Genomic DNA, 57037 nt, shown 5'->3' on the forward strand with positions numbered 1-57037 from the left:
GATAGTGTCCACGTGTCCACCTAGAACTAGATGGACACGATGCTCCTTGCTACGCGGGTCCCCTTCAAGACGGGTTCACCGGGTGCTTACGATTCATGAGGCTGCGTTAAGCCAAGGTTTAGTGAAACGCGGGGCTGTTGATTGGACGTTGATTGGGGAGCGCCTACAGGGGAGCGCCTGGGTGTCTGTCTTCGAGCGCACGCGCTTCCCAAAGATTCGTGACAAGAGACTCGGAACCTCGCTCACTGGCAAGACGCTTTTACGCAATCCGCTTCACAGCGTCTTGTTGCTTCAACTCGTATTCGGAAACTGGCAGGCCGTAGAAGACGCATTCTCGGAGCCGCGAGTTTCACCAGCCCAGTCACCCACGCGTACCCGGAGGGCTGCCAGCACCGCCGGTGATACGCCTCGTAAGCGCTGGCTAGCCAAGCACCAGCAAAGGTTGTTCGAGCGGTTTCTTGAGCACTATCGTGATGTTCGCGCCAAACATCCTGAAGAAAGCCACGCCGATCTGCTGCGTCGGCTGCCGTACACAGCGCGCATCGTATTGACTCAAAAGCGCCTAGCTGAGGTTAATGAGAACCCCGAGGGGCGGTACGAGCGGCTTGACATCTCTCTCTCTCGCCACATCCATACACTGTCGGAGAAGCTTCGCGCTTCCGGTTATGAGCAGCGCATTTCGCGTAGAGCCTTGCTGACCGGTCATCGAATGCACGGTGCGTGGAATCGGATTTCCGACAACTTGCCACTGTCGAGGAAGGCGCTTGGAGATTGCGAGGAAACTTCAGAAGCATTCGCGGAAAGGCGCCGTGGAGCAGTAGCCCCCACTTCCAGAGCTTTCTCCAATTGAGGGAACGCTCAACGCAACGAAATCCTTGACTAAGCGAAATCGCTCTACTCATGAAAATTCTGAAACTACGAGATGAGCCGTTTGTGACGCCTAAAGACGTGCAACTGCCCTATGCCGACGAATACGGGGTGCCGCACGGCGCAGCCTATCGGCCGTTCCTCAATGCTCAAACACCCCGTGAAAGTACGCGCTCCACGTTCCGTGGTCTGAAGTTCAGGCGGCGATTTGAGGCACTTTCTGAGAGTGAGAAGAAGATTCTCTTTACTCTAGGGTTCCACCCCTACGTCGTCGATGTACGGGACCAGTACTACCTATACGACCCCAAGCATTACTACGCGGCGCAAGCTGCCGGAAACAGGATGCTGAGAAGCAGAGCCATGACTGTCGACATCGTTGTGACCTACGTTCTGCCTGTGGATCGCCGTCTTCGATACCACGGGGTATCTGTAAAGCATCCCGACTATACGGCTGATGAGGCTGACGTGCGGCGGGAGCAGCGGGAATGGCATGAACTGTCACAGAGAGGCTGGACTTGGGAGTTGCTGCGTGGTGACGCAGTGACGGGGACCGAATATGCCAACAACTTCGTGATGTACAGGTCTGTTCGCGAAACCAATGTGCACGGCCGTTACGAAGAAGCACGTTGGTTTTCCGACGTTTTGAAGCGGAGCTCTCGGCGGGGCACGATGGACGCAGTGTTCAGGCGCATCTCGAATCGAACCGGCATCAGCCAAGACGACGCGCACCGGCTGCTCGCGGTAGCTGCATGTTTTGGTTTCATCGAGGTCGACCATCGTATGCCGCTGCTGCCAGATTCGCCCCTCCACCTCATTGATTGAAGTCGCACAAGAGTCGGGCATCGGTTGCCCACTGGCTTACGCGTCAGCGAGCGTGGCAGCAATCGCAAAACAGCTCACATTGCAATCCCCAAAAGGCGAGCTCCTTGCTTAGAGCAGATTGACGATGCCCCAAAATATCTTAGAGACAACTGTGAAGCCTCTGGCTGCGAACCCTGACTATATTTCGCAACTGCTGGATCTTCAGTCCTCACCGTGGCCGAATGGCCTGAATCGATACGTCCCATTTAAACGGGAGAGAGATGTTGACTCCGTCAGATACCGCGCGATTTCCTGGAATCCCTACACGCAGACTTTAGTCGCTCTGAGGACGAACTCGGGTCAGACCCCAGATGGGCGCGGTGAATGGGTACGCTGGAATGCGAAAGACCCCGACGAGCCACTGAAAGACATCGCTGTCGTCCCCGACACGCTTACGCCAGAGACGTTGAGGTTGGAGTTGCGAAAGCTGCCAGCAAGTTGCGCACAAGGTTTGACTTGGCGAAAAAAACTGCTAGATGCAGTGCTTTTCGTGGACGCCGTCGGCAACGGGAATCCATCTGACTATGTGTTTGACGATCTGTATTTTCTGAGTGAACAGCATTGCATTCAAAAGTTGAATCGAGTTTGTGCTACGGCCAACAAGCCTCGCGGCTATCAGAGCTATCTGCGGAAGCTGGTGCACAGGTATGTGCGTTTCGGCGGTATAGAAAACGCACTGGTCAAGCTGACTTTTCTTCAAGGCGGGAAGGGGGTGTCTCGCGTCGGAAAGAATCGTCGCAAACCGGGGCCATTGACGGCGGACGAACAGCGAACCCGTAACCGTGCGCTAGCTTTAGGAAAAACCCCGACGCCCTCGCGTCGGCATCCGGTTAGACCGCATGATGAAGAAAAATTTCTTGCTGCACTAGAGCGAAATTGGGTCGGAAAGCATGAATCATTAGAGTTCACGTATGACGATATGGTTGAGGTTGAGTACCAGAACTGGCCGCTTAAGCTCATTCCGACCATCTATATGTTTCGTCATCATGCCAAAGGGTTGATTGCAAGGCATGACCTAAAGCGGCGCCGAAAGGGGCGCAGGCTGTCCGCGCAGGACAATGATGCACGCCCCGGCACCGCCAGCCAGTTGACACACGGCGTCATCGAGGTGGTAGACGTCGATGGGTTCGTGCCTAAAGTCCGTATTGCCGCGTACGTAGGAGAAAGAATCAAATCCGTCTTCGTGACGGTCATATTTGCGGTGTCCCGATTGTCGGGCGCAGTTCTCGGATACGAACTGATAGCAACCCGGGAAAATTCCGAGGCATTCCGGCGTTGCATCGCGTCGGTGTTTCTGCCGAAAGAGAAGCGCGCTCGGGAGCTCGGCCTTGAATCCACGGAGGGGCTACTTCACGGAAACATCGACGCGATATTTGTGGACAATGGAGCAGGAGCGTCCGCGAAAGTTATCGAGTCCGCATGCGGAGAGATGGGCTTGATGTGGAGCGCCCCGCCACCGGGTAGAGGAGACTACAAAGGCGTTGGCGAGGGGCTTCACAGCTTGATGGTCCGCTACATGGCGGGCTTACCGAGTGGGTATACGCGCGGAACCAGCATCCTAGAAAAGGAGGTGCGCCGTCAGAAGCAGAAGCAACCGCCTGTTACGTTGAAAGTTTTCGAAAAGCTCTTGCTGCAGGCCATTGAGCACTACAACCGGTGTACAAAAAAGCATCGCCTGCGCACTGTCCCAATGAGGGATGCTGGTGTGAACGTCACTCCGCTTGCGATATTCGAGTACACGCAATCTCAGCGGCGCGGTGACGGAGCCCGCGCACTGCAGCCGTACGAGGTGTACAACCGCTTCATCCCCTGGCATAAAAGAGTGTGCCAACTTGGTTTGGTGGAGTTCAATAAGCACCGATATACCTCCGGCGAACTTGTTGACTATTTCAATGAGCATGTAAAGGCGCCGGGGAGAAGGAAATGCAACGTAGAAGTCAGACGGCTCGATGGGCCCGCGAATGTTCTTTTGTGGCGTCATTCTGATGGGGCGATATCGCAGCTCAGGCTAACGGAAGAGGACGAACGCAATATCGGGGGTGCTACGTGGACGGAACTCGACCTGATGAACGCTGACGACTTGGCCAGGGAGGTCCAACTGAGGCGGAAGCGCGGTCGAAGCCGTGCAAGGTTGACTGCTGAGCAGGATGGCCTCGTCGCGAGCGCAGAGCAGAACCGACTGGACCACTTTGGCGGCATTTTGGGCAGTTCAGCAACGGCTGCCAAGCAGAACGCGCAGCGCGTGCGCGATGAGATGCACGTTTCGGACCAAGCGCAGGCCTATGGATTTCCGCAAGAGATTGCTGTCGCGGCCTCAGTGGCCAAGGTGACACCCCGGGGTACCACAGCTTCCGAAGAAGACTACTTTCGGTCGTTGGGCCTCTAGTGACCCGCAGCAGTTTCGTGGCTTCGGGGGGGGGGCGTATACGGAACTTCCGAATAGCAGCGGCGCTCGGCTGGCTCTCGCTCTTTTCATACGGATGCAAAATCAATGAGCACGCCGTGAAACGGTAACGCCCTGATTCTATTGGCCGTATACGGAATTGTACGTGCCGTATACCGAACTAATGCGCAGTGGCAGATCAGCTCGTGGCAAACAGCAGGGCGTCCGCCGCCGCAGGGCGCTCTGCGCATCCGACACAATCATCGCGGCGCATCCTTGGCACGGCTGCCTTGGCGGCCAGCACGAACGCGCTTCAACATCCCTAGCCGGCAAATCGGTAACCGACTCCCGTCTCCGTCAGCAGATGCACGGGCTGCGCCGGATCCGCCTCAAGCTTCTGCCTGAGGTGACCCATATAGACGCGGAGGTATTGGTTGCTCTGCGCCTGGGATGGCCCCCACACCTGGCGCAACAGTTCGCGATGGGTCATCACCTTGCCGCGATGGGCGATCAGCACTGACAGCAAGCGGTACTCGATGGGTGTCAGATGCACGGCCTGGCCGTCACGCGTCACGATGCGATTGGCCAGATCGACCAGCACATCGCCAAAGCTGATTTGCGAGGTGCCCTGCAGGCTGGCTTTCGCGTGCCGGCGCAGCAGCACGCGCAGGCGCGCCACCAGTTCGCCCACGCCGAATGGCTTGGTGATGTAGTCGTCTGCGCCGGCATCGAGCGCGGCGATCTTGTCGGCTTCATCGGTGCGCGCTGAGAGCACCAGCACGGGCACTTCGGTCCAGGCGCGCATCTCGCGTATCAGGGTGACGCCATCGCCATCGGGCAATCCGAGGTCGAGGATGACGACGTCGGGCTGTCGCGTGCCAGCCTCGATCAGCCCGCGCTTGAGCGATTCGGTCTCATGCACCGTGCAGCCCTCGGCTTCCAATGTGGCGCGCACAAAGCGCCGGATGTGAGGTTCATCCTCGACGATCAGCACCGTCGGCGAAAACTCGAATGGCATACCTGCGCTCTCTCTTCCATCTATTCCATTGCGGCCGACTCAGGCTCGATCTGCGGTGGATTGCCACGCGGCAGCGCGACCACGAAGCGGGCACCCGCGTGGCCGGCGGGCCGGTCGGCCCGTTGCGCGGGTTCTACCCAGATGCGCCCGCCATGTGCCTGCACGATGGCTTCGCACACCGCCAGCCCCAGGCCGACTCCAGCGGTTGCCGACTCACGCTCCCCGCGCGTGAACTTCTCGAAAATCTGCCGTTCCTTGCCTGCCGGTACACCTGGGCCATCGTCTTCCACCGTCAGGCGCAGCTCGTCGCCCACCACCGCCGCGTCAATGCGTATCTCGGTGTCGTCCGGCGTGTATTTGGCGGCGTTCTCCAGCAGATTGCACAGCACGCGCTCCATCAGCACCGCATCGCATTCCAGCAAGGGCAACGCTGACAGATTCGCCACCACGATACGATGGCGCGCCAGCGCGCCCCGCATGGCCGCCAGCGCACCGCCCACCATTTCCTCGATCGACTGCCAATCCTTCTGCATGCGGATATCGCGGCCCTGCAGGCGCGCCATATCGAGCAGATTGATCACCATCGTATGCATGCGCTGCGCCTGCTCGCGCATGGCCTGCACCGTCTCGGCCAGCGGCGGCGCCAGGGCCGGCTCGCTGCGTTGCATGGTTTCGGCCATGCCGATCAGGCTGGTGAGCGGCGTGCGCAGGTCGTGCGAAACCGCGGCCAGCAGTGAACTGCGCAGCCGCTCGGACTCCATCGACAGCAGGGCCTGCTGTGCAACTTCGACATAGTGCAGCCGCTCGATGGCAATCGCGATCAGCGTGCAAAACCCATCGACCTGCCTGCGCAGGGCGGGCTGAGCAAAGGCGCGCCACGTGCCTGGCTCGACCGCCAGCACGCCGCGCGTCTGCATCGGCGCCTTGAGCGGCAGGTACAGCACCGTGCTGGCCGGCAGCGTGTCCGTCCCGGTGCCTGCCGGCTGGCCATGGTCGAACACCCATTGCGCCAACACGCGATCAATCGCATCGCCATGCGCGGTCCCGGTGCGTCGGCCCCCATCGGACACGGGTGGCAGCAGGCGCCCCTCGGTCGACACCAGGAAAAATGCGGTATTGGCGTCAAAGGCGGCACGCAGGAAACGGCTGCCAATCGACACGATCTGCTCGGTCATCAAGGCCGCAGACAGTTCGCGGGCCAGCTCGTAGAGCGTGCGCGCCTCCGTCTCGCGCGCCACCGCTAGTTGTGCCTGCTCGCGCAGGCCAGCAGTGAGCTGGCCAATGACCAGGCCCACAGTCAGCAGGACGAAGAACGTCACCAGGTATTGGACGTCGCTGACGGCAAACGAGAAGCGTGGCGGCACGAAGAAGAAGTCGAAGGCTGCCACCGACAGGACCGAGGCGAAAGCCGCTGGCCCGCGTCCGTGGCGCAACGCCACGCCAACCACGGCCGCGAGGAACAGCATCGCGATGTTGACGAGATCAAACCACGGGCGGGTCAGCGCAGAGAGTGCGGTTGCGCCAGCACACCAGATCGCGGCCCATAGATAGTCTTTCTGGCGCGCGCCGTCCGCAGCCTCGGCGAGGTTCTCGGCAGCGGCGCCCGCGTGACTCGGTTTGGCTTCCACGCGCGCGGTATCGGCGGCAACCCGGATCACGTCGATCTCGGGGCAGGCGGCGGCAAGCGCATCGGCAAAGCTGCGCCTGCCGAACAGCCACGCCTGCGCGCCCAGGAAGGGCGACAGCGCAAGACCCAGGAGGGCACGGCCACGCTCGGTCAGAGACCTGCCGCCGCGACGCCAATCGGCAGGCGCACGGCCCAACACGACCTTGGTCAGGTTGTGTCGACGCACGTAAGCCAGGACCGCCTGCACCATATCGCTGCCGGCCAACGCCTCGGTGCGGGCCCCGAGCGCTTCGGCCAGCCGCATGGCCGCCTGCAGGCGTGCACGGGCAGCATCGGAGGGTGGCGCAAGGCGCGGCGTGGCGACCGTGACGACATGCCAGTCGCAATCAAGCTGGCCAGCCAGCCGACGCGCGCTCCTGACCACCTGCTCGGCATCGTCGCCGCTGCCCACGCAGGCCAGGACTGCTTCGCGCGTGCGCCACACCGGCTGTACGGGCTCGCGTGTGCGCCATGCACGCACGTCGTCGTCGACACGGTCGGCGGTGCGGCGCAATGCCAGTTCACGCAGGGCGATCAGATTGCCCTTGCGAAAGAAGTTGCGCGCAGCGTGGCGCGCCTGCTCAGGCAGATAGACCTTGCCCTCGTGCAGACGGCGCAGCAGCTCGTCCGCGGGCAGATCGACCAGCACCACCTCGTCGGCGCCGTCGAACACCGTGTCGGGCACGGTTTCCCAGACGCGAATGCCGGTGATGCCGCCCACCGCTTCGTTGAGGCTGTCGAGGTGCTGCACATTGACGGTGGTCCACACGTCGATGCCGGCGGCCAGCAGTTCCTGAATATCCTGCCAGCGCTTGGGGTGGCGGCTGCCCGGCGCGTTCGAGTGCGCCAGCTCGTCCATCAGGATCAGTGCCGGCCGGCGCGCCAGCGCGCCATCGAGGTCGAACGCCTTCAGCACGCGCTCGCGATAGGGCACGTCCCGCATGGGCAGCCGCTCGATACCATCGATCAGCGCCTCGGTCTCCGCACGCCCATGGGTCTCGACAACGCCGAGCACCACATCGACCCCGCGTGCGCGCAAGGTGCGCGCGGCGCTGAGCATGGCAAAGGTCTTGCCGACCCCGGCTGATGCTCCGAAATAGACGCGCAGCTTGCCGCGCGCAGCGCGTGCGCCATCCTCCTGCACGCGTTGCAACAGGGCATCCGGATCGGGGCGCGGCGCGAAATCGCGCGGAGTAGCGTCAGGCATGGTGGGCTCGCACGCCCGTTACCGTGGTGAATGTGAGGATTGTGTCATCAGCCCATCGCGCGCGCTGCGGCTTCAGCATCGGCGTTGAGATGGCCCCTGCAACTGCGCGGCGATGTGATCTACGCTCCAAAGGGTAAAGGCGGCGCGATAAAAACGGGATAGAAACGATGCTGGGCGATATAAAAAAAGTATAAATGGCCCGGTCGCAAGGACTGCCGCGCCAGGGCAGTGGGGGGCGCAAGGCCGACACGGTGCGCCGCTCGAGCATGCGCATGCCTTGAGCGATACGGCGCGAGCGACGGCCGAGTCATCCAGCGGCCGTTGGCCAACGGTCGCTTGTTTTTGCGGCTGGAATGAGCGCTGCTGGCAAGTCGGACTCGCGGTCTTTTGCTGGCATTCCCGCCCGTCACGGGAATGCATCAATCTGTTCTTATTGGCTATAGCCGCGCCGCTCTATGGCGGCTAACACATCCCACGTCTGCGGATCGACATTGCGGCCCGCGAGCGACATCGAAACGTATGCATCAATCGCATCCACAAAGCCTTTGATGAACGCCGGTGGGAATGACTGTGCAGAGAACACTTGAAGCTGTTCGCGCAGCATGCCCGGCCGGCATTGGCCGTGTGTGCACATGGCGGTGCGCGTGCGCTTGAGGTACGCCTGCGCTGCGATGGCGCCGTTCAGGTAGGTGCGATTCTTGGTCAGCCTGCCTGTGTCGGAGGACGTGGGCGCTGGGCTGGGTGGTGCTGTTGGGGGAGATGGATAAGACGCGGGGCGGTGCCCGCTTGCGACTCCGGTCATGGAACCTCCTGTGAGACAAGAGAGGCCCAGCCATTCGCTGCTACACGAGGGTGGCGGGCCTGACGACAGGGGTAGCAGACCGGCCTCACAGGAAACCGGCAGACCCGAAGGTCTCCCTGCCCGGCCCGCCATAAAAACAATAGGCGTGCGCAAGCTCCGGATGAAAAAAAGCCGCGTGGCAGCGGCTATCCGGCCTGTGAGAAAGAGACGGGCTGCTACACCCGGCTGCCGTTGGTGCGGCGGCGGGGGAATTATAGCGATGGTGGGTGCGCACCGGATTCTGATTTTCGTACGCCTACCTCTGAGCTTTGGCCGCCGAGCAAAAAGCCTTGCACGCCGAGCTCCGAGCTCGGGCAGTCTAGAAAAAAGCCCCACACGTCGAGCTCCGAGCTCGGACGGCCGAGCAAAAAGCCTCGCACGCCGAGCTCCGAGCTCGGGCAGTCGAGCAAAAAGCCTCACGCGTCGAGCTCTGAGCTCGGGCCGTCGAGCAAAAAGCCTCGCACGTCGAGCTCCGAGCTCGGGCGGCCGAGCAAAAATCCTCGCGCGTCGAGCTCTGAGCTCGGACCGCCGAGAACGCCTCTCGATGTGTCGAGTTGTGAAGGCCGCATTAGATCATTCTGATTCTTCGTCCGAAACTGCCTTCTGGCATTGCGGACCCGCGCTGCAGCGGCCAATCTCCCGCCCTCGTGCCCTTGATTGCACGGCACTGCCAATTGATTTGCGAGGAGTGAAATGCAGCAGAACTTGATTTCGTATCAGCTCACGTCAGCTGACTTGGCCGCCGTCGACGGCGCGCTGAAGACGCTGGAAGACCGGCTCGCCAGCCTGATCGACCTCACCCCGGTGCAGCGCCGAACGCTGGTGAAGATGGGCGACAAGTCCGAAGCCTTCGCGCGCAAGGCCGTGGAGGTGCTGAACAACAACCCCAACGTGCTGCCTGGCAATTTCGACCTGGCGGAACTGCGCCGCGATCTGGGGGGCTTCGATCAGCTACGCAGTCGCCTCATGCGCGTGGCGCGCATTCACGAACGCATGGCGGATTCGCAGTTGGCGCTGGGCAGCGATGTGATGAGCGCCACGTTGGAGGGGTATGCGTTCCTCAAGGTGGCGGGTCAGGGAGAAGGGTTGGATGCGGCGCGCAAGGCGCTGGCGGTGCGGTTTAGTCGCGGGCCGCAGAAGCGAGTGGACGACGTGGTGGCTGAGCAAACTGATCCGGAGACGACCTGATGTTTGAAGCACTGGTGCTCTTTCTGGTGGCAAGCCGCCTTGCGCGGCTTCCATGCAGTGAATCCCCCTAGGGCATCGCCCGGTTTTCTATTTCGCCTTGTTTTCGAAATTCCGAATATCCCGCACACCGTAATAGACCGCTTCCATGCTGCTCGTGCCATGAACAACTTTCAATGGCGCTATGTAGGCTTGCCGAACATTCTGGAATGACCCGCTCCGACCCAGTCCGTCGAAATTCGACGCAATGCAGAAGTAGTTTTTATGCGCCTTGGTGAGGACCGAATAAACCGCTTTTGAAGAGTCAATACGCTGAGGGCGATCCCTTCCTAGCCTCGTTGCTCGAGAAATCGGAACCCGCATCGCTCCAACAACGATCAGGTCACGCGATCCCTTGTTTGCCGTCGCATAGCCGAAAACTACGTCATGACGAGCATAGGAAAAAAGCGAGTAGCCCAGAATCTCATCGTCGCTGACTGTTCCGGTGCGATCAAGCTCGCTGTATTCGACGTCCGGGCCGCTACTTTCCAGAAGCATGCAGCTTCTCAAGACTGATTCTGGGATCTGAGCAGCCGCATTGAGTGAAAACAATCCGAAGAACAACGCTACCAATCGCTTCACAAATGCTCCTGAGGTTCCATGCTCGCATGTCCTGGCTTGTTGTGCATCGCCTTCACATTGCCGTTCTCGGCAAGCTGAAAGAGTCGCGACCAATCCTAGCAGCAAGGAGGTCTTCGACTTCGGTTGAATTTTCAGAAACGGCTCATGCATTTGCCGATATGCGCCCTGTAAAAGAGGAAGCCCTCCACCAACTTTCTCGGGAGCACGTAATGTATGACGGCATCTTGGCTGCAAACTATGCAGCAAGCAATATCGAGCCGAATAGTGTGGGCCGCTGCGCAGAATATGTTCGCAAAGCGATTGAATGGGGCGGCATTTCTTTGCAGCGCACCCGTTCTGCAAAGGACTACGGCCTATCATTGCTGGCGGCGGGGTTCCATGAGGCGATAGGCTCGCCGGTAAAGGGAGACGTGATCGTGATTCAACCCGCCCCCGGGCACCCTCACGGACACATGGCGATCTACGATGACTCCCACTGGATATCAGACTTCAAGCAGCTGCACGGCTTCTATCCTGGCCCGGCGTACAGAAGCGCGCAACCGGCCTACAAGATCTACCGCTATCACTGAGGCAAGCTCATGACCCGCTTCCTTTCCCTGCTCATGGCTGTGGTTTGCGCCGTCGCGGTTTCGTCAACGTACGCTGCACAGGCGGCCGTCTCGCAAAACACGCCAGAAGCCGCAGCCAGCTCGTTCTACACCTGGTTCATTCAGCACGATTCGGATCGAACGTATCCGCTGCGCGAACCGGACATTGAGCGCTATGTCGCCACAGATACCGTTGCCCGGTTGCGCAACGACTACGCGCACGCCGGCCCGCCAAATGGCGTGGACTATTTTCTCAAGGTGCAGGACTACGATAGCCGCGACTGGCTTGCCCATATGCAAGTGCAACGCGCACTGATGCTGGGCGATGTTGCAGTTGTGCCGGTCTCTTTTGGCTCGCAAGACCCAGTGCATGTGCTGGTGTTCATGAAGCGAGTGGATGCGGCCTGGAAGATCATCAAAATCGACGACACCTGGGATTACAGGTAAACGGCCCCGTAGAGAAGCCGGGCGTCGCTGCACGGGCGCCCAGGTTTCAGCAGCGTTTTTACATCCTGTTTACACCCCTCCCCCCAACCTTTACCCCGTTTTTACCCCCCTTTCCCTACTGTTGCACTGCACGCAGGCCCTGTGACGGGAGTCTGCCTGCACGCCGCATCCGGCCCCAGTTGACGTGCACCTGCGCCGGGCCGGGCGGCACCCAAAACAACAAGGGAAAGGTCCATGCAAGCCAAGGTGTCTTTGCACGCCACCGTCATCGGTGGCGTTGTCTTCTGTGCCGCAGCACTGTCCAGCGCGGCCGCTTTTGCGCAGTCCACTGACGCTGCGCCGGCCCCCGCCGCTGCACCCGCCAGCCCGTTGACGGCCAACGTCACGCTGGCCAGCCAGTACCGCTATCGCGGTCTCATGCAGACCAACAACAAGCCGGCCATTCAGGGCGGTGTGGATTACGCGCTGCCCAACGGCTTCTACGTGGGCAACTGGAACTCGTCGATCAGCTGGCTGGGGGATTCCAACCCCAACGTCTCCGCCCCCATCGAGATGGATTTCTACGGCGGCTACAAGACGGAGCTGATGAAGGACGTGCCGATTGATGTGGGCGTGCTCCAGTACTACTACCCGGGCAGCTACCCCGACGGCTACACGCGCCCGCACACCACCGAGGGCTATGCGCAGATCGGCTATGGGCCGGTCTCGTTCAAGTACTCGCACGCGTTCTCCAACCTGTTCGGTTTTGCAGACAGCCACCACAGCCAGTACTTCGACCTGTCGGGCAATTTCGACACAGGCTTCTGGGGTCTGACGCTGAACCTGCACGTGGGCTACCAACAGGTGCCGCATCAGGTGGTGCGCACCTCGTATGCCGACTGGAAGGTGGGCGTGACGAAAGACTTCGGCAGCGGTTGGACGGCATCGCTGGCGTACATCGACACCAACGCTGCACGCGCCGCGTACACCAACACGCGCGGCAACTACATGGGCAAGGCCACCGCGCTGCTGGCCGTGACCAAGACGTTCTGACCATCACGACCTGAAGGAAAGGGGAGCGCATATGGACCTCGTTTATCTCGCCGGCCTTGCGGTGCTGGCCCTGGCAGTGGGCGGCTTGCTCGCCCTCTCCGGCCGGCTTGCCACCAAAGACCAACCCACCACGCACGCGATGGAGAAACAGCAATGACCTGGCTCTATGTGCTGTCCGGGGCCATCACGGTGGCCTTGTTGATCTATCTGTTCGTGGCCCTGCTGTGGCCCGAACGCTTCTAACAACACTGCGAGGCACACCATGAATGCGTTCCTCCTCCAGCTGGCGATCTATCTGGTCGTGCTGCTGGTTCTGGCCAAACCGCTGGGCGCGTATATGACCGGCGTGTTTGGCGACAAACCGTCGCGCGCGCACTGGCTCGGCCCCGTCGAGCGATTGTTCTATCGCGTGGCCGGCGTCAACCCGCAGGCCGAGATGGGCTGGAAGCGCTATGCGCTGGCCGTCATCGTCGTCAACGTGCTGGGCGCGCTGGCGGTGTATGCGCTGCAACGCGCGCAGCAGTGGCTGCCGCTGAACCCGCAGGGCTTTGGTGCCATCACGCCGGATTCGTCCTTCAACACGGCCATCAGCTTTGTGAGCAACACCAACTGGCAAGGCTATTCGGGCGAAAGCACGATGAGCTATCTCACGCAGATGCTCGGCCTGGCGGTGCAGAACTTCCTGTCCGCGGCGACCGGTATTGCGGTGGTGATTGCGCTCATTCGTGGTTTTGCTCGGCACTCGGCCAACACCATCGGCAACTTCTGGGTCGACTTCACGCGCGCCACGGTCTACGTGCTGCTGCCGCTGTCGATCATCGTGTCGGTGTTCTTCGTGAGCCAGGGCGTGATCCAGAACTTCGATGGCTACAAGGCGGTGACCACCGTCACCGCCACCACGTACGACAACCCGAAGATGGATGCGCAGGGCAACCCGCTCAAGGATGCCCAAGGCAACCCCGTCACCGAAAAAGCCACCACGCAAACGCAGACCCTGCCGATGGGCCCGGTCGCGTCGCAGGAGGCGATCAAGATGCTCGGCACCAACGGTGGCGGCTTCTTCAACGCCAACTCCGCCCACCCGTACGAAAACCCCAACGCGCTGACGAACTTCGTGCAGATGCTGGCGATCTTCATCATCCCGGCGGCGCTGTGCTTTACGTTTGGCGGCATGGTGGGCGATGGCCGGCAAGGCTGGGCCGTGCTCGCGGCGATTACGGTGCTGTTTGTGGCGCTCGCCACGTTCCTGGCCTGGGCCGAGCTGCATGCCAACCCGATGCTCGCCAACCTCGGCATCGACCAGGCCGTGGGCAACATGGAAGGCAAGGAAACGCGCTTCGGCATCGTGGCCTCGTCGCTGTTTGCCACCATCACCACGGCGGCTTCGTGCGGGGCCGTCAATGCCATGCATGACTCGCTGACCGCGCTGGGCGGCTTCGTGCCGATGTTCCTGATGCAGCTGGGCGAAGTGGTGTTTGGCGGTGTGGGCTCGGGCCTGTACGGCATGCTGGTGTACGCCATCCTGGCCGTGTTCATCGCGGGCCTGATGATCGGCCGCACGCCGGAATACCTCGGCAAGAAGATCGAGGTGTTCGAGATGAAGATGACGTCGATCGCCATCCTCGTCACGCCGCTGCTGGTGCTGGTGGGCACGGCCATCGCCGTGGTGGTCACGCAGGGCAAGGCCGGCATCTTCAACCCCGGCACGCACGGCTTCTCTGAAGTGCTGTACGCCTTCTCATCGGCCGCCAACAACAACGGCAGCGCGTTTGCCGGCCTGTCTGCCAACACGCCGTTCTACAACGTGGCGCTGGGCATTGCGATGTGGCTGGGCCGCTTCTGGATCATCGTGCCGGTGCTGGCGATGGCAGGCACGTTTGCCGCCAAGAAGCGCCTGCCCGTGACGGCCGGCACGCTGCCCACGCACGGCCCGCTGTTTGTGGTGCTGCTGATCGGCTCGGTGCTGCTGGTGGGCGCGCTCACGTACATCCCGGCCCTTGCGCTCGGTCCGATCGCAGAACACCTCGCACGCTAAGAACCTGCCCATGTCACTACTGCGCGTCCCGATCTTGGCCCTGCGATGCTCGCCGTACACCTGTACGGCTGCGCTTCTCGCGCCAACCTCGGGCCGCTCGCTACGGACCATGAGCAGGTTCCACGGCGAGTCGTCTACCCCATATCAACAGGTGCCTTATGGCTATCCGTTATCCCGAATCCGAACCGGCTGTGCGTACGGTCAAGCACAAGCTTGAGCCGAGCGCCGCTACTGGTACTGCTGCAGGCGCTGAGCCGCATGCACGCAGTACACATACGACGCTGTCCGCGAAGGATGTGCGCAAGCTGTCGATGTTCTCGTCGGCGCTGGTCAAGCCTGCGATTGTCGACAGCTTCCGCAAGCTGTCGCCGCGCGCGCAGGCCAAGAACCCGGTGATGTTTGTCGTCTACGTCGGCAGCATCCTCACCACCATTCTGTGGGTCATGGCGCTGCGCGGCCAGGCCGAAGCGCCGGCGGGCTTCATCCTCGCCGTGTCGGTGTGGCTGTGGTTCACGGTGTTGTTCGCCAACTTTGCCGAAGCGCTGGCCGAAGGCCGCAGCAAGCAGCAGGCCGCATCGTTGCGCGGCATCAAGACCACGGTGCAGGCCAAGGTGCTGGCAGACCCCCATCGCAGAGACCGCGTGGAAGCGCGCGCCGCCACCGCGCTGCGCCGTGGCGACATCGTGCTCATCGAAGCCGGCGACATGGTGCCCGGCGACGGCGAGGTCATCGAAGGCGTGGCCTCGGTGGACGAAAGCGCCATCACGGGCGAATCGGCGCCGGTCATTCGCGAATCGGGCGGGGATTTCTCGTCCGTCACCGGCGGCACGCGCGTGCTGTCGGACTGGATCATCGTGCGCATCACCGCCAACCCCGGCGAGAGCTTCCTCGATCGGATGATCTCGATGGTGGAAGGCGCCAAGCGCCAGAAGACGCCCAACGAGCTGGCGCTGACGATCCTGCTGGTGAGCCTGACCATCATCCTGATGCTGGCGACCGTCACGCTGCTGCCGTACTCGATCTTCTCGGTCGACGCGATGAAGGCCGGCTCGCCGATCACGATTACCGTGCTCGTTGCGCTGCTGGTGTGTCTGATCCCGACCACCATCGGCGGGTTGCTGTCGGCCATTGGCGTGGCGGGCATGAGCCGCATGATGCAGGCCAACGTGATCGCCACGTCGGGCCGTGCCGTGGAAGCGGCGGGCGACGTGGATGTGCTGCTGCTCGACAAGACCGGCACGATCACGCACGGCAACCGCCAGGCGTCGCGCTTTATCCCCGCGCCGGGCGTGACGGCCAAGCAGTTGGCCGAGGCCGCGTGGCTGTCGTCGCTGGCCGATGAAACGCCCGAAGGCCGCAGCATCGTCACGCTCGCGCGCAATCTGGGCGAGGCGTCCATCGATGAAGCCGCGCTGGCGAAGACGCAACCCGTGTACGTCGCCTTCTCTGCGCAAACGCGCATGAGCGGGATCAACGTCTCGCATGCAGGCGACGCCCGCCAGATCCGCAAGGGCGCAGCCGATGCGATTCGCACGCATGTGACGCTGCTGGCCGGCAAGTTTCCCGATGCCGTGTCGACAGCCGTGGATGACGTCGCGCGCCAGGGCGGCACACCGCTGGTGGTGTCCGACAACGACCGCGTGCTCGGCGTGGTGGAACTGAAGGACATCGTGAAGGCCGGCATTCGCGAGCGCTTTGCCGAGCTGCGCCAGATGGGCATCAAGACGGTGATGATCACCGGCGACAACCGCCTGACCGCCGCGTCCATCGCAGCCGAAGCCGGCGTCGACGACTTCATTGCCGAAGCCACGCCCGAGACCAAGCTGGCGCTCATCCGCGAGCAGCAGGCACAAGGCCGCCTCGTTGCCATGACCGGCGACGGCACCAACGATGCCCCCGCGCTGGCACAGGCCGACGTGGCCGTCGCCATGAACAGCGGCACGCAGGCTGCGAAGGAGGCCGGCAACATGGTCGACCTGGATTCCAGCCCGACCAAGCTGATCCAGATTGTCGAGATCGGCAAGCAGATGCTGATGACGCGCGGCTCGCTGACCACGTTCTCGATCGCTAACGATGTGGCGAAGTACTTCGCGATCATCCCGGCTGCTTTTGCGACGACGTATCCGCAGCTGGCCGCGCTGAATGTGATGCATCTGGCGACGCCCGCATCGGCCGTGATGAGCGCGGTGATCTTCAACGCGCTGATCATCGTGTTCCTGATTCCGCTGGCGCTCAAGGGCGTGAAGTACCGCGCGCTAGGGGCCGCTGCGCTGCTGCGCCGCAATCTCTTGGTCTATGGCCTGGGCGGGCTGCTGCTGCCCTTCCCGGGCATCAAGCTCATCGACATGTTCCTGGCCGCAATGGGCTGGGTTTAAGGGAGGAGTGCATTCATGGCAACCACAACGCAAACCGTGCAGGGCGATGTGCCGCAACAAGGTGGGCTGCTGCGTGCGGCGCTGGTGGTCTTCGTCGGGCTGTCGCTCATCACCGGGGTGCTGTATCCGGTGGTGGTGACGGGTATCGGCAAGGCGCTGTTTCCGGCGCAGGCCGGGGGCTCGATCATCGAGCGTGGCGGCAAGGCTGTTGGGTCTTCGTTGATCGGGCAGAACTTTGACACGCCGGAGTATTTCTGGGGCCGCATCTCCGCGACGTCGCCGAACCCGTATAACGCACAGGCTTCGGGAGGCTCGAACTTGGGGCCCAGCAACCCGGCATTGACGGAGGCGGCCAAGGCTCGCATTGCGGCCCTCAAGAAAGCGGACCCGACGAACACTGCGCCGATTCCTGCAGACCTTGCGACGGCATCCGCCAGCGGATTGGACCCGCAGATCAGTCCGGCTGCGGCGGCGTACCAAGTCGAGCGGGTGGCGCGCGCCCGGCAGCTGCCGGTGGAGGTGGTCCGGCGGCTGGTTGCGGAGCACGCCAAGGGGCCAATGCTCGGAGTGTTTGGAGAGGCAACGGTCAATGTGCTGGAGGTCAATCTGGCGTTGGATGACCTGAAGCTTCCTTGAAGACGCACGGGCTGACCTGGCGGGCAACGACACGGGGCGCGCAATCCACGCGTCTGCCTCGCCGCGCCGAGTGCTGCGACAGGTGTCTCGCACGGCTGCGACGTTTGTCTCGCGCCGAAGCCGCCCGAGACAGGTCCCACATTCCCGCCGTCTTGTGCCCGGCCCGCCGCAAAACCCCGTACCGTATGGCTTTGCAGGTATTTTCAATGCGCTGCGGGCATGGCCGCCAGCACGGACGGGCCGCCCGCCACTGAGCGTGGCGTGTTGCTCGCGGCGCTGCGCCGGAACAAGTGGCGCATCACCCAGGTGGCGTACGAACTGGGCATCGCGCGCGCAACGGTGTACCGGCAGATGGAGCGGTTCGGGATCGTCGCGCCCAATCAGCAATAACCAAGGGCGGGCCGGCGCATGGCGCGATTTTCCGTCTGACGCGGAAACTGAATCTGCGCGACGCGGCTGTTTCCGCGGCCGGCGCGCTCGCATGATGCGGCTATCCGATCCGACTGGAAGCCCGCCATGAAAGCCGTTGCCTATTACGAAAGCCTGCCCATCGATGCGCCCGATGCGCTCGTCGACCTGACCCTGCCTGAGCCGACGCCTGGCCCGCGTGACCTGCTGGTCGACGTGCGTGCCATTTCCGTCAACCCGGTCGATGTGAAAGTGCGCTCCGGCATGCCGCCAGCCGGTGGGCAGCCGCGCGTGCTGGGCTGGGATGCCGCCGGCGTGGTGCGCGCCGTGGGCGCAGAGGTCTCGCTCTTCAAGCCGGGCGACGCGGTGTGGTACGCCGGTGCCCTGCAGCGTCCCGGCACCAACAGCGAACTGCATGTGGTGGACGAACGCTTGGTCGGCGCGATGCCCACCACGCTCGGGTTTGCCCAGGCGGCAGCGCTGCCGCTCACGGCCATCACCGCATGGGAACTGCTGTTCGACCGTCTGCAGATTCCGCAGGCCGATACGCCCAGCGGCAAGACGCTGCTCGTTGTCGGCGCGGCGGGCGGCGTGGGGTCGGTGCTCGTGCAGCTCGCGCGCCGGCTGACCGGCCTGACGGTGATCGGCACGGCATCGCGCCCAGAGACGGCAACCTGGGTGCGCGAGCTGGGCGCACATCATGTCATCAACCATACGCAGCCGCTGGCGGCGGAGCTACGCCGCATCGACGTGGCAGACGTGGACTACGTAGCGAGCCTCAACCAGACCGAGCATCACTTCGAGCAGATCGTGGAGGCGCTCAAGCCGCAGGGGCGTCTGGCGTTGATCGACGACCCGGCGCAGCTCGACGTGCGCAAGCTCAAGCCGAAGAGTGTGTCGCTGCACTGGGAATTCATGTACACGCGCTCGATGTTTGCCACCGATGACCAGATCGAGCAGCACCGCCTGCTCAACCGCGTCGCCGCCATGATCGACGAGGGCACGCTGCGCTCCACCATGAGCGAGCATTTCGGCGCCATCAACGCGGCCAACCTCAAGCGTGCGCACGCCTTCATCGAAAGCAACCGCGCGCGTGGCAAGGTAGTGCTCGAAGGGTTCTGAATCAGGCGTCGGCCAGGTAGCCGGCAATGCGCTCGCGCAGGACATCGCGCAGCCGCATCAACGTGGGTGACAGTGCAAGCCGATGGGTGCAGATGAGGTGCAGCGGTGCGGCTTCGCCCTGCCAGTCGGTGAGCGCCGCGCGCAAATGGCCGGCGCGCAGATCGGCCAGGACATCCAGGCGCGACTTGTAGGCGATGCCGTGTCCGGCGACAGCCCAGCGGCGCACCAGTTCGCCATCGTCGGCGACGCGGTTGCCTGTCACGCGCACGACCTGCGTGTCCGCCTTGCCATGGAATGTCCACTGGTCGTGCGTGGTGTCGGACAGCGCCAGCCGCAGACAGTTGTGGCGCTGCAGGTCGTCGGGCGTCTGGGGCACCCCGTGCCGGGCGAAATACGCTGGCGCGGCGCACAGCACGCGGCGGTTGTCGGGGGCCAGCGGAAGCGCCACCAGTGAGGAGTCGTCCGGTGCGCCGTAGCGCACCACCGCATCGACGCGCTGGCGGAACATGTCGACCAGCCGGTCGCTGATGCGCACGTGCAACGCCACCGCCGGATGTTCGGCCAGGAAGTCGTCCAGCCAGCCCGCCAGCACGCTCCGCCCCAGGTCGGACGGAATCGACAGCGACACCTCGCCGCCGATGGCCTGCCGCCCGAGCGCCAGTGCGTCCTGCCCCGCCTGCAGGTCGGACAGCGCGCGGCGCGCGTGCTGCAGGTAGCGTTCGCCTTCCTGTGTCAGTGCCAGGCTGCGCGTGGAGCGCGCCAGCAACCGCGCGCCCAGCTCCGCCTCGAGCCGCTTGACCCCCGCGCTGGCGGCTGCCGGGGCGATGTTCAGTACGCGTGCCGCCGCTGACAGGCTGCCGTTGTCCACGGCCAGCACGAAGATGCTGAGGTCGTCGAGGCGGATCATGACGGGCGGTGTCGGGTGGCGTGGCGCATGGACGGCATCTTACCGAGCGCGCCGCCCGTCCGCACCCTCGTTGCCCGGCGGCGCGACAGCCGCCCGTCGCGCCTGTCGCGCCTGTCGCGGTGTCCCACGCTGGCCCGTGCCCTCACGCCTTGTGCACCGGGAACAAGGTCGACAGCACCTGCCGCGCGGTGCCCCGCAGCACGCCGCCCGTATCCGGATCGCCATCCGCCAGCGCCGTGGCGAAGTTGCGCGCCTGCTGCAGCGTGACGTGCGGCGGCAGGGGCGGCACGTCGGGGTCGGTCTTCACTTCGAGCACGACCGGCCGGTCGGCTTGCAGCGCCGCGTCCCATGCGCTGGCAAGCTGATCCGGGTGGTCGACATACAGGCCCTTGAGCCCGATGAGTTCGGCAAAGCGGTGATAAGGCACATCGGGAATATCCTGCGATGCCGGAAACTTCGGGTCGCCTTCCATCACGCGCTGTTCCCAGGTGACCTCGTTCAAGTCCTGGTTGTTGAGCACCATGCAGATCCACGTCGGGGTCTTCCACTGCTTCCAGTATTTGGCCACGGTGATCAGCTCGGCCATGTTGTTCATCTGCATGGCACCATCGCCCACCAGCGCGATGACAGGCCGCTCCGGATGGGCAAACTTCGCGGCAATGGCATAAGGCACGGCCGCCCCCATCGACGCCAGGCCCCCGGAGAGCGAGCCCATCATGCCGGGCTTGAACTGGAGGTCGCGCGCGTACCAGTTGGCACAGGTGCCGGAATCGCTGGTGACGATCACGTTGTCCGGCAGTCTGGGTGAAAGCTCCCAGAACACGCGTTGCGGGTTCACCGGGTAGGCGGGCTGCAGTGCGCGCTGTTCCAGCGTTTGCCACCAGTCGGCGTTCCAGCGGGCCACGCGCTCGGGCCAGTGGCGGTCGGTCTTGCGTTCGAGCAGCGGCAGCAGGGCGCGCAGCGTCTGTGCGCTGTCGCCCACCAGGTTGAGCTCCATCGGGTAGCGCAGTCCCAGCATGCCGGGGTCCAGGTCGATCTGTATCCCGCGCGCCTGACCTTCCTTGGGCAGGGACTCGGCATACGGAAAGCCGGAGCCGACCATCAGCAGCGTGTCGCAGTGGTTCATGAGCTCCCAGCTGGGCCCCGTCCCCAGCAGGCCGATGGCACCGGTGACATATGGCAGGTCGTCGGGCAGCACGGCCTTGCCAAGCAGCGCCTTCGCCACGCCCGCGCCCAGGGTTTCCGCCACGGCGGCCACTTCCTTGCTCGCGCCGAGCGCGCCCGCGCCGACGAGCATGGCGACCCTGCGCCCACGGTTGAGGATCTCCGCCGCGCGCGCCAGGTCGGCGGTCTGTGGCACCACGCTCGGCGTGCTGTAGCCGACGCCGGAATGCACCGTGCCATGTGCGCGCGGCGGGGCGGTGTACGGCATCTCCTGCAGGTCGTTGGGCAGCACGAGTGCCGTCACGCGGCGCTGGCCGATGGCAATGCGCACCGCGCGGTCCAGCAGATGCCGCACCTGCCCGGGCACGCTGGCCTGGTGCACGAACGCGCCGGCCACGTCACGGAACATCGCCACCAGATCCACTTCCTGCTGGTAGTGCCCGCCCACCGCGGTGCGCGCCTGCTGTCCGGTCATTGCCAGCACGGGCATGTGGTCGAGCCGGGCGTCGTACAGGCCGGTGATGAGGTGCGATGCACCCGGCCCCGACGTGGCCATGCACACGCCGAGCTCACCCGTGAACTTGGCATGCGCGGCGGCCATGAAGGCTGCCATCTCTTCATGGCGGGCCTGTACGAATTCGATCTTGCCCTTGGCACGGGCCAGTGCGCCGAACATGCCGTTGATGCCGTCTCCAGGGTAGCCGTAGATGCGGCGCACGCCCCAGTCGTACAGGCGCGCAACGAGGAAATCGCTGACGGTGGCTTGCATGGTGTCGTCCCTGCGCTCAGGCTGCCGCGCCCTGCCCGAGCAGCGCTTCCTTGCGCGCCGTCATCGGCTCAAGCAGCGGCGAGAGATCGATGTGCCCGTTGATGAGCTTCGGGAACAGCTCGGTCTCTTCTTCCTCCACGTGGTGCGACACATACTCCGCCAGCACGGTGAACTTGGCGGCGAACAGATCGTCGCCTGGCTGCATGCCGGCCAGCTGCCGGATCAGATCCTTTGCGGTGGCGTGCTCGACCACCGCTTCGTCGAGGAGGTCCTTGAAGCGCTCGCTGCCGTTGTCGCGCACGAACGGGTAGAACAGTGCTTCCTCAAGCTGCGTGTGGACGGTCAACTTTTCACACGCCTCACGCACGATCTGCCCGCACGTTCGCGGATCGTTCTCCTGCTGGAATGTCTTGAACAGCTTCTTCACCTCGCGGTGGTCGTCCAGCAGCATCGACAGCACGGCGCGTTGTGCCACGGGAATCTCGGCTTTGTTCATGGGGCTCTCCTGTTGGGGTGCCCGTACCGCCGAGCAAGCGTCATGCCGCGCATCGCAAGCACGCAGGCAGGTTTCGTGCTGGAGGGTGTCGTGGCACGGGGCCGTTCCGTGCCAGCACGAACGGCGGCCGCGCACCGTTCGCCATTTCACTCTTGGGAGGTACTGCTATGGACTACACGACGACTACCGGCACGGGCCTGGGCGCAGGGACGAGCACCACCGCCGGCGTACGCATGCGCATCATCGGGCGCGCCGATCCCACCGCCGCCGGGCCGGGGCCGGAGCTGATGGCCGCGGATACGCTGGAAGGCGATCGGGTGGTCAACCTCAACGGCGACGATCTGGGCAAGATCACCGACATCATGCTCGACGTGCAGCGTGGGCGCATTGCTTATGCGGTGATATCGGTGGGGGGCTTTCTCGGTATTGGCGACAGGCTGTTCGCCGTACCGTGGAGCGCCATGTCACTCGACGTCGACCGCAAGTGCTTCGTGCTCGATGCGGACAAGGACCGCCTTGAAGCCGCGCCGGGTTTCGACAAGGACAACTGGCCGACCATGGCCAACCCGACCTGGGCGGAGTCCGTGCACGAGTACTACGGCTCGCGCCCGTACTGGGACGAATACTGAACGGTGGCGTGCCCAGGCACGTTCTTCGCGTGCGTGTCGTCAGCCACGCTTGACACAGGAGGGCGCATGGAACCCGGCAAGAAAGAGAAGCATCCGCACGCGCACAAGCGCGAGGACCTGGTGGAAAAGGCCGTGGAAGATACCTTCCCGGCCAGCGATCCACCCGCCACAGGCGGCATCACGCGCGTGGTCGACAAGGACGGCGGCGAGAAGTCCACTCACCACCAGCGCTCGCCACAGCGTCACGAGCGCTGAGGCGTACGCGCGCCACCGCACATGCGCCCGCAGGGTTCCGCCTTGCGGGCGTTTTGTCGTCCGGCGCTACGCCAGGGGCATCAGCGCGGTGACCACGTTGTCGAACGGATCGCGCGCATCGGCGGGGCGCATGCGCTGCGGGCGCATCGGTCTGCGCGAAGACGATCTTGATGCGGCGAATGGCAATGCTGCGCTCCTTTGCTCCCGGCACAGCCGCGCTGTGACGGCACCGGCGCATGCACTGGCGTCGCACATCACGTAAAGTGGCGGGCACTCGAACCACAAAGACCTGCACGCCATGGAATTCCTGCAATCCCTGCTGGCCCCGCGCCTGCAAAATGTTGAAACCTCCGCCATCCGCGAACTGTTCAAGGTGCTCGGCAAGCCGGGCCTGATTTCGTTCGCCGGTGGCTTTCCGGATGCCGCGCTGTTCGACGTCGAAGGCCTCAAAGCCGCCGCCGACAGCGCCCTGAGCACGGACGCCGCACGCGCCCTGCAGTATGGCGCCACCGAAGGCTTCGAGCCGCTGCGCGAGGCGATCGTCGACGTGATGAAGGCGCGTGCCGCCACCGTGGCCAACACGGACATCCTCGTCACCACCGGCTCGCAACAGGGCCTGGACCTGCTCGGCAAGGTGCTGATCGGCGAGGGGGACACGGTGCTCACCGAGGCCCCCACGTTCCTCGCCGCCATCCAGGCATTCAAGCTGTACGGTGCCAAGGTGGCCGGCGTGCCAACCGATGAAGACGGCCTTGACCTCGACGCGCTGGAAAAGACGCTCGCCACCGCCCGGCCGAAGTTCCTGTACGTGATCCCGAACTTCGGTAACCCGAGCGGCGCGCTGATGAGCCTCGAGCGCCGCCAGCGCCTGCTGCAGCTTGCCGTGCGCCACGACCTGCTGATCGTCGAAGACGACCCGTACGGCGAGCTCTATTTCGATGCGCCGCCGCCCCCGTCGCTGTACGCGCTGTCGCAAAAGACCGATGGCGCACAGGGCCGCGTGGTCTACCTCGGCAGCCTGTCGAAGGTCATGGCGCCGGGCCTGCGCGTGGGCTGGATGATCGCCTCGCAGCCAGTGCTGGGCAACGCGGTGATGGTCAAGCAGTTTGCCGACGCGCACACCTCCACGTTTGCACAGGCGACGGCCGCAGCCTATCTGCGCAGCAATCGCCTGGACACCGTGCTGCCGCGCACGCGTGCCGCCTACGCCGAACGCGCGCACGCCATGGCCAACGGCCTGCGCGCGCTGCTGCCCGAAGCCGAGCTGACGTTCAACCGTCCGCGTGGCGGCATGTTCCTGTGGGGCAGCCTGCCGGGCCGCAATGCCGGCGACGTGGCCAAGGTCGCCATCGAACGCGGCGTAGCGTTTGTGCCGGGCGCGGCGTTCTACCCGGTCGACCCGGATCGCTCGACGCTGCGACTGTCGTACGCCACCTCGTCGCTGGCGCAGGTCGAAGAGGGCGTGCGCAAGCTCGCGGGCGCCATCGGCGAGTTCAAGCAAGGCTGATTGCACCGGCGTAGGCGACGGTGGCATAGGCACACGCCGGTCCGCACATGACCGCTCGAGGTCGAAAATGTCGGGCTCAGCGGGTTGAACGCGAGGCGCCGAAGGCCGACCACCGCGCCTTTGAGATCCGAGCCTCGAGCGCGAAGCGCGGGGCGTGAGCGTTTGAGGTCGAACATGTCGAGCCCAACGTGTGGCGCACGAGGGGCTGAGGGTCGACCGCCGAGATCCCAGCCCGGAAGGTGAGGGTTTGACGTCTGAGCGCCGGGTTCGGAACCCGGCGCGTCGCGTTTCGCGCTCCGGCGTTCAATGGGCGACCGACGTGGCTGCCGGTTCATCGGCGGGCGCCGGCTCATGCTGCCCACCCGTCCGCCACATCACCACCGCCACCCCATGACACGCGGCGGCCGCCCACCCCAGCATGTCCGGTCCGCCGTGGGCCAACGCCAGCGCCCCCACCGACGACCCCAGCGCGATCCCCCCATACACCGCTGACGCATGCAGCGACAGCGTGATCGGCGACACATCGGGCGCGAGGCGGATCAGGCGCGTCGCCTGCGCCGGGCCAAAGCCCCAGCCGGCCATGCCCCACAGCACGACCGCGCCGATGGCGACTGCGCCGGCCACCGTGCCGTGCAGCACCTGCGCCGACAGCGAGAGCACCGAGAACGCCAGCACGATGCCCGCGCTGCTGACCGCCAGCACGCGCGCCACGCCTGCGCGGTCGGTCATGTGGCCGCCCAGGCCCGTGCCGAGCGCCGCAAAGCTGCCGACCAGGAACAGCACGATGCCCACGTGCTGCGGCGCGAAGCCCAGTCCCTGCACAAAGAACGGTGCGACGTAGGTGTAGAACGTAAAGCCGCCCGCCGCCCACAGCGTGGACACCGCCAGCGCGCCCAGCATGCCGGGGCGGCGTGCCACGGAGAGGCGCTGCGCCAGCGTGGTCACGCTGTGCGGCAGCGCGCGCGGCAGGCCAAAGGCCAGGCCCGCCGTGGCCAGTGCCGACAGCACACCGCATGCGACGAACGTCGAGCGCCAGTCGCCCTGTGCCGCAATCCATGCGCCCAGCGGCACGCCGAGCGCCACCGCCACCGTGCCGCCGCCCGTGATGATGGCCAGCGCCGAGCCGCTGCGCGAAGCCGGCACCAGCGAGGTGGCCACCGCATTGGCCGTCGGCAGAAACACGCCGGCCGCCAGCGCCAACAGCACGCGCGCCGCCATCAGCTGCCCGAAGCCGTGCGCGGTGGCCGCCAGCAGGTTGCCTGCCGCAAAGATGGCCAGCGCGCCGATCAGCACGCGTCGGCGGTCGACATTGCCGAGCAGCGTCGCCATCACCGGCGAGCCCACGGCATACGTGACGGCAAACACGGTGACGAGCTGCCCGGCCGCTGGCACGCTCACGCCCAGGTCTGCGGCCAGCACCGGCAGCAGGCCGGCGATCATGAAACCTTCAGTGCCGATGGCGAACGCGCCCAGGCACAACCACCATAGCGATGCCGGCATGGTCGGCTCCTGTCAGAGAACAAACGTGGAAGGGAGGCGGAGCGCGCAGGCTCCGCAGGGTTCAGCGCGCGGTGGAGGTGGCCGTCTGGCCGAACAGCACGCTGCGCGCGTCGTCGGAGATGTCTTCGCGGCGGCGCGAGTACGCGCGCTCCACCCCGGCATAGGCGCGCTGCGTGGCCGGCCGCGCGCCAACCGCTTCGAACCAGCGCTGCAGGTGCGGGAAGTCGTTCAGGTCCTGACCATGCCCGGCGTGCGGGACGATCCACGGATAGGCCGCGATGTCGGCGATCGTGTAGTCGTTGCCGGCAATGTAGGGGCGATCGGCCAGGCGGCGGTTGAGCACGCCGTACAGGCGGTTGGTCTCTTTGGTGTAGCGCTCGATGGCGTAGGGCATGCGCTCGGGCGCATAGACGTTGAAGTGGCCGATCTGCCCGGCCATCGGGCCCAGGCCGCCCACCTGCCAGAACAGCCACTTGAGCACTTCCATGCGGCCTTGCAGGTCGGCGGGCATCAACTGGCCGGTCTTCTCGGCCAGGTAGAGCAGCATGGCGCCCGATTCGAACAGCACCACCGGCTCGGTCCCCTCGGCCGGGTCGTGGTCGACCATGGCCGGGATCTTGTTGTTGGGCGAGATAGCCAGGAACTCGGGCTTGAACTGATCACCCCGGCTGATATCGACGGGGATGACGCGATGCGGCAAGCCGGTTTCGGCAAAGAACAGCGCCATCTTCAGGCCGTTGGGCGTGGCGCAGTAGTAGAGGTCGATCATGGCGGGGCCCTCGTGTTCTGTCATGTTGGTTGACAGAGTAGGCGCGCGAGTGGCCTTTTGTAATGTCCAGAAACTGGAATTTTCAGGTGACCACTTAGGGGTTGCGTGCCGCTTCGGGGTCCGCCGTTTCGCAGGAGCGTGCGTACCATTCCCACGCCGCCGTGCCACACAGCACGCCCGTCGCCAGCGCGGAGACTGCGAGCGCGGGCAGTTCGCCTGCGGGCAGCCAGGCGCCGCCCAGCACCACCAGGCCAACCACATGCGCCGGACGCAGCCGCCCGAAGATCGCCCACTTGAACAGCAGGTTGCCCAGCAGATACAGCGCCGCGCTGCCCAGCACCGCCAGCGTCGTTCCTTCATGGGCGTGGCCCACCGGATGCGCCAGCACGAACTCGTCGGCCACGGCCCCGACGATGATGCCGGCCACCAGCACCACGTGGATGTAGGTGTAGGCCAGCCGTGCGAGCCGGCCCGGATCCGCCGAATGCGACATGGTGTGCGCGCCGCGCTCGGCAATCGTGTCGAAGTACAGCCACCACATCGCCAGGCTGCCGATGAACGACATCGCCATCGCTGCGATGTTTTCGGCAGTCCAGTCGAGCCCGGCAAACGTGGAGCCCGTGACCAGCACCGATTCGCCCAGCGCGATGATGATGAACAGTGAGCAGCGCTCGGCCATGTGGCCGCCTTCCACGTTCCAGTCGTTGGTGGTGGAGCGGCCCAGGCCCGGCGTATAGAAGCCCATCGAGGGGCCGAGCCATTCGATGGTCAACGCGATGATCCAGCTGGCCCAGCGTACGGAACCGTCCGACAGGCCGCCCGCCAGCCACAGCACGGCAGAGATGCCGAGCCACGTGGCGATGCGCTGGAAGTTGCGCCGCATGGGCAATGACTCGCCGCGCACGGCCCAGAGGAAGAACACCGTGCGCCCGAACTGCATGAACACATAGGCCAGCGCAAACGCCAGCCCGCGCGAGCCGAACGCCTGCGGCAGCGATGCCGAGAGCAGCAGCCCGCCCGTCATCAGCACGAGCATCAGCATGCGGATGGCGAGCTTGTCCGGATCGAGCCAGTTCGTCACCCATGAGGTGAAGATCCACACCCACCACACCGCCAGCATCAGCAGCAGTGCCTGCGCGCCGCCTTGCAGCGTGAAGTTGCCGATCAGCAGGTGCGAGAGCTGCGTCACCGCAAACACGAACACAAGATCGAAGAACAGCTCGATGTTGGTGACGCGGTGGTGGCCATGGGCCCCGTCGGATGTGATTGGCGAGGGGCGGAGGTAACTGCGGGGCATCGGGTGTCCTGGGTGCGGCCTGTGGAGCGATCAGGCCGACTGCATGCCGAGCGTGAGCGTGCCAGCGCCCACCATCACTGCCCCGCCCGTGTAGCCGAAGCGGCGCTGCGCGGCCACGCTGGTCAGGCGCTTGGCGAGCAGCTTGGCGGCCAGCGCGTACATCGATGCATTGGCCGCGGCCAGGATGACGAAAGTCGGCAGCAGGATCACGCTCTGCGAGAGGAAAGTCTGCTCGGCCGACATGAACTGCGGCACGAAGGCGACGAAGAAGACGATGCTCTTGGGGTTCAGCGCGGTGACCGTCCACGCGGACAAGAAGCGGCGGCCAGCGGACTTCTGCTGAACAGGGATGGTCGCCTCGGGTGCGTCGTCGCGAAGGCGGCGCGCGCTGAGGATGGACTTGATGCCCAGATAGACGAGGTACGAACCGCCGATGAGCTTGAGCGCCGTGAAGGCTGCGGCCGATGCGGCCAGCAGTGCGCCCGCACCGGCAAGGGAAACCGCCATGGCCGTTGTGTCGCCAGCGGCCACGCCGGCCACGGTGCTCCACGCCGAACGGCCGCGGTTGGCCAGGGAATCACCAATCACCAACAGGATCGTCGGGCCGGGGATGAGCAGGATGATGATGCTGGCGCCGATGAAGGCCAGCCAGGTTTGGAGGGTCATGGGGTGGCTCGCTGGGTTGTTGGGGTGAGGGGAGACAGTTATCCATGAAAAAAATGGGGCGTCAAATGGGGGGTGTTTTTTGTCTTTGGTTTTTGCGTTGGTGGTCCACCTCCCTTTCGTTCCCTGCCGGGACCGACTCACTTTTCTTTGTCTTGCCAAAGAAAAGTAAGCAAAAGAAAGGCGCGCCCGAGATGGCGAAAGACTCCTTGAATTTGCGTAACCGGGCGGAGGTGGGGAAAACTCGCTGCGCTCAGACAGTTCCCCACCTTTTTTCCGCCCGCTTACGAAAATTCAAGGCGCCATCAAGGGCCTAACGTCAAAAGAAAAAGGCCAACCCGTCGTGAGGTTGGCCTTGTCGTTTGCGCTGGCGCTGCGTTGGTTTGGTCTTTGACTTTCCTGCCCTAGATGGCGCCTTGAATTTCTGTTGCAGGGAGGAAAAAGAGGGGAGGCTGTCTGAGCGCAGCGAGTTTGCCTCCCCTCCCTCCCTGTGACATAAATTCAAGGGGAAGTCGCCATCTCGGGCGCGCATTTCTTTGCTTACTTTCTTTGGGCAAGACCAAAGAAAGTGAGTCAGCCCCGGCAGGGGATGAAACAAGGGATGCACCACCAAGGCAAAAAACAACCAAAAAAAACCTACCCATGCCTCCGCGCCGCCAACCCCACCCCACTCACCAACAAAACCGCCGCCGCCACCTCCAACCCATGCGGCAACCGAGCCTCATAAACAAATCCATACAACAACGCAAACACCGTCTCAAACACAATCAATTGCCCCGACAGTGTCAACGGCAACTTGCGGCTGGCCGCATTCCACAGGCTGTTGCCCAACACAGACGCCCCCAGCGCCACGCCCATATTCACCAGCCAGAACACCGCCCACGCCGATGCGGGCTGCGCAGACGCCGTTGCCATGCCGGGCAGCAAAAACGCCGGCACGGCCAGTGCCAGTGACAGCACCCCGGTCGCGACGCCCGTCAACACCGACCACTCCCGGCTCGTGAACTGCGGCCGCGCGCGCAGGTACCGCGCATTGCACACCGCATACACCGTCCAGCACGCCAGCGCGCCCGCTGCCATCAACAGCCCGATGAAATAGGTTCTGCCGCCGGCATCCGAATGCACGTCGGGCGCATCCAGGTAAATGCACACAACGCCTGCGACGGCCATCAGCAGCGGCAGGGCCAGCTGACGCAACGGCAAGCTGCCGCGTTCGGCAGAGCCCGCGAGCGTGACCGTCACCGGCAACAGCCCGACGATGAGCGAGACCGGCGCCACGCCCGCGCGCTGCACCCCGCCCGCCACGCACAGGTAGTAAAGGATGTTGCCCGGCAGCGATAACAGCAGCAGCGCCGCCCAGTCGCGCCGCGTCGTCTTGCGCCACAGCGTGCGCCACACCGGCAGCGCTAGCACCAGCGAGAGCACACCGTACAGCACATACCGCGCGGCCGACAGCGCCAGCGGTGAAAACTCCGGCAGCATCTTTGGCGCGACGAAGATGATGCCCCACAGCGCGCCGGCCGCCACGCCGCAGCCCAGACCGGTCAGTTGGTCGTGCCGTGCGTTGCGCGTTGGGTGGGCAAGCGGGGATGCGGTGGGGGTGTCGCCGAGCGCCATGAAAGTCCGGTCCGAAAGGAGAATCGAATCCGCACTGTGCGCGCGTGCGGACCGTCGCGTCTTGGCGAAGACGGCCGCGCTTTGGCAAAAACGGAAACGGGCGAGGCTAGCGCCGCACAGCCGCGGGCGTGATGCCGTGCGCGGCCTTGAGGTGGCGCGTGAGGGCGCTTTGGTCGTAGTAGCCGCAGCGTGCCGCCACTTCGGCGATGGGCAAGGCGGAAGTTTCCAGCAGCGTGAGGGCCTGTCGTAACCGTACCTCGGCCAGCCGCGCGTGCAGGGTGATGCCGTAGGCGCCGCGGAACAGTGTGGCGAGGCGTCGTGCGCTCACGCCCACTTCCGCGGCGAGGGCCTCAACGGTGAGCGGTTCGGCGTAGCGGTGTTCGATCGCGTGCCAGGCACGCTCGGCGCGGGCGTCGGGGCGCGCGTGAATCCGCGCACACTGGTTGGCCGGGTGCGCGGCGAGCGTCGCCAGCGCCAGCGATGACCACGCGCTCGCCAGCGCCGCGTCCACGGCGGACGCGCCTTGCAGCCACGTGGTCAGTGCACGCAAGCCGGGCGTGAGCGGGAAGAACACGCGGTCGGCCAGACCTTCCAGCGCGGGCGTGTCGGCCGCCTGCACGGGGATGTCGAAGACGATGAAGCGGTTGGCGCCGGTGGCTTCGAATGCATGCGTGGCACCTGCGGGGATGAGCGCTGCATGGTGCGTGTCGACGCAGCCGGCACGGCCGTCTACGTCCATCTCGAGCACGCCGCGCGCGGGCATCACGACCTGCATGAAGTCGTGAGCGTGGGGCGGAGCGGCGCGGCCGTAGGTGCGGAAATCCAGCATGATCGGCCGAGGATAGCACCGGGCCGCGGGCAAAAAAAACCCCGGTGGAAGCCACCGGGTGCTGAACTTTCACGGACGAGGATCCGTGAGAAGAGGAACGCGCATATCGTGCACCGCCCAGGTGACAGCCGCATGACGGCGCCACATGCGCGCTCATTCCTCCGTGATGGTCACCTTGTTCGGATAGAACGCCACATAGCCTCCGACCTTGCGCGCGGCGGGTTTGGGCTGCTCATACGTCCAGACCGCGTTGTCTGCGCGCATGTCGCCGGCGACGATGGTGTAGTAGGACGCTTCGCCCTTGTACGGACAGTGCGTGTGATGTTGCGTGCGCTCCAGGTGGGTCATCTGCACGTCGTCGCGCGGGATGTACTGCACCGGCGGGTACGATGCCTCGCGCAGCGTGCGCGCCATGCGCGTATCGGCGATGGTGACGCCGTTGAACGTGACCGTCACGCGGCGCGGGTTCGATTCAACGGTGATGGGGTGATTCGGATCGGTATCGGGCATGCGGCACTCCTTCAGTGGGCGGGGGACACGCCCTTCACTGTAGCAAGTGCCGCATCCTGCGGCGGCCGGCCCGGCTTACCAGTGGGTTTCGCTCTCCGGCGTGGACGACACGCGGTGGATCGAGAGGTCTGCGCCCATGAACTCGGCTTCGCGGTCCAGCCGCAGCCCGACGAACTTGCGCAGCGTACCGTAGACCACCGTGCCACCGACCAGCGCGATGACAATGCCGCCAGCCGTGCCCGCCACTTGCGCCCAGAACGACACGCCACCCAGACCGCCGAGTGCCTTCAGGCCGAAGATGCCGGCCGCGATACCGCCCCACGCGCCGCACAGGCCATGCAGGGGCCAGACGCCCAGCACATCGTCGATGCGCCAGACGTTCTGCACGCGCGTGAACATCCACACGAACAGCACGCCGGCAATGGCGCCGACGGCCAGTGCGCCCAGCGGGTGCATCACGTCGGAACCGGCGCACACGGCCACCAGGCCGGCGAGCGGCCCGTTGTACGAGAAGCCCGGGTCGTTCTTGCCCATCCACCACGCGGTGAGCGTGCCGCCCACCATGGCCATCAGCGAGTTGATGGCGACCAGGCCGCTCATCTTGTCGAGCGTCTGCGCGCTCATGACATTGAAGCCGAACCAGCCCACTGCCAGCACCCAGGCGCCGGCTGCCAGGAAGGGGATATTTGACGGCGGATGCGCGGCGATGCGGCCGTCGTCCTTGTAGCGGCCGTGGCGTGCGCCCAGCAGCAGCACCGCCGGCAGGGCGATCCAGCCGCCCACGGCATGCACGACCACCGAGCCGGCAAAGTCGTGGAACTCCGCGCCCGTGGCGGCCTGCAGCCAGTGCTGGATGCCGAAGCGCTCGTTCCAGGCAATGCCTTCGAAGAACGGGTAGACGAAGCCCACCAGCACGAAGGTCGCCGCCAGTTGCGGCTCGAAGCGCGAGCGCTCGGCAATGCCGCCCGAGATGATGGCCGGGATGGCCGCCGCGAAGGTCAGCAGGAAGAAGAACTTCACCAGTTCGTAGCCGTTCTGCTGGGCGAGCACGTCGGCGCCAGACAGGAAGTTGATGCCGTAGGCGACCGAATAGCCGACAAAGAAGTAGGCGATGGTCGACACGGCAAAGTCGACCAGGATCTTGACCAGTGCGTTGACCTGGTTCTTCTTGCGGACGGTGCCCAGCTCGAGGAACGCGAAGCCAGCATGCATGGCAAGCACCATGATCGCGCCCAGCAGGATGAAGAGCGCGTCGCCCCCGGTTTTGATGGTGTTCATTGTGGTTGTCGTGCGGTTGATTGTCAGCGTCATTCGGGTGCAGCGTGCCCCCGAATGACGCAGGAAGCGCCGACAGATGCAAAACTTGTTCCAACGATGTGCAAGAACGCGAAATGGCGCACCATGGCCGTGCGCGATGGGGGCGATGCGGGCATGCAGCACGCGACCGCTCTCATTTGGTGCGCTGTTGCTTTGAATTGGTGCGTATGGCGCGGTGGATGCGCCGTGTTGGTGCGTTGCGCGCCTAGGGTTTGGACGCCGACACGATGAGCGAGCTGGTCACCGCGTCCCACAGAGCCTCGTAGCGCAAGCGCACCGTGCTGGCCTGCTCCGGCGACGTGGCGGGCGATTGCATGTGCAGCATCAGGAGTGCACCGTCAGTCGGCACCACGACGACGCGCCCGACCAGCGTGTTACCGCTTGCGCGCGGCACATGCGGGCCCGGCGCCTCGCCGATGTAGGTGGCCCAGATGCCGGCGCGGCCAGCAAACGATTGGGTGCCCCAGCTGATCAGTCGGCATGGCACCGACACGGCCTGGCGGACGGCATCGCGCATCCAGAGCGGCTCGCGGTGGTCGGGCACGGCCTCGGGCTCGCTCTCGGTGGGGCGGACGATAAGTTCGATGCGCGAGAGTCCGGCGCCGCCCTGATTCGCCCACGCGCCGATCGCCACCCGTCCCGGATCGGGCTTGCGCGGCGCGGCGGGCGGGACACGCTCCCACGACAGCGGCAGGCGCAGCAGCAGATTCGCGCCGCGCGCATTCGGCCAGTCGGACAGCGTCACGTCCTGGATGAAACGGCTGCCCATCTCGTCGGCGGGGCGGTCGTCGTAGACCACGGCCAGCAGGGATTGCAGCGTCGGGCGATCCTGGTTGCCCTGCGCACGTGCCACGACCCGGTCGGCCAGCGCGTGGGCGGTCTGTGCGGTTTGCGTGGCGACCATCACACTGGGCTGGTGGAGGTCGAGCGCCCGCTCGATCAGCAACTGGCGCTCGTCGTCCGTCAGCGGAATCCCGGCAATCAGGCGGCGCGTGCGCGTCAGCGCCTGCGGAAAGGCGTTGTCGAATTGCGTGCGCGCGCGGATCAGCTCTTCGCGCTCGGCGGGAAAGCGCTGGATGGCGCGCTCGAGCGCCTGCGTCTGCACGGTCAGGAAGCCAAGCACGCTGACCAGCCCGGGGATGGCGCCGGGCGTGTAGTCCCACGCCAGGGCGTGGCCGGACCACGCCAGCATGGCGCTCAGACACCAGCGCTTCGTTGCGCGGCTTGGCATGGAGATGTCCCCCTCTGGCCGAACCCGGTTTCAGCCGAAATCCGACTGTAACGATTTGTATCCATTGTGTGCAAGGTGGGGGTTGCACCAAGGCAGGGAGCGCTGGCCGCGCCGTGGCGCCCGCCGAGTTGACGTTGACGTCCGCCCCGAAAATACTGTCAGTTCGACGTGTTGACCGGCATGCCGCCTTCTGTGCGGCTTAGAACACTTCCAACGCCGGCGCGCCACTTTCCGAAGGTGGAGACATGACCGATCTTTCCACTGCCCGCGCGGCCGATCCCACGCCTGCCAGCGAAGCCGCGCCGGTGCGCAACAAGGTGCGCTTCGTGACGGCCGCGTCGTTGTTCGATGGGCATGACGCGTCGATCAACATCATGCGGCGCATCCTGCAGTCGATGGGCTGCGAGGTGATCCACCTCGGGCACAACCGCTCCGTGGATGAGGTGGTCAATGCTGCGCTGCAGGAAGACGTGCAGGGCATTGCGGTGTCCAGCTACCAGGGCGGCCACGTCGAATACTTCAAGTACATGATCGACGCGCTGCGCGCACGCGGCGGCCAGCACATCCAGGTGTTCGGCGGCGGCGGCGGGGTGATCGTGCCGGCGGAGATCCGCGAGCTGCAGGACTACGGCGTCGCGCGCATCTACAGCCCAGAAGACGGGCAGCGCATGGGCCTGGCCGGCATGATTGCCGACATGGTGCAGCGCTGCGATATCGATCTCTCCGTCTATGCGCCGGCTACGCTGGAGCCCGTTGCCAACGGCGATCGCCGCGCTCTGGCGCAATTGATCACCGCGCTGGAATCGGGCCGCGTCGATCCGGCGTTGCGCGAGGCCGTCCACGCGGCTGCGATGGCCGCGCCGACGCCTGTGCTTGGCATCACGGGCACGGGCGGTGCGGGCAAGTCGTCGCTCACCGACGAGCTGATCCGCCGCTTCCGGCTCGACCAGCAGGACGCGCTGCGCATTGCGGTCATCTCGATCGATCCGTCGCGGCGCAAGTCGGGCGGCGCGCTGCTGGGCGATCGCATTCGCATGAACGCGATCAACCATCCGAACATCTTCGTGCGCTCGCTGGCCACGCGCGAGGCGAGCCGCGAGATTTCCGACGCGCTGCCCGACGTGATTGCCGCCTGCCGCGCTGCCGGGTTCGATTTCATCATCGTCGAGACCTCCGGCATCGGGCAGGGCGATGCGGCGATCGTGCCGCATGTCGATCTGTCGCTGTACGTGATGACGCCCGAGTTTGGCGCCGCCAGCCAGCTGGAGAAGATCGACATGCTGGACTTTGCCGATCTGGTGGCGATCAACAAGTTCGACCGAAAGGGCGCGCAGGATGCATGGCGCGACGTCGCCAAGCAGGTGCAGCGCAACCGCGAGCAATGGCACGCCCGGCCCGAAGACATGCCGGTGTTCGGCACGCAGGCCTCGCACTTCAATGACGACGGCGTGACGGCGCTGTATCACGCGCTGGCCGATCGGCTGACCGAGCGCGGCATGGCGCTGGCCGAACGCACGTTGCCGCGCCCGACCGGCAAATGCTCCACCAGCCACGATGCCATCGTGCCGCCCGCGCGCGTGCGCTACCTGGCGGAGCTGGCCGATACGGTGCGCGGCTACCACCGCCGCGTCGACGCGCAAAGCCGCCTCGCGCGGGAACGTCAGCAATTGCAGGCCAGCCACCGCATGCTGGAGCAGGCCGGTGCCACGGTGCAGACGCTGTCCGCGCTCGACAAGCAGGCGGCCGAGCGCGACGCGCAGCTCGGCGCTGCCGAGCGCAAGCTGCTCGCCATGTGGCCCGACCTGCGCCGTGCGTATTCCGGTGATGAATATGTCGTGAAGATTCGCGACAAGGAAATCCGCACGCAGCTCACGCACACCACGCTTTCGGGCACCACGATCCGCAAGGTCGTACTGCCGCCGTATGAAGATGACGGCGAAGTGCTGCGCTGGCTGATGCGCGAAAACGTGCCGGGCAGCTTCCCGTACACCGCCGGTGTGTTCGCCTTCAAGCGCGAGAACGAAGACCCGACGCGCATGTTCGCGGGCGAGGGCGATGCCTTCCGCACCAACCGGCGCTTCAAGCTCGTCTCCGAAGGTATGGACGCCAAGCGGCTTTCCACAGCGTTTGACTCCGTCACGCTGTACGGCGAAGACCCGGCCCTGCGCCCCGACATCTACGGCAAGGTCGGCAACTCCGGTGTGTCGATCGCCACGCTCGACGACATGGAAGTGCTGTACGACGGCTTTGACCTGACCAGCCCTGCCACGTCGGTTTCCATGACGATCAACGGGCCTGCGCCCACGATCCTCGCGATGTTCATGAACACCGCCATCGACCAGAACCTGGCCCGGTTCCGCGCCGATAACGGGCGAGAGCCGACGCAGGACGAAGAGGCGAAGATCCGCGCGTGGGTGCTGCAGAACGTGCGCGGCACGGTGCAGGCCGACATCCTCAAGGAAGACCAGGGGCAGAACACCTGCATCTTCTCGACCGAGTTTTCGCTCAAGGTGATGGGCGATATCCAGGAATATTTCGTGCATCACCAGGTGCGCAATTTCTATTCGGTGTCGATCTCGGGCTACCACATTGCCGAGGCGGGCGCGAACCCGATCTCGCAGCTCGCCTTCACGCTCGCCAATGGTTTCACGTATGTGGAGGCGTACCTCGCGCGCGGCATGCATATCGATGACTTTGCGCCGAACCTGTCGTTCTTCTTCTCCAATGGCATGGACCCGGAGTACAGCGTGCTCGGCCGCGTCGCGCGTCGCAACTGGGCGGTGACGCTGCGAGACAAGTACGGTGCGAACGAGCGCAGCCAGAAGTTGAAGTACCACGTGCAGACGTCGGGCCGGTCATTGCACGCGCAGGAGATCGCCTTCAACGATATTCGCACGACGCTGCAGGCGCTGATCGCCATCTACGACAACTGCAACAGCCTGCACACGAATGCCTACGACGAGGCGATCACCACGCCGACGGCCGAGTCGGTGCGGCGCGCGCTGGCCATCCAGCTCATCATCAATCGCGAGTGGGGCCTGGCCAAGTGCGAGAACCCGAACCAGGGCAGCTTCATCATCGATGAGCTGACGGACCTCGTGGAAGAAGCGGTGCTGCAGGAGTTCGAACGCATTGCCGAGCGCGGCGGCGTGCTGGGTGCCATGGAAACCGGCTATCAGCGCGGCAAGATCCAGGAGGAGTCGATGCTGTATGAGCAGCGCAAGCACGATGGCTCGCTGCCGATCATCGGCGTGAATACGTTCCGCAATCCCGATGCGGAGAGCGTGGTGCCCCCGCATATTGAACTGGCGCGGTCCAGCGAGGAGGAGAAGCAGAGCCAACTCGCGCGGCTGCAGGATTTTCATGCGCGGCATGCGGGGGAAGCTCCGGCCATGCTGCAGCGCCTGCAGCGGGCGGTGATTGAAGATCAGAACGTGTTTGCGGTGCTGATGGACGCGGTGCGGGTCTGCTCGCTTGGGCAGATTACGCATGCGTTGTTTGAGGTGGGAGGGGAGTATCGGCGGAATATGTAGGGGTTTTGGGTTTTGGGTTCTTCTTGTTGGTGCATCCCTTGTTTCATCCCCTGCCGGGGCTGACTCACTTTCTTTGGTCTTGCCCAAAGAAAGTAAGCAAAGAAAGGCGCGCCCGAGATGGCGAAAGACTCCTTGAATTTATGTCGCAGGGAGGGGAAGGGAAAAACTCGCTGCGCTCAGACAGTTTCCCTTCCTTTTTCCTCCCTGCAACAGAAATTCAAGGCGCCATCTAGGGCAGGAAAGTCAAAGGACAACAGCCACACCCTCTGGGCGCCAGCCCAAACGACAAGGCCAACCTCACGACGGGTTGGCCTTTTGCTTTTGACGTTGAGCCCTTGATGGCGCCTTGAATTTTTGTGAGCGGGCGGATAAAGGAAGGAGGCTTGTCTGAGCGCAGCGAGTTTGCCTCCTTCCCCGCACGGTCACACAAATTCAAGGGGATGTCGCCATCTCGGGCGCGCCTTTCTTTTGCTTACTTTTCTTTGGCAAGACAAAGAAAAGTGAGTCAGCCCCGGCAGGGGATGAAACAAGGGATGGACCACACCCGCCCCCCGCCAGCGGAGCAAAAAAACATCCACGGCACAGAAACAAAACCTACCGCTGCATCACAGCCAGTGCCACCAGGATGCCCACCGGCGGCAACACGCACGAAGGCTTCGATACTGAGAAAACGATCCATTTCCAGCGTCCCGGCGCCTGACATGAAAGGGTGGCGCGACGCCGGTCATCATAAGGCGATCCGGTGGAATGTGACGTTACCGTCAGCAAGGCTTTTCCGTGTGTCGGCCGGTCGTTTATGCTCTTCACTTTGTTTCATTCCAATACCAAGCGAGGAGCAGTTCATGGCAATTCAAGTCGTCGGCATCGTCGGTGCCGGAACAATGGGCAACGGCATTGCGCAAGCGTGCGCCGTCGTCGGGCTGGATGTGGTGATGGTGGACATCAGCGATGCCGCCGTGCAGAAGGGCATTGCCACCGTGGCCGGCAGCCTGGATCGCCTCATCAAGAAGGAAAAACTGACCGAAGCCGACAAGGCTGCCGCGCTCGCCCGCATTCAGGGCTCGACGTCGTACGACGACCTCAAGCGCGCCGACCTCGTCATCGAGGCCGCCACCGAGAACTTCGACCTGAAGGTGAAGATCCTCAAGCAGCTCGAGGCTGCCGCAGCGCCGCACGCAATCGTGGCGTCGAACACGTCGTCCATCTCGATCACCAAGCTGGCCGCGGTGCTGCAAGACGCGAGCCGCTTCATCGGCATGCACTTCTTCAACCCGGTGCCGATGATGGCGTTGGTGGAAGTCATCCGCGGCCTGCAGACGAGCGATGCCACGCATGCGGCGGTGGAAGCGCTGGCCAAGCAACTGGGCAAGACGCCGATCACGGTCAAGAACAGCCCGGGCTTTGTCGTCAACCGCATCCTGTGCCCGATGATCAACGAGGCGTTCTGCGTGCTGGGCGAGGGCCTGGCCTCGCCAGAGGAAATCGACGAAGGCATGAAGCTCGGCTGCAACCACCCGATCGGGCCGCTGGCGCTGGCCGACATGATCGGCCTGGACACCATGCTGGCCGTGATGGAAGTGCTGTACACCGAATTCAGCGATCCGAAATACCGCCCGGCCATGCTGATGCGCGAAATGGTGGCCGCCGGCTACCTGGGCCGCAAGACCGGCCGCGGCGTGTACGACTATCGGAAGTAAGCCCCTGACGTTTGCGCTGTCCGCCAACTGTCAGGCCGGATTCGCGCAAAGTGTCTGCAAGTGTGCATGGAGGCGGTGTGGCGGTGCGTTGATGATGACGCATCGCCACACCGTTTTTTTCTTCTCCAACACTTCGGACGCCATCATGCCGCGCTACGCCTTCCGCCTGCTCAACGTCTTTGCCGAATCCACGTTCGGCGGCAACCAGCTCGCCGTCTTTGAAGACGGGCGAGGCCTGGACGACGCCACGATGCAGGCCATCGGACGCCAGTTCAACCTGTCCGAGATCACGTTCATTTTTCCCGACGACACGGATGGCGCCACGGCGCGCTTCCGCATCTTCACGCCCGATTACGAGATGCCGTTTGCCGGCCATCCGTCGCTGGGCACCGCGCAGGTGGTGCGCGAGCTGTATGGCCCGGGCAATGAACTGACGCTGCGTTGCCAGTCGGGCATCGTGTCATTGACGGCGCAGGACGAGGGGTGGTCGCTGGTGCCGCCGCGCTCCGGCGCGCTGAATACGCGCGAAGCCGATCCGGCCATCGCCCAGATGCTCGGGTTGGACGCCGATGCGCTGGCGGGGCCGCCGCTGTGGGTCGACGCAGGCATTGAGCAACTGATGGTGCCGGTCAAGACGCGCGCCGATGTGGAGCGCGCCCGGCCCGACCCGTCAGCCTTTGATGCGTGGCCGCGCAGCCGCAACGACGGGCGCAACGCGTACGTCTTCACCATGCCGGCGCCCGGCAGTGACGATCCGGTGGTCTCGCGTTTCTTCTTCGAATACGGCACCGGCCTGTGGGAAGACCCGGGCACCGGCTCGGCGTGTGCCAACCTGGGCGGCTGGCTGCGGTCGACCGGCCATGCTTTGCCGGCCAGCTACCGCATCGAGCAGGGCGCCGCAGTGGGGCGACCCTGCCACCTCACGCTGCGTGTGGATGCCGACGGCACGATCCACGTGGGTGGCCGCGTGATCGAAATCGGCCGCGGCACGTTGACGATTTAATCTGCGGCGCCCAGCTGCTTGCAGAAGAACGTTGTCCCGCAGTACGCGCCGTCGGGCATCAGCGCGTAGTTGGGCACGACGCCCACGCGCTGCCAGCCGGCGCGTGCGTATAGCCGCTCGGCATCGCCGCCTGTCACGCAATTGTCCAGGACATCGGCCAGCGCGTCGATGCACGCACGCGCGTCATCCATGCCGATGCGCCGCACGGACACGGTATCGGTCATCAGCCTCTCCTTCCGCCCGCCGGCATGGGAGGCAAGGTGGTGAGCGCCACCAGGTAGCGCGCAGGACGTTTCGTCGGGTTATGAAAGACGATGGGGCGGTCCAGCTGCATGCTCAGGCAGTCGCCAGCGTCGAGCCGCCAGTGCGCGTCGCCCACGGTCATTTCCATCGTGCCTTCGATGATCCACACCTGCTGGTGGATTTCGGCATCGCGTGCGCCGGTGTCGTAGGCCACGCGCTCGCCGGGCGGAAAGTGCACCTCTACGAGCTGCAAGGGCGAACGCGCGGCCGGTGACAGGTTGCGGCGTACATAGCCGGAAGCCGGGTCGGTCCACTCGGGCTGATCGGCTGCGCGTGAGACGGGCGACGGCTCGGCGGGGGAGGCCGCGCTGTCTTCGAACAATGACGCGAGCGTCACCCCCAGCGCAGAACTGAGCCGGTCGAGCACGGCGGCGGTCGGGCTGCTCTGGCCGCGCTCGATCAGGGAGATCGCGGAGCGGCTGACCTGACTGCGTTCAGCCAGTGCCTCGAGGGACAGGCCCTGCGCGTCGCGTAGCGCGCGCAGGCGTCGGGCGATGCGTTGGTGGATGTTCATCCATCCAGTTTAGTGGATTTTCTGTCCAGCAAACTGGAATGTGCCGGGGCAGTTCAGTTTCGCCGCTGCACCGCCGGCGGCAGCCAGGACCCATCGAGCGCGGCCTCCTTGGGCCACGTCAGTTGCATGCGCAACTGGAAGGGCCCGGCGGGCGCCGGCAGCCAGTTGTTGCGCATGCCCTTGGGCGGCGCGCGCTGGATCATGATGTCGAGCGATCCGTCACGGTTCAGGCGCGGGTGGTTGGCTTCGCTCAGGGCGTTGCGCAGCGCCGGGCGCGCCGCACCGGGCGCGGGCTGCGGTTCCGTGCCGACGGCGGCCACAGCCCAGCCGGCATTTTCAGGGGGCAACTGGCTGCGATCGAAATGCAGCACGTAGCGGTGCGCGCTGTCCAGCGTGAAGCCATTGGCATCGGTCGTGGCGGTGGCGATCAGCAGGTCCTGCGGCAGGTCGGTGCCGCCGCCGTCCCAGGCGACGATGGCACGCTGCGCGTAGTCCAGCCCGTAGGCGCCGACCATGCGGGGGATGAACCAACCGTTCTGCGTGATGGGTGGTTGCTTGACGGCCAGGCCCAGCGTGCTGCGCGCGGCGTCGACGCCGGCATCCATCACCTTCAGGCTGGCCGGGTTGACCGCCTTTGCGTCGAAGGGCGTACCGGGCGTGATGCCCAGATCGCGCAGGGTCCGAAGCATGGTGGAATCCGCCGCATGCGGCGGGTTGTCCTTGAGTAGCGCGGCGAAGCGCGTGAAGTACGCGTTGGCATCCAGCGCGGTGACGCGGCGGCGCGCGGCGGCCAGGCTGACGTCGGCGTCGGCATCGGTGGTTGTGTTCGCTTCCGCGCGGGCCCGTGCCACGTTGTCGCGCGCGGCTGGTTTGCCGAAAGCCTCAAGCGGTGTGATGCGGTAGCGGTCCTGCACACGGCGTGCAGCGGCGATGTCGCGCTCGCCGGCCACCTGCGTGCGGGCGACGATCCACACCAGGGTGGTCGGCGCGGCCACTTGCTTGACGCCGGCCGGCAGCGTCCCCTCCCAGCCTGGCGGCGTGATGGCGTAGTGCGCCGCGCGTGCTCCCGTGGTGCGATTGCCCAGCGATTCGAAGATGTCTGTCCACCCGTCGTGCAGCGCAACCCAGATATGCCGGCGGCCCACCTCGGGCAGGCTCAGCACCACCGGCCCGTTGCGCAAATCGATGAACGCGCTGCTGGCCAGCACGTCCACGCGAGCGCGCACGCCGGTTGGCAGTGCGGCGTCGTCAAGCGTGCGCTGATGCATGAAGTGCCCGGCGGGCGCCACCGCAGAGGTGGTCTGCAGCAGGGCATCCGTCATCATCATCGGAAAGGCGTAGACATAAGCCGATCGGACCTGGGCTTCTGCGGGTTGCGGCAGACGCATTTGCGCGGCGGGCGGCGTGGCGGGGGGAGGCTGGGTGGAGCAGCCCGTCTGGGTGAGGGCTGCCGCGCTCAGCGCCACGACCGCCAGCCTCATGAGCAGGCGCGCGGGCGCAGGGCAGTGCGTCATCGTGTTCTCCTTTGTTGTTGGTGCGCGCAACAGGGAGCAGATCAGACGCCTGTCGAACATCCCCCCAAGGATGCCTGCGCATACGGTTGCGCGTGGGCTGATCTCGCAGCGCCGCGCATTTCGTCGTAAGTCTCTGGAATGTAGGAGTGCCACCGGCGCAAGTCAATTGATGTAAGCAAGGGGCATCATCCAGCGCGCACGCTAGAGCCGCAAATGCAACGCGAGGCGCAGTTTGGCGGCATCGTACTCGGCTTTCAGGCGCGCGACGATCTCGGCGGCGGGGGGTAAGTCGCCGATCTGCCCGACGCCCTGGCCGGCACCCCAGATGTCTTTCCATGCCTTGGCGCGTGAGCTGCCGTCGCCAAAGTTCATCGCGGATTTGTCGGCCTCGGGCAGCGCCTCCGGGTCCAGGCCGGCCAGTTCGATGCTCTCGCGGATGTAGTTGCCGTGTACGCCGGTGAAGAGGTTGGTGTAGATGATGTCCGATGCCGCCGCCCGCAGGATGGCCTGCTTGTAGCTTTCGGCGGCGTGGGCCTCCTGGCTGGCGATGAAGCGCGTGCCGATGTAGGCGAGGTCCGCGCCCATGGCCTGTGCGGCGAGGATGGCGTCGCCCGTGGCGATGGCGCCCGAGAGGGCAATCGGCCCGTCGAAGATGCGCCGCACTTCGCCCACGAGCGCAAACGGCGACAACGTGCCGGCATGCCCGCCTGCCCCTGCCGCTACCAGGATCAGCCCGTCGACGCCGGCTTCGAGGGCCTTCTCGGCATGGCGCAGGTTGATGACGTCGTGCAGCACGATGCCGCCGTAGCTGTGCACGGCGTCCAGGATTTCCTTCACGGGCGCGCGCAGCGAGGTGATGAAGATCGGCACCTTGTGCTTGACGCAGGTCGCGACATCCTGCTCCAGCCGCGCGTTCGAGTGATGGACGATCTGATTGACCGCCAGCGGCCCCACCACGTCGTGCGGATGCGCGGCTCGGTGCGCCGCCAGGTCTTCGTTCATCTGCGTGAGCCACTCGTCCAGCACTTCGGCCGGACGCGCGTTGAGCGACGGAAACGCGCCGACAATCCCGGCCTTGCACTGCGCCAGCACCAGTTCCGGATAACTGACGATGAACATCGGTGAGCCGATCACCGGCAGCGTCAGATGTTGCAGCACGAGCGGCAGATGCTTGGCGGCGGGCATGGCGTCTCCAGTTGGACTGCGTCGTTCGATTATAGGAACGATCCTGCACCCTGCCGCACGGATCCGCCTGGCCGCGCTCAGGCATGCGCTTGCTGCGCCAGCAGGTCAATGAAGGTGCGGTTGAATGCGGGCAGATCGTCGGGCTTGCGGCTGCTGACCCAGTTGCGGTCAGTCACGACTGCCTGGTCTACCCACATGCCGCCGGCATTCCGGATGTCGTCCTGCAAGGTCGGCCAACTGGTCAGCGTGCGGCCGCGCACAAGGCCGGCCGATACCATCAGCCAGGGCCCGTGGCAGATCACGGCGATCGGTTTTTGCGCACGTTCGAACGCTTTTACAAAGGCCTGCGCGGCGGGCACGATGCGCAACGCATCGGCGTTGAAGACGCCGCCGGGCAGCACCAGGCCATCGAAATCTTCGGACCTGGCGGCCTCCAGGGTGAGATCCACCGGGAAGGTGTCGCCCTTGGCTGCATGATGCAGGCCCGTTACGCTGCCAGGCCTTGGTGCGATGATGCTGACGCTCGCGCCGGCGCCTTCCAGGGCTTGCTTCGGGCTGGCCAGCTCGGCTTGTTCGAACAGGTCGGACACAAGAATGGCGATGCGCATGTCGTGTAGCGGGGTCATGGTGTGCTCCTGTTGCGTGGGGGTGAGTGGACACGGCCGCAACGGACATGCCTGCTCTGCGCTAGCATGCGGAGCATCCATCGCATACACCCACGGAGACGCACATGACGACACCGCTTTCCATCGACACCGCCACGGCCGCGGCCGACGCCACGCTGTTCCCCGGTTTTCGCCCCTTCCGGCAGGTCGCCAACGGTGTCGAGATTGCCGGTGTGATCGGCGGCAGCGGACCGCCGCTGCTGTTGCTGCACGGGCATCCGCAAAGCCACGTGATCTGGCACAAGGTGGCGCGCGATCTGATGCGCGATTACACCGTCGTCGCCACGGACTTGCGCGGCTATGGCGCCTCGTCCAAGCCGCCCGGCAGCGTCAGGCACGCGGAATACAGCAAGCGTGTCATGGCGCAGGATCAGGTGGACGTGATGCGCGCGCTAGGCTTCGGCCGCTTCCGGCTGTGCGCGCACGATCGCGGCGCCCGCGTAGCGCACCGCCTGTGTGTCGATCACCCCGCGCACGTGGAGCGCGCCATGCTGCTCGACATCGCCCCCACGCTGGCCATGTACGAGCACACCGACATGGCGTTCGCTTCGGCTTACTGGCACTGGTTCTTCCTGATCCAGCCGTCGCCGTTTCCCGAGACGCTCATCAACGCCACGCCCGATTTCTACATCGGCAAGCTCATGGGGCTGCGCCATGCGGGGCTCGATCCCTTCGCACCCGAGGCCATGGCGACCTACGCTGCCGCCATGCGCGATCCCGCCTGCGTGCACGCCATGTGCGAGGACTACCGCGCTGCGGCCACCATCGACCTCGAGCATGATCGCGCCGACCGCGCCGCCGGCAAGCGGGTGCGCGTGCCGCTGCGTGTGCTGTGGGGCGAGCATGGCGTGGTCCAGCGTTGCTTCCAGCCCCTTGCGCTGTGGCAAGCCGTGGCCGAAGACGTGACGGGCGGCACGGTGCCGTGCGGGCATTACGTGCCCGAAGAGGCACCCGAGGCGCTGCTTCAGGAGATGCGGACGTTCTTTGCCTGAGCCTTTGCCGGCAAGCACAGCCGCATGCTCGACGCGGGCAGTCAGTCGCGATTGAGGATGCGGCCGTGTTCGACGGTAGCGGCGCCTGCCTTGACCAGCGCTGCAATCGCGGCATCCAGCAGCCTCTCCATCGATTGGCTCGCGAAGAAGCGCGCCCGCAAGCGCGGCATCAGTGTGGTCTGCGTGAACCACGTGAACAGCGCATCGCGCGACAGCGCCTGCTGTTCCAGCAGCTTGAACTTCACCAGCACTCGCATACCGTGCAGTGCATTGCGCTCCGGATCAGCACGCAGATACGCAAGCCGCCCCAGCGATGCGTCAATCGCAGCATTGACGGCGGTGAACGGCCGGCCGTGCCCGGGAATCACCACGCGCGCCCCCAGCTGCGCGATGCGCTCGAGAATGGCCTGCTGTTCGGCAAAACCGCTTTCGCCTTCCAGCTCGGGAAAGATCACACCAAAGCCGCGCTCCCACAACGCATCGGCGGAGATCAGCACGCGCGTGTCGGGGCTGTAGAGGATGACGGCGTGCGGGTCGTGCCCGGGTGCGCTGATCACCTGCCAGTCGAAACCGCCCAGACGCAGCGTCATGCCGTCAGCGAGGCCCGCGTCGGCATCGCTGTTGGGCAACGTGAAGCGCGCGCACTCCTGGCCTGTGGGGCCGTAGCTGAGGGCGTCGATGTCCCAGCGCCGCACGTCGTCGATCTGCGCGGCGGGCACACGCGTGTGGCTGCCGTAGATGGTCTGCAGCGCCGCATTGCCGCCGCAGTGATCCGAGTGCAGGTGCGTATTCAGCAGGCGGCGCAGGGGCCGTCCCTGCAGCGCGTGCTTCACCAGCGCCACGGTTTGCGGGGCGTGCGTGAGATAGCCCGAATCCACCAGCGCGCAACCGCCATGCGCTTCGTCGTCGAAGAACAGGATGTTGTTGGACGACAGCCAGCCGCGCTCGAACACGCGCATCGAATCAGGCAGGGTGATGATGTCGTGTTCGGCCATGGTGATGGGCGCTCAGGCGCAGGGCGCGTCGTTGAGCCAGGCGCAGGCGCGCTCGGGCAAGGTTTTCCACACGGCCAGGCGAGCCGCATCGCTCATGGTCGACCACGCGGCAATTTCTTCGATCGTGCGCATGCAGCCGATACACAGGCCGCGCGCCTCGTCCATCTCGCAGACGCTGATGCACGGAGACGACACCGGCTGCGTACGCTCCGCCTGCTGGCGGCTGTTGCGCAACTTGCCCAGCGATAGCTTCAGTTGCGCGCGGGTGCAGGCGTCCATGCGTGTGCGATCAGTCGCGCTGGGCGATGTCGGCCACGGGCGCGCCGGTCATCGCTTCCAGTTCGGCAGGCGTGAGGTTGAACACGGCATGCGGGTGGCCGGCTGCGGCCCACACGCTGTCGTACTGGAACAGGTCTTGGTCGAGCAGCATCACGGGCTTGACCGCATGGCCGACCGGACATACGCCGCCGATGGCGTAACCGGTTTTCTCGCGTACGAACTTCGCATCGGCCTTGGCCAGTGCGCCCACGTGCGCGGAAACCTTTGCCTCGTCGACACGATTGGTGCCGCTGGCGATCACCAGCACCGGCACGTCGTCTTCAGCACGACGGAAGATGATCGACTTGGCGATCTCCGCCACCGAGCAGCCGAGGCCGGCAGCCGCTTCGGCAGACGTTTTTCCGGTGGCCGGCAGCATCACGATGGCTTTTTCGTAGCCGAGCGTGCGGAGGTGGTCGGCCACGCGTTGAGCGGATTCAGGCAGCGGCGCGTTCGTATCGGTAGCGGTCATCGTCGTTGTGCTTGGTGGGGTTTCAGATGCAGGCCTGGGCGATCTGGTCCTGCAGCTTGAGCAGCAGCGCGCGGCCTGCACGTGACGCCGTGGGGCGGCCGATGGCTTGCGAGATGAAGTCGCCCGCCAGCACGACCTTGTCCAGGTCGATGCCGGTGCGGATGCCCAGGCCGTGCAGCAGGTACAGCACGTCTTCGGTGGCAACGTTGCCGGTCGCGCCCTTGGCATACGGGCAGCCGCCCAGCCCTGCCACCGATGCGTGGAAGATGGCGATACCGACTTCCAGGCTGGCGAGGATGTTGGCCAGTGCCTGGCCGTACGTGTCGTGGAAATGGCCCGAGAGGCGGTCGATCGGGAACGTCGCCGCGGCGGCTTCCATCACGGTTTTCACCTGCCCGGCGGTACCCACGCCGATCGTGTCGGCAATGTCGATCTCGTCGCAGCCCAGGTCGGCCATGCGCTTGATGACATCCACCACCGACGACACCGGCACCTCGCCCTGATACGGGCAGCCCAGCGAACACGAGATCGACCCGCGCACGCGAATGCCCGCATCCTTGGCCGCCTTGGCCACCGGCACAAAGCGTTCGATCGACTCCGCAATCGAGCAATTGATGTTCTTCTGCGCAAAGGCCTCGCTGGCGGCGCTGAAGATCACGATCTCATCCGCGCCCGCTGCTGCCGCGCCTTCGAAGCCCTTCATGTTGGGCGTGAGCACGGAGTACAGCGTGCCCGGCCGGCGCTGGATGCGGGCCATCACGTCGGCGCCATCGGCCATTGCCGGCACCCATTTGGGCGACACGAACGACGCGGCTTCCACATTCACGAAGCCCGCCTCGGACAGCCGGTTCACCAGTTCGACCTTGGTGTCGGTGGAAACCGGCGCCTTTTCGTTCTGAAGACCATCGCGCGGGCCGACCTCGACCATTTTCACAAATTTCGGGAGTGCCATCTCAATAACCTCGTTGCAGATCGACGATGCCGGCAATCGGCTCGCCCGCTTCCAGCGCGCGGATCTTGCGCGCGATCTGGGCAATGCTGACCTCGCGCAGCGTCAACGCCGAAATGTGCGGCGTGATGTGGATGCGCGGTTCGGTCCAGAAAGGGTGGTCGGCCGGCAGCGGCTCGGTGCGGAACACGTCGAGCGCGGCGCCTGCAACATGCCCGCTGCGCACAGCGGCCAGCAGGTCGTCTTCCACCAGATGCTTGCCGCGTGCCACGTTGACGACGAACGCGCCCGACGCGAGTTGAGCCAGCAGTTTCGCGTCGATCACGTTTTCGGTGTCGGCCGTCAGCGGCAGCACGTTCACCAGCACCCGCGTGCCGGCGAGAAAACCCGGCAGTGCCTCGCTGCCCGCGCGGCAATCGACGCCATCGACGTGCTTGGCAGAGCGGCTCCAGCCGCGCACCGGAAAGCCGAAGCCTGCCAGCGTCTTGGCGATGTGCGTGCCGAGCACGCCCATGCCGAGCACGCCGACGACGAATTCGTCGCGGTTGAACGGCTTGAGGAAGCGCCACATCTTCGCTTGCTGCTGGCGCTCGTATTCATCGAGCCGGCGGAAGAAGCGCAGCACGGCATGCGTGACGTATTCGCCCATCTGCGCGGCCATGCCGGCGTCGTCCAGCCGGACGATCTGCAGGCCTGCGGGAATCGCATTGGGCGATTGCGCGCGCAGGCCCAGGATCGCATCGACGCCCGCACCGAGGTTGAACACTGCGCGCAGGTCGCGGCGATCGCGCAGCATGTCGGCGGGCGGTTGCCACACCACGGCGTAGTCAGCATCCTGCGCCGCACCTTGCTCCCACACCGACAGCCGCGCCTCGGGCAGTGCCTGCGCAAAACCATCGAGCCAGGGTTGGGGCTTGCCGTCGGGCGTGTAGATCTGGATGTGCATGTGGGGCGACTTCAGTGCGGGTAGTTGACGTATACGTCAAGCAGTGTAGCAGGGGCCGCCAAGGCGTGTGGCGGCCCCGCTTGGGTCTCATCCAGGCGTCATTCGGCCGTCATTCAGCCGGCTTGAACGCCAGCAACTGCACACCCTCCGTCACCTGATCGCCCACGCCATACAGCACCGATTCGACGACGCCGTCGGCGGGTGCGGTGAGCGTGTGCTCCATCTTCATGGCTTCCATGACGACGAGCGGCGCGCCCTTGGTGACGGTCTGCCCCGGCGCGGCCAGCACGGCGATGACCTTGCCAGGCATCGGCGCGGTCAGCTTGCCGCCTTCGTCGTCGGCTTCGCCGGCATGGGCGAGCGGGTCGTGACGCTCGAGCGTCCAATGCGCGCCGCCGGTGAAGACGTGGAACGTGTCGCCGTCGAGATGCACCTGACCGGTCGCCTTGTGCGAGCTCAGCGTGACGGTGAAGGTGTCGGCGTGGCGCTGCGAAGTGAAGGGCGCTTCATGGCCGTCTGCTTTCAGCCGTGAGCCGTCGCGGCCGTAGACGAGCGTGGCGTCGACGGCCTGGTCACCGTGCGAGAAGCGCAGCGTGCGCTCAGCCGCGCCGTTCAGGCGCCAGCCGCTGCCGCGCGCCCACGGCGAATGCGGATCGCGCGTGTCGGTGCGCAGGCTGCGCGCCTCGCGGGCGAGCAGCGCAGCCACAGCCAGGGCGATGGCGTCTTGCGGCACGTCCGGCGCTGCCGGGAACAGCGTGTCGTGATTGCGGGCGATCAGGCCGGTATCCAGATCGGCGGTCGCAAACGGCTTCGATGCGACAAGGCGGCGCAGGAAGGCCACGTTGGACGACAGCCCCACCAGGTGGAAGCTGCCCAGCGCCTGCAGCATGCGCGCGAGCGCTTCGTCACGGTCACGGCCCCAGACGATCAGCTTGGCGATCATCGGGTCGTAGTAAGGGCTGATGGCGTCGCCCTCGCGCACACCCGCGTCGATGCGCACGGCGGCGGGTTCGCCATTGGCTTGCGCGCCCACGGTAAATTCCACCGCAGCCGGCGTACGCAGCACCTTCAACGTGCCGATGGAGGGCAGGAAATCGCGGTCGGGGTTTTCTGCGTAGATGCGTGCTTCGAGCGCGTGACCGTGAATGTGCAGTTCGTCCTGCGCGCGCGGCAGCGGCTCGCCAGAGGCGACGCGCAATTGCCATTCGACGAGGTCTTCGCCGGTGATCATTTCGGTGACCGGGTGCTCGACCTGCAGGCGCGTGTTCATCTCCATGAAGTAGAACGTGCCGTCTTCATCGACGATGAATTCGACCGTGCCGGCGCCCACGTAGCCCACGGCGCGCGCGGCGGCCACGGCGGCCTCGCCCATCGCGCGGCGGCGGTCCAGCGTCATGCCGGGGGCGGGGGCTTCTTCCAGCACCTTCTGGTGGCGGCGCTGCACGGAGCAGTCGCGCTCGAACAGGTAGACGGCGCCGCCGAAGCTGTCGGCAAACACCTGGATTTCGATATGGCGCGGGCGCGTGAGGTACTTCTCGATCAGCACGCGGTCATCTCCGAAGCTCGAAGATGCCTCACGCTTGACGGAAGCCAGCGAGGCTTCGAACGCATCGCCCGATTCCACCACGCGCATGCCCTTGCCGCCGCCGCCCGCACTCGCCTTGATGAGCACGGGATAGCCGATGCGATCAGCCTGCGTGCGCAGGAATGCGGCGTCCTGGTTGTCACCGTGGTAGCCGGGCACGAGCGGCACGCCCGCCGTTTCCATCAGCGCCTTGGCCGCGCTCTTGCTGCCCATCGCCTCGATGGCTGAGGCCGGCGGGCCGACGAAGATGATGCCGGCGTCTGCGCAGGCCTTGGCGAAGGCTTCGTTCTCCGAGAGGAAGCCGTAGCCGGGGTGGACGGCTTGCGCGCCCGTGGCGCGCGCGGCTTCGAGGATGCGATCGGCGCGCAGGTAGCTGTCGCGGGCGGCGGGCTCACCGATGTGGATGGCTTCGTCGCAGGCCGCGACGTGGCGGGCGTTGGCGTCGGCATCGGAGTAGACCGCGACCGTACGGATGCCGAGCTTGCGGCAGGTGGCGGCGACCCGGCAGGCGATTTCGCCTCGGTTGGCAATGAGGAGCTTGGTGATCATTTTTGGTGTGTCTCCGGTGTTCTCTGCATCTTTTGCACTTGTGGTGCATCCCTTGTTTCATCCCCTGCCGGGGCGGGCGGTTTTGGTCCATCCCTGTTTCGTACCCTGCCGGGCACGACTCACTTTTCTTTGTCTTGCCAAAGAAAAGTAAGCAAAAGAAAGGCGCGCCCGAGATGGCGACCCATCCCTTGAATTTTCGTAACCGGGCGGAGACGGGAAAAACTCGCTGCGCTCAAACAGTTTCCCGTCTTGTTTCCGCCCGCTTACGAAAATTCAAGGCGCCATCTAGGGCAGGAACGTCAACGGCCAAACCGTTGGTGTGCATGCTCTGTCAGGCTCTTGCTTGTTGCTTGTTGCTTGTTGCTTGTTGCTTGTTGCTTGTTGCTTGTTGCTGTGTTGCTGTGTTGCCGTTTGCTTAGCCCCGCGTCTTGCCGCGTACCTACCACTGCGTTTGCACTGCGATGGTGTGGCCGTTGATGCCCTAGATGGCGCCTTGAATTTCTGTTGCAGAGAGGAAAAAGAGGGGAGGCCTGTCTGAGCGAAGCGAGTTTGCCTCCCCTCCCTCTCTGCGACATAAATTCAAGGAATCCTTCGCCATCTCGGGCGCGCCTTTCTTTGCTTACTTTCTTTGGCAAGACAAAGAAAGTGAGTCGGCCCCGGCAGGGGACGAAAGGGAGGCAGACCACCAACACAAAAACAAAAACAAAAACCACCTCCCATCAAAAGCATCAGTCCGCCGGCGTAATGTCGATATGACAATGCGAAGACTGCCCCCCCGCATGCGATTCATGGTGCATGTGATCCTGCACCTCCACCCGCATCCCCAACCGCGCCAGCAGCTTGCGGTCAGCATCCGCCTCCGGGTTATCCGTCGTCAGCAGTTTCTCGCCATAGAAGATCGAGTTGGCTCCCGCCATGAAGCACAGCGCCTGCAGCGCGTCGTCCATCGCCTCACGGCCAGCGGAGAGCCGCACCATCGCCTTGGGCATCGTGATGCGCGCCACGGCAATCGTGCGCACGAAATCAAACGGGTCCAGTTCTTCGTTGCCCGCCAGCGGCGTACCCTCGACCTTCACGAGATTGTTGATGGGCACCGAGTCCGGATACGGCTCCATGTTCGCCAGCTCGGCGATCAGGCCTGCACGCTCGTGCACCGATTCCCCCAGGCCGACGATGCCGCCGCAGCACACGTTGATGCCGGCATCACGCACATGCTCGAGCGTGTCGAGGCGGTCCTGGTACGTGCGCGTGGTGATGATCTCGCCGTAGAACTCGGGCGCGGTGTCGAGGTTGTGGTTGTAGTAATCCAGACCCGCTTCCTTCAACTGCGCGGCCTGTTCCTGCTTGAGCATGCCGAGCGTCACGCAGGTCTCCAGCCCCATCGCCTTCACGCCGCGCACCATGTCGGCCACGGCATCGAGCTGATGCGGCTTCGGGTTGCGCCACGCGGCGCCCATGCAGAAGCGGCTTGCGCCGTTTTGCTTGGCGCGCGATGCGGCTTCCAGCACTTCGTCGATCGGCATCAGTTTTTCAGCCTCGACACCGGTGTCGTAGCGCGCCGATTGCGGGCAATACGAGCAATCTTCGGGGCAGCCGCCGGTCTTGATGGACAGCAGCGTCGACAACTGCACGGCATTGGCGTCAAAGTTGGCGCGGTGCACCTGCTGCGCCTGGAACAGCAGGTCGTTGAACGGCAGCGCGAACAGCGCTTCGATGGCTTCGCGGCTCCAGCGCGCGTCGGGCGCCTGGCCCGGCGTGACGGGCGCCTTGGCGGCGTTCGGAACGAAGTTGAGCGGAGTGGATTGCATGAGGACTTCCTTCAAGTGATGCGTGGTGTCGTTGTTATGCGGATCAGGCCGGCAGCAGCCAGTTCGGCTTGCGCTTGCCCAGGAAACTCTGCACGCCTTCGCGGCCTTCTTCCGAGGCGCGAATGGCGGCGATGCGTTCAGCGGTGTCGGCCAGCAGTGCGTCATTGACCGCAGCGCCAGACACCTCGCGCACGAGGCGCTTGCTCTCGCGCACGGCGTTCGGGCTGTTGGCGACGAGTGCGGCGGTGATGTCGCCCACCTTGGCGTCGAGGGCGTCTGCGCTCACCAGCTCATGGACGAGGCCGAGGCGATGCGCCTCTGCGGCGGAGAAACGCTCGGCAGTGATGAAGTAGCGGCGCGATGCCTGTTCGCCCAGTGCGCGGATCACGTATGGGCTGATGGTGGCCGGGATCAGCCCGAGCTTCGCTTCCGACAGGCAGAAGTTGGCCGTGTCGACGGCGACGACGATGTCGCACGCGGCGACCAGGCCAACGCCGCCGGCATAGGTGTCGCCCTGCACGCGCGCGATCACGGGCTTGGGGCAGGTATAGATGGCGCGCAGCATTTCGGCCAGGCGCAGGGCGTCGGCGCGGTTCTCGTCATCGGAGTAGCCGGCCATCTTCTTCATCCAGTTCAGGTCGGCGCCTGCGCAGAAGGCGGGGCCGTTGCCGGCCAGGACGATCGCGCGCACGTCGGGCTCATCGGCCAGCGCGCGGAACGCACCGGTCAGCTCCGCGATGACGGTTTCGTTGAAGGCGTTGCGCACGTCGGGCCGATTGAGCGTGAGCGTGGCGACGGCGCCGTGCTGGGCGAAGGCGAGTGTCTCGAAGGTGTTCATCGGGTGTCCTTGTGGGGGGCGGCGGGTGTGCCGGTGGCGTTGACCGGCGCGGCGGCGGCGTGCACCGGGCTGGCCGGCAGGCCGAGCTCGCGCAGGAAGGCATCGACCTGCGGCAACCAGATCCCCAAACCGGCGCGGCTTGCGAACATGCCGTGCGAATCGCTCTGGAAGTTGCCGTAGTCCACCAGCCGTGCCTTGCCGCCAGCGCTGGTATAGGCAAAGAACAGGCGCTCAGGCAGCGGCTTGGGCCAGTAGCTGTCGTTGTCGCCGTAGAACCAGAGCGACGGATAGTGCGCGTGGCGTCCGTATGTCTCGAAGGCGCGCACGAGGTTATCTTCCCAGGCGGCACAGGTGTCATTGCGCAGGCCGCCCGCGAAGTTCACCAGGCCGCGCACGCCCGGGTAGACGATGGTGCCAAACGCCAGCGTGGTCAAACCGCCGTGCGATTGACCCATGATGACGATGCGGTCGCGGTCCACATACGGCTGCCTCGTCATGTAGTCGAGTGCGGCAACAACATCTTCCGTCTGCACGAGGCCGTTGCTCTCGACATTGCAGCCGCCGCCGACGTACGCGCCGCCCGAGCGGGAAAAGCCTTGCCGCATCGGGATGGCCACCACGTAACCGCGTTCGACGAGCGCAGCGGCTTGCGCGCTGTAGCGTGCCCGGCTTTGGAAGGCCGGATTGCCATGCGCCTTGCCGTGGTTGATCACGATGAGCGGGAATGGCCCGTCGCCGGCCGGTTTGTAGACCGTGGTCTCCAGCTTGATGGTGAAGATGCCCGCAGACTTGGGCACCTCCACGACGCTTTCCGTCACGCCGTTCGGCTGGGCATCCTGCGCATGCGCGGCAGTCGTGAGCAGCGCGGCGCAGCCAAGGGCTGCACACGCTCGCTTCCACGCATGCCGGTACGTCCTGTTCACTGCTTGTCCTTGTTCAATGGCGGCCCGCTTACATGCGGAACACGCCGAAGTTCATGTCGCCGATCGGTGCGTTCAGGCTGGCCGACAGCCCGAGGCCCAGCACGCTGCGCGTGTCGGCGGGGTCGATCACGCCATCGTCCCACAGGCGTGCGCTGGCGTAGTAGGGGTGGCCCTGGCGCTCATATTGGTCGCGGATCGGCGCCTTGAACGCGGCTTCTTCATCCGCGCTCCACTGGCCGCCCTTGGCTTCGATGCCGTCGCGGCGCACGGTGGCGAGCACGCTGGCGGCCTGTTCGCCGCCCATCACCGAGATGCGCGCGTTCGGCCACATCCACAGGAAGCGCGGCGAATACGCACGTCCGCACATGCCGTAGTTGCCCGCGCCAAACGAGCCGCCGATGATGACCGTGAACTTCGGCACCTGCGCCGTCGCCACCGCCGTCACCATCTTCGCGCCGTTCTTGGCGATGCCTTCGTTCTCGTACTTGCGGCCGACCATGAAGCCGGTGATGTTCTGCAGGAACACCAGCGGGATCTTGCGCTGGCAGCACAGCTCGATGAAGTGCGCGCCCTTGAGCGCCGCCTCCGAAAACAGGATGCCGTTGTTGGCGATGATGCCGACCGGGTAACCCCAGATGCGCGCAAAGCCGCAGACCAGCGTCGTGCCGTAGCGCACCTTGAATTCGTCAAAGGCGGAATCGTCTACGATGCGTGCGATGACTTCACGCACGTCGAACGGCTTGCGCGTATCGGTCGGGATCACGCCGTAGAGTTCTTCGGCCGCGTAGCGCGGTTCGACCGGCGCATGAATCTGCACTTGATCCGGCTTGCGGCGGTTCAGGTGCGCGACGATGCTGCGGGCTTGTGCCAGCGCGTGCGAGTCGTTGTTGGCGAAGTAATCCGCCACGCCGGACAGCCGCGTGTGCACATCGGCGCCGCCGAGGTCTTCCGCGCTCACCACTTCACCGGTGGCCGCCTTCACCAGCGGCGGGCCCGCCAGGAAGATCGTGCCCTGTTCCTTGACGATGATCGATTCGTCGCTCATGGCGGGCACATACGCACCGCCGGCCGTGCACGAGCCCATCACCACTGCGATCTGCGGAATGCCCTTCGACGACAGGTTGGCCTGGTTGTAAAAGATGCGGCCGAAGTGATCGCGATCGGGAAACACGTCGTCCTGGTTCGGCAGGTTGGCGCCGCCCGAATCGACGAGGTACACGCAGGGCAGGTGGTTCTGCTCGGCAATTTCCTGCGCGCGCAGATGCTTCTTCACGGTCATCGGGTAATACGTGCCGCCCTTGACCGTGGCGTCGTTGCAGACGATCACGCATTCCTGCCCAGAGATGCGGCCGATGCCGGTGATGATGCCGGCGCCCGGTGCCGCGTCGTCGTACATGCCGTACGCCGCCAGTTGCGAGAACTCCAGGAACGGCGTGCCGGGGTCGAGCAGTTGCTGCACGCGGTCGCGCGGCAGCAGCTTGCCGCGTGCGAGGTGCT

51 protein-coding genes and 1 pseudogene (1 of these 52 cut by a window edge) are annotated in these 57037 nt (G+C 64.9%); 21 read left to right on the top strand and 31 right to left on the bottom strand.

Annotated features, from left to right (window positions below; translation table 11 throughout):
- Positions 1-181: 181 nt before the first annotated feature.
- The 3 genes from R2N03_RS19885 (at position 182) to R2N03_RS19895 (ending at position 4114) form a co-directional block, all read left to right on the top strand.
- Positions 182-850: a hypothetical protein gene (locus R2N03_RS19885; protein WP_316659606.1), complete on the top strand. Its 669-nt coding sequence runs from the start codon at positions 182-184 to the stop codon at positions 848-850.
- A gap of 50 nt (positions 851-900) precedes the next feature.
- A complete protein-coding gene (locus tag R2N03_RS19890; RefSeq protein WP_316659607.1) occupies positions 901-1689 on the top strand; it encodes a PDDEXK family nuclease in 789 nt (262 codons plus the stop codon).
- Between the two features lie 124 nt (positions 1690-1813).
- Complete coding sequence (locus R2N03_RS19895; RefSeq protein WP_316659608.1) at positions 1814-4114, top strand: hypothetical protein; 2301 nt, start codon at positions 1814-1816, stop codon at positions 4112-4114.
- 319 nt (positions 4115-4433) lie between these two features.
- On the opposite strand, the gene kdpE is transcribed toward R2N03_RS19895, so the two are convergent.
- The 3 genes from kdpE to R2N03_RS19910 all read right to left on the bottom strand — a co-directional run bounded on the left by kdpE (position 4434) and on the right by R2N03_RS19910 (position 8804).
- The gene (gene kdpE, locus R2N03_RS19900) at positions 4434-5129 is read right to left on the bottom strand and encodes a two-component system response regulator KdpE (RefSeq protein WP_316659609.1); all 696 of its coding nucleotides are present in this window, start codon (positions 5127-5129) and stop codon (positions 4434-4436) included.
- Between the two features lie 20 nt (positions 5130-5149).
- Positions 5150-8002: a DUF4118 domain-containing protein gene (locus tag R2N03_RS19905; protein WP_316659610.1), complete on the bottom strand. Its 2853-nt coding sequence runs from the start codon at positions 8000-8002 to the stop codon at positions 5150-5152.
- 430 nt (positions 8003-8432) lie between these two features.
- Positions 8433-8804, bottom strand: coding sequence for a hypothetical protein (locus R2N03_RS19910; RefSeq protein WP_316659611.1), 372 nt, complete (start codon positions 8802-8804; stop codon positions 8433-8435).
- 732 nt (positions 8805-9536) lie between these two features.
- Between R2N03_RS19910 and R2N03_RS19915 the strand changes: the two genes are divergently transcribed.
- Positions 9537-10031 carry a hypothetical protein gene (locus tag R2N03_RS19915; RefSeq protein ID WP_316659612.1) on the top strand — a complete coding sequence of 165 codons (495 nt, stop codon included), beginning with the start codon at positions 9537-9539 and terminating at the stop codon, positions 10029-10031.
- Positions 10032-10118: 87 nt separating this feature from the next.
- Here R2N03_RS19915 and R2N03_RS19920 read toward each other — a convergent pair whose 3' ends face one another.
- Positions 10119-10649, bottom strand: coding sequence for a hypothetical protein (locus tag R2N03_RS19920; RefSeq protein WP_316659613.1), 531 nt, complete (start codon positions 10647-10649; stop codon positions 10119-10121).
- A 209-nt stretch (positions 10650-10858) separates the two neighbouring features.
- Here R2N03_RS19920 and R2N03_RS19925 point away from each other — a divergent pair, with 209 nt between their 5' ends.
- From R2N03_RS19925 to R2N03_RS19970, 10 genes are all read left to right on the top strand, one after another.
- Positions 10859-11218, top strand: a complete 360-nt coding sequence (locus R2N03_RS19925; protein ID WP_316659683.1) for a CHAP domain-containing protein — start codon at positions 10859-10861, stop codon at positions 11216-11218.
- Positions 11219-11227: 9 nt separating this feature from the next.
- Positions 11228-11683: a DUF3828 domain-containing protein gene (locus R2N03_RS19930; RefSeq protein WP_316659614.1), complete on the top strand. Its 456-nt coding sequence runs from the start codon at positions 11228-11230 to the stop codon at positions 11681-11683.
- 234 nt (positions 11684-11917) lie between these two features.
- Positions 11918-12715, top strand: coding sequence for a TorF family putative porin (locus R2N03_RS19935; RefSeq protein WP_252692218.1), 798 nt, complete (start codon positions 11918-11920; stop codon positions 12713-12715).
- 31 nt (positions 12716-12746) lie between these two features.
- A complete protein-coding gene (locus tag R2N03_RS19940; RefSeq protein ID WP_004628489.1) occupies positions 12747-12872 on the top strand; it encodes a hypothetical protein in 126 nt (41 codons plus the stop codon).
- A complete protein-coding gene (gene kdpF, locus R2N03_RS19945; protein ID WP_102064073.1) occupies positions 12869-12958 on the top strand; it encodes a K(+)-transporting ATPase subunit F in 90 nt (29 codons plus the stop codon). Before R2N03_RS19940 ends, kdpF begins: the two co-directional genes overlap by 4 nt.
- A 19-nt stretch (positions 12959-12977) precedes the next feature.
- Positions 12978-14750, top strand: coding sequence for a potassium-transporting ATPase subunit KdpA (kdpA, locus tag R2N03_RS19950; RefSeq protein ID WP_316659615.1), 1773 nt, complete (start codon positions 12978-12980; stop codon positions 14748-14750).
- A gap of 158 nt (positions 14751-14908) precedes the next feature.
- Positions 14909-17125 carry a potassium-transporting ATPase subunit KdpB gene (kdpB, locus tag R2N03_RS19955; RefSeq protein WP_316659616.1) on the top strand — a complete coding sequence of 739 codons (2217 nt, stop codon included), beginning with the start codon at positions 14909-14911 and terminating at the stop codon, positions 17123-17125.
- Positions 17126-17140: 15 nt separating this feature from the next.
- Positions 17141-17761 (top strand): potassium-transporting ATPase subunit KdpC, encoded by a 621-nt coding sequence (kdpC, locus tag R2N03_RS19960; RefSeq protein ID WP_316659617.1) that lies wholly within the window; start codon positions 17141-17143, stop codon positions 17759-17761.
- A 219-nt stretch (positions 17762-17980) separates the two neighbouring features.
- Positions 17981-18151: a helix-turn-helix domain-containing protein gene (locus tag R2N03_RS19965; protein ID WP_316659618.1), complete on the top strand. Its 171-nt coding sequence runs from the start codon at positions 17981-17983 to the stop codon at positions 18149-18151.
- Positions 18152-18277: 126 nt separating this feature from the next.
- Positions 18278-19291, top strand: coding sequence for a zinc-binding alcohol dehydrogenase family protein (locus tag R2N03_RS19970; protein ID WP_316659619.1), 1014 nt, complete (start codon positions 18278-18280; stop codon positions 19289-19291).
- Position 19292: 1 nt separating this feature from the next.
- Here the strand turns inward: R2N03_RS19970 and R2N03_RS19975 are convergent, their stop codons facing one another.
- The 3 genes from R2N03_RS19975 to R2N03_RS19985 all read right to left on the bottom strand — a co-directional run bounded on the left by R2N03_RS19975 (position 19293) and on the right by R2N03_RS19985 (position 22627).
- On the bottom strand, positions 19293-20198 hold the full coding sequence (locus R2N03_RS19975) for a LysR family transcriptional regulator (protein ID WP_316659620.1): 906 nt from the start codon (positions 20196-20198) through the stop codon (positions 19293-19295).
- Between the two features lie 142 nt (positions 20199-20340).
- The gene (locus R2N03_RS19980) at positions 20341-22131 is read right to left on the bottom strand and encodes a thiamine pyrophosphate-requiring protein (protein ID WP_316659621.1); all 1791 of its coding nucleotides are present in this window, start codon (positions 22129-22131) and stop codon (positions 20341-20343) included.
- Positions 22132-22147: 16 nt separating this feature from the next.
- Entirely contained in the window at positions 22148-22627 is a 480-nt protein-coding gene (locus R2N03_RS19985) for a hemerythrin domain-containing protein (RefSeq protein WP_316659622.1), read from the bottom strand.
- A gap of 233 nt (positions 22628-22860) precedes the next feature.
- Between R2N03_RS19985 and R2N03_RS19990 the strand changes: the two genes are divergently transcribed.
- The 3 genes from R2N03_RS19990 to R2N03_RS20000 all read left to right on the top strand — a co-directional run bounded on the left by R2N03_RS19990 (position 22861) and on the right by R2N03_RS20000 (position 25018).
- Complete coding sequence (locus R2N03_RS19990; protein ID WP_316659684.1) at positions 22861-23256, top strand: PRC-barrel domain-containing protein; 396 nt, start codon at positions 22861-22863, stop codon at positions 23254-23256.
- A gap of 66 nt (positions 23257-23322) precedes the next feature.
- A complete protein-coding gene (locus R2N03_RS19995; protein ID WP_316659623.1) occupies positions 23323-23511 on the top strand; it encodes a hypothetical protein in 189 nt (62 codons plus the stop codon).
- A gap of 298 nt (positions 23512-23809) precedes the next feature.
- The gene (locus tag R2N03_RS20000) at positions 23810-25018 is read left to right on the top strand and encodes an aminotransferase-like domain-containing protein (RefSeq protein ID WP_316659624.1); all 1209 of its coding nucleotides are present in this window, start codon (positions 23810-23812) and stop codon (positions 25016-25018) included.
- 303 nt (positions 25019-25321) lie between these two features.
- On the opposite strand, the gene R2N03_RS20005 is transcribed toward R2N03_RS20000, so the two are convergent.
- The 9 genes from R2N03_RS20005 to R2N03_RS20045 form a co-directional block, all read right to left on the bottom strand.
- Positions 25322-26518, bottom strand: a complete 1197-nt coding sequence (locus tag R2N03_RS20005) for an MFS transporter (protein ID WP_316659625.1) — start codon at positions 26516-26518, stop codon at positions 25322-25324.
- 61 nt (positions 26519-26579) lie between these two features.
- Positions 26580-27287 (bottom strand): glutathione binding-like protein, encoded by a 708-nt coding sequence (locus R2N03_RS20010; protein WP_316659685.1) that lies wholly within the window; start codon positions 27285-27287, stop codon positions 26580-26582.
- A 94-nt stretch (positions 27288-27381) separates the two neighbouring features.
- Positions 27382-28584, bottom strand: coding sequence for a low temperature requirement protein A (locus R2N03_RS20015; RefSeq protein ID WP_260803819.1), 1203 nt, complete (start codon positions 28582-28584; stop codon positions 27382-27384).
- Positions 28585-28614: 30 nt separating this feature from the next.
- Positions 28615-29250, bottom strand: coding sequence for a LysE family translocator (locus R2N03_RS20020; RefSeq protein ID WP_147218873.1), 636 nt, complete (start codon positions 29248-29250; stop codon positions 28615-28617).
- Between the two features lie 633 nt (positions 29251-29883).
- Complete coding sequence (locus R2N03_RS20025; protein ID WP_316659626.1) at positions 29884-30864, bottom strand: DMT family transporter; 981 nt, start codon at positions 30862-30864, stop codon at positions 29884-29886.
- A gap of 106 nt (positions 30865-30970) precedes the next feature.
- Positions 30971-31693, bottom strand: a complete 723-nt coding sequence (locus R2N03_RS20030) for an AraC family transcriptional regulator (RefSeq protein ID WP_316659627.1) — start codon at positions 31691-31693, stop codon at positions 30971-30973.
- A 153-nt stretch (positions 31694-31846) separates the two neighbouring features.
- Complete coding sequence (locus R2N03_RS20035) at positions 31847-32203, bottom strand: DUF427 domain-containing protein (RefSeq protein WP_316659628.1); 357 nt, start codon at positions 32201-32203, stop codon at positions 31847-31849.
- 75 nt (positions 32204-32278) lie between these two features.
- Positions 32279-33481: an ammonium transporter gene (locus R2N03_RS20040; protein WP_316659629.1), complete on the bottom strand. Its 1203-nt coding sequence runs from the start codon at positions 33479-33481 to the stop codon at positions 32279-32281.
- Between the two features lie 244 nt (positions 33482-33725).
- Positions 33726-34751, bottom strand: a complete 1026-nt coding sequence (locus tag R2N03_RS20045) for a hypothetical protein (RefSeq protein WP_316659630.1) — start codon at positions 34749-34751, stop codon at positions 33726-33728.
- A gap of 245 nt (positions 34752-34996) precedes the next feature.
- On the opposite strand from R2N03_RS20045, the gene icmF reads away from it, so the two are divergent.
- From icmF to R2N03_RS20060, 3 genes are all read left to right on the top strand, one after another.
- Positions 34997-38284: a fused isobutyryl-CoA mutase/GTPase IcmF gene (gene icmF / locus R2N03_RS20050; protein WP_316659631.1), complete on the top strand. Its 3288-nt coding sequence runs from the start codon at positions 34997-34999 to the stop codon at positions 38282-38284.
- Positions 38285-39126: 842 nt separating this feature from the next.
- Complete coding sequence (locus R2N03_RS20055; RefSeq protein ID WP_316659632.1) at positions 39127-39981, top strand: 3-hydroxybutyryl-CoA dehydrogenase; 855 nt, start codon at positions 39127-39129, stop codon at positions 39979-39981.
- A 145-nt stretch (positions 39982-40126) separates the two neighbouring features.
- The gene (locus R2N03_RS20060) at positions 40127-40984 is read left to right on the top strand and encodes a PhzF family phenazine biosynthesis protein (protein ID WP_316659686.1); all 858 of its coding nucleotides are present in this window, start codon (positions 40127-40129) and stop codon (positions 40982-40984) included.
- Here R2N03_RS20060 and R2N03_RS20065 read toward each other — a convergent pair.
- The 5 genes and pseudogenes from R2N03_RS20065 to R2N03_RS20085 all read right to left on the bottom strand — a co-directional run.
- A pseudogene (locus R2N03_RS20065) lies at positions 40981-41136 on the bottom strand (GNAT family N-acetyltransferase); the annotation flags it as partial. The gene R2N03_RS20060 and the pseudogene R2N03_RS20065 overlap by 4 nt on opposite strands.
- 71 nt (positions 41137-41207) lie before the next feature.
- A complete protein-coding gene (locus tag R2N03_RS20070) occupies positions 41208-41801 on the bottom strand; it encodes a helix-turn-helix domain-containing protein (protein WP_316659633.1) in 594 nt (197 codons plus the stop codon).
- Between the two features lie 53 nt (positions 41802-41854).
- Entirely contained in the window at positions 41855-43315 is a 1461-nt protein-coding gene (locus R2N03_RS20075; RefSeq protein WP_316659634.1) for a DUF1254 domain-containing protein, read from the bottom strand.
- Between the two features lie 201 nt (positions 43316-43516).
- Complete coding sequence (locus R2N03_RS20080) at positions 43517-44500, bottom strand: NAD(P)H-dependent flavin oxidoreductase (protein ID WP_316659635.1); 984 nt, start codon at positions 44498-44500, stop codon at positions 43517-43519.
- A 77-nt stretch (positions 44501-44577) separates the two neighbouring features.
- A complete protein-coding gene (locus tag R2N03_RS20085; protein ID WP_316659636.1) occupies positions 44578-45126 on the bottom strand; it encodes a type 1 glutamine amidotransferase domain-containing protein in 549 nt (182 codons plus the stop codon).
- Between the two features lie 104 nt (positions 45127-45230).
- Here R2N03_RS20085 and R2N03_RS20090 point away from each other — a divergent pair, with 104 nt between their 5' ends.
- The gene (locus R2N03_RS20090) at positions 45231-46157 is read left to right on the top strand and encodes an alpha/beta fold hydrolase (protein WP_316659637.1); all 927 of its coding nucleotides are present in this window, start codon (positions 45231-45233) and stop codon (positions 46155-46157) included.
- Positions 46158-46198: 41 nt separating this feature from the next.
- On the opposite strand, the gene R2N03_RS20095 is transcribed toward R2N03_RS20090, so the two are convergent.
- The 10 genes from R2N03_RS20095 to R2N03_RS20140 form a co-directional block, all read right to left on the bottom strand.
- A complete protein-coding gene (locus tag R2N03_RS20095; protein ID WP_316659638.1) occupies positions 46199-47152 on the bottom strand; it encodes an MBL fold metallo-hydrolase in 954 nt (317 codons plus the stop codon).
- 12 nt (positions 47153-47164) lie between these two features.
- Complete coding sequence (locus tag R2N03_RS20100; RefSeq protein ID WP_316659639.1) at positions 47165-47431, bottom strand: DUF1289 domain-containing protein; 267 nt, start codon at positions 47429-47431, stop codon at positions 47165-47167.
- 10 nt (positions 47432-47441) lie between these two features.
- Positions 47442-47942 carry a YbaK/EbsC family protein gene (locus R2N03_RS20105; RefSeq protein WP_027678443.1) on the bottom strand — a complete coding sequence of 167 codons (501 nt, stop codon included), beginning with the start codon at positions 47940-47942 and terminating at the stop codon, positions 47442-47444.
- Positions 47943-47964: 22 nt separating this feature from the next.
- Positions 47965-48894 carry a hydroxymethylglutaryl-CoA lyase gene (locus tag R2N03_RS20110; protein ID WP_260804053.1) on the bottom strand — a complete coding sequence of 310 codons (930 nt, stop codon included), beginning with the start codon at positions 48892-48894 and terminating at the stop codon, positions 47965-47967.
- A gap of 1 nt (position 48895) precedes the next feature.
- Entirely contained in the window at positions 48896-49837 is a 942-nt protein-coding gene (locus R2N03_RS20115) for a 2-hydroxyacid dehydrogenase (protein WP_316659640.1), read from the bottom strand.
- Positions 49838-49946: 109 nt separating this feature from the next.
- The gene (locus tag R2N03_RS20120) at positions 49947-51971 is read right to left on the bottom strand and encodes an acetyl/propionyl/methylcrotonyl-CoA carboxylase subunit alpha (protein ID WP_316659641.1); all 2025 of its coding nucleotides are present in this window, start codon (positions 51969-51971) and stop codon (positions 49947-49949) included.
- Positions 51972-52699: 728 nt separating this feature from the next.
- Entirely contained in the window at positions 52700-53779 is a 1080-nt protein-coding gene (gene bioB / locus R2N03_RS20125) for a biotin synthase BioB (RefSeq protein WP_316659642.1), read from the bottom strand.
- A 43-nt stretch (positions 53780-53822) separates the two neighbouring features.
- Positions 53823-54617 (bottom strand): enoyl-CoA hydratase/isomerase family protein, encoded by a 795-nt coding sequence (locus R2N03_RS20130; protein WP_316659643.1) that lies wholly within the window; start codon positions 54615-54617, stop codon positions 53823-53825.
- Complete coding sequence (locus tag R2N03_RS20135) at positions 54614-55540, bottom strand: dienelactone hydrolase family protein (RefSeq protein WP_316659644.1); 927 nt, start codon at positions 55538-55540, stop codon at positions 54614-54616. The genes R2N03_RS20130 and R2N03_RS20135 overlap by 4 nt, the downstream gene beginning before the upstream one ends.
- A gap of 28 nt (positions 55541-55568) precedes the next feature.
- Positions 55569-57037, bottom strand: the 3' portion of a protein-coding gene (locus R2N03_RS20140) for a carboxyl transferase domain-containing protein (RefSeq protein ID WP_316659645.1). 139 nt of this gene lie beyond the right edge of the window; only the last 1469 of its 1608 coding nucleotides appear in the window; the start codon falls outside the window, past its right edge — the gene reads right to left on this strand; the stop codon is at positions 55569-55571.

It is taken from the genome of Ralstonia condita (assembly GCF_958405655.1).
GTDB classification, from domain to species: domain Bacteria; phylum Pseudomonadota; class Gammaproteobacteria; order Burkholderiales; family Burkholderiaceae; genus Ralstonia; species Ralstonia condita.

What these genes read in the sequence shown, in the direction of transcription:
- R2N03_RS19890 (WP_316659607.1), top strand. Translation starts at nt 901, where the DNA reads ATGAAAATTCTGAAACTACGAGATGAGCCGTTTGTGACGCCTAAAGAC.
- R2N03_RS19895 (WP_316659608.1), top strand. Translation starts at nt 1,814, where the DNA reads ATGCCCCAAAATATCTTAGAGACAACTGTGAAGCCTCTGGCTGCGAAC.
- kdpE (WP_316659609.1), bottom strand. Translation starts at nt 5,129, where the DNA reads ATGCCATTCGAGTTTTCGCCGACGGTGCTGATCGTCGAGGATGAACCT.
- R2N03_RS19905 (WP_316659610.1), bottom strand. Translation starts at nt 8,002, where the DNA reads ATGCCTGACGCTACTCCGCGCGATTTCGCGCCGCGCCCCGATCCGGAT.
- R2N03_RS19910 (WP_316659611.1), bottom strand. Translation starts at nt 8,804, where the DNA reads ATGACCGGAGTCGCAAGCGGGCACCGCCCCGCGTCTTATCCATCTCCC.
- R2N03_RS19915 (WP_316659612.1), top strand. Translation starts at nt 9,537, where the DNA reads ATGCAGCAGAACTTGATTTCGTATCAGCTCACGTCAGCTGACTTGGCC.
- R2N03_RS19925 (WP_316659683.1), top strand. Translation starts at nt 10,859, where the DNA reads ATGTATGACGGCATCTTGGCTGCAAACTATGCAGCAAGCAATATCGAG.
- R2N03_RS19930 (WP_316659614.1), top strand. Translation starts at nt 11,228, where the DNA reads ATGACCCGCTTCCTTTCCCTGCTCATGGCTGTGGTTTGCGCCGTCGCG.
- R2N03_RS19935 (WP_252692218.1), top strand. Translation starts at nt 11,918, where the DNA reads ATGCAAGCCAAGGTGTCTTTGCACGCCACCGTCATCGGTGGCGTTGTC.
- R2N03_RS19940 (WP_004628489.1), top strand. Translation starts at nt 12,747, where the DNA reads ATGGACCTCGTTTATCTCGCCGGCCTTGCGGTGCTGGCCCTGGCAGTG.
- kdpF (WP_102064073.1), top strand. Translation starts at nt 12,869, where the DNA reads ATGACCTGGCTCTATGTGCTGTCCGGGGCCATCACGGTGGCCTTGTTG.
- kdpA (WP_316659615.1), top strand. Translation starts at nt 12,978, where the DNA reads ATGAATGCGTTCCTCCTCCAGCTGGCGATCTATCTGGTCGTGCTGCTG.
- kdpB (WP_316659616.1), top strand. Translation starts at nt 14,909, where the DNA reads ATGGCTATCCGTTATCCCGAATCCGAACCGGCTGTGCGTACGGTCAAG.
- kdpC (WP_316659617.1), top strand. Translation starts at nt 17,141, where the DNA reads ATGGCAACCACAACGCAAACCGTGCAGGGCGATGTGCCGCAACAAGGT.
- R2N03_RS19965 (WP_316659618.1), top strand. Translation starts at nt 17,981, where the DNA reads ATGGCCGCCAGCACGGACGGGCCGCCCGCCACTGAGCGTGGCGTGTTG.
- R2N03_RS19970 (WP_316659619.1), top strand. Translation starts at nt 18,278, where the DNA reads ATGAAAGCCGTTGCCTATTACGAAAGCCTGCCCATCGATGCGCCCGAT.
- R2N03_RS19975 (WP_316659620.1), bottom strand. Translation starts at nt 20,198, where the DNA reads ATGATCCGCCTCGACGACCTCAGCATCTTCGTGCTGGCCGTGGACAAC.
- R2N03_RS19980 (WP_316659621.1), bottom strand. Translation starts at nt 22,131, where the DNA reads ATGCAAGCCACCGTCAGCGATTTCCTCGTTGCGCGCCTGTACGACTGG.
- R2N03_RS19985 (WP_316659622.1), bottom strand. Translation starts at nt 22,627, where the DNA reads ATGAACAAAGCCGAGATTCCCGTGGCACAACGCGCCGTGCTGTCGATG.
- R2N03_RS19990 (WP_316659684.1), top strand. Translation starts at nt 22,861, where the DNA reads ATGCGCATCATCGGGCGCGCCGATCCCACCGCCGCCGGGCCGGGGCCG.
- R2N03_RS19995 (WP_316659623.1), top strand. Translation starts at nt 23,323, where the DNA reads ATGGAACCCGGCAAGAAAGAGAAGCATCCGCACGCGCACAAGCGCGAG.
- R2N03_RS20000 (WP_316659624.1), top strand. Translation starts at nt 23,810, where the DNA reads ATGGAATTCCTGCAATCCCTGCTGGCCCCGCGCCTGCAAAATGTTGAA.
- R2N03_RS20005 (WP_316659625.1), bottom strand. Translation starts at nt 26,518, where the DNA reads ATGCCGGCATCGCTATGGTGGTTGTGCCTGGGCGCGTTCGCCATCGGC.
- R2N03_RS20010 (WP_316659685.1), bottom strand. Translation starts at nt 27,287, where the DNA reads ATGATCGACCTCTACTACTGCGCCACGCCCAACGGCCTGAAGATGGCG.
- R2N03_RS20015 (WP_260803819.1), bottom strand. Translation starts at nt 28,584, where the DNA reads ATGCCCCGCAGTTACCTCCGCCCCTCGCCAATCACATCCGACGGGGCC.
- R2N03_RS20020 (WP_147218873.1), bottom strand. Translation starts at nt 29,250, where the DNA reads ATGACCCTCCAAACCTGGCTGGCCTTCATCGGCGCCAGCATCATCATC.
- R2N03_RS20025 (WP_316659626.1), bottom strand. Translation starts at nt 30,864, where the DNA reads ATGGCGCTCGGCGACACCCCCACCGCATCCCCGCTTGCCCACCCAACG.
- R2N03_RS20030 (WP_316659627.1), bottom strand. Translation starts at nt 31,693, where the DNA reads ATGCTGGATTTCCGCACCTACGGCCGCGCCGCTCCGCCCCACGCTCAC.
- R2N03_RS20035 (WP_316659628.1), bottom strand. Translation starts at nt 32,203, where the DNA reads ATGCCCGATACCGATCCGAATCACCCCATCACCGTTGAATCGAACCCG.
- R2N03_RS20040 (WP_316659629.1), bottom strand. Translation starts at nt 33,481, where the DNA reads ATGAACACCATCAAAACCGGGGGCGACGCGCTCTTCATCCTGCTGGGC.
- R2N03_RS20045 (WP_316659630.1), bottom strand. Translation starts at nt 34,751, where the DNA reads ATGCCAAGCCGCGCAACGAAGCGCTGGTGTCTGAGCGCCATGCTGGCG.
- icmF (WP_316659631.1), top strand. Translation starts at nt 34,997, where the DNA reads ATGACCGATCTTTCCACTGCCCGCGCGGCCGATCCCACGCCTGCCAGC.
- R2N03_RS20055 (WP_316659632.1), top strand. Translation starts at nt 39,127, where the DNA reads ATGGCAATTCAAGTCGTCGGCATCGTCGGTGCCGGAACAATGGGCAAC.
- R2N03_RS20060 (WP_316659686.1), top strand. Translation starts at nt 40,127, where the DNA reads ATGCCGCGCTACGCCTTCCGCCTGCTCAACGTCTTTGCCGAATCCACG.
- R2N03_RS20070 (WP_316659633.1), bottom strand. Translation starts at nt 41,801, where the DNA reads ATGAACATCCACCAACGCATCGCCCGACGCCTGCGCGCGCTACGCGAC.
- R2N03_RS20075 (WP_316659634.1), bottom strand. Translation starts at nt 43,315, where the DNA reads ATGACGCACTGCCCTGCGCCCGCGCGCCTGCTCATGAGGCTGGCGGTC.
- R2N03_RS20080 (WP_316659635.1), bottom strand. Translation starts at nt 44,500, where the DNA reads ATGCCCGCCGCCAAGCATCTGCCGCTCGTGCTGCAACATCTGACGCTG.
- R2N03_RS20085 (WP_316659636.1), bottom strand. Translation starts at nt 45,126, where the DNA reads ATGACCCCGCTACACGACATGCGCATCGCCATTCTTGTGTCCGACCTG.
- R2N03_RS20090 (WP_316659637.1), top strand. Translation starts at nt 45,231, where the DNA reads ATGACGACACCGCTTTCCATCGACACCGCCACGGCCGCGGCCGACGCC.
- R2N03_RS20095 (WP_316659638.1), bottom strand. Translation starts at nt 47,152, where the DNA reads ATGGCCGAACACGACATCATCACCCTGCCTGATTCGATGCGCGTGTTC.
- R2N03_RS20100 (WP_316659639.1), bottom strand. Translation starts at nt 47,431, where the DNA reads ATGGACGCCTGCACCCGCGCGCAACTGAAGCTATCGCTGGGCAAGTTG.
- R2N03_RS20105 (WP_027678443.1), bottom strand. Translation starts at nt 47,942, where the DNA reads ATGACCGCTACCGATACGAACGCGCCGCTGCCTGAATCCGCTCAACGC.
- R2N03_RS20110 (WP_260804053.1), bottom strand. Translation starts at nt 48,894, where the DNA reads ATGGCACTCCCGAAATTTGTGAAAATGGTCGAGGTCGGCCCGCGCGAT.
- R2N03_RS20115 (WP_316659640.1), bottom strand. Translation starts at nt 49,837, where the DNA reads ATGCACATCCAGATCTACACGCCCGACGGCAAGCCCCAACCCTGGCTC.
- R2N03_RS20120 (WP_316659641.1), bottom strand. Translation starts at nt 51,971, where the DNA reads ATGATCACCAAGCTCCTCATTGCCAACCGAGGCGAAATCGCCTGCCGG.
- bioB (WP_316659642.1), bottom strand. Translation starts at nt 53,779, where the DNA reads ATGCAATCCACTCCGCTCAACTTCGTTCCGAACGCCGCCAAGGCGCCC.
- R2N03_RS20130 (WP_316659643.1), bottom strand. Translation starts at nt 54,617, where the DNA reads ATGAACACCTTCGAGACACTCGCCTTCGCCCAGCACGGCGCCGTCGCC.